At 58.7% G+C, this 57,671-nt stretch carries 48 protein-coding genes and 1 tRNA gene (1 of these 49 running past the window's edge); 17 read left to right on the forward strand and 32 right to left on the reverse strand.

The genetic code is table 11. The features are described 5' to 3' along the window. Window positions 1–296 precede the first annotated feature (296 nt). Together DHV10_RS23700 and DHV10_RS27375 are read left to right on the forward strand one after the other, a co-directional pair. On the forward strand, window positions 297–3,011 hold the full coding sequence (locus DHV10_RS23700) for a serine/threonine-protein kinase (RefSeq protein WP_109488912.1): 2,715 nt from the start codon (window positions 297–299) through the stop codon (window positions 3,009–3,011). 124 nt (window positions 3,012–3,135) lie between these two features. Further along, the gene (locus DHV10_RS27375; RefSeq protein ID WP_162601839.1) at window positions 3,136–3,408 is read left to right on the forward strand and encodes a hypothetical protein; all 273 of its coding nucleotides are present in this window, start codon (window positions 3,136–3,138) and stop codon (window positions 3,406–3,408) included. 736 nt (window positions 3,409–4,144) lie between these two features. On the opposite strand, the gene DHV10_RS23705 is transcribed toward DHV10_RS27375, so the two are convergent. Together DHV10_RS23705 and DHV10_RS23710 are read right to left on the reverse strand one after the other, a co-directional pair. Further along, entirely contained in the window at window positions 4,145–5,821 is a 1,677-nt protein-coding gene (locus tag DHV10_RS23705) for an amidohydrolase (RefSeq protein WP_109488913.1), read from the reverse strand. 268 nt (window positions 5,822–6,089) lie between these two features. Further along, complete coding sequence (locus DHV10_RS23710; RefSeq protein ID WP_162601840.1) at window positions 6,090–7,322, reverse strand: PP2C family protein-serine/threonine phosphatase; 1,233 nt, start codon at window positions 7,320–7,322, stop codon at window positions 6,090–6,092. Window positions 7,323–8,375: 1,053 nt separating this feature from the next. Between DHV10_RS23710 and DHV10_RS23720 the strand changes: the two genes are divergently transcribed. After that, window positions 8,376–9,227, forward strand: coding sequence for a maleylpyruvate isomerase N-terminal domain-containing protein (locus tag DHV10_RS23720; protein ID WP_109488915.1), 852 nt, complete (start codon window positions 8,376–8,378; stop codon window positions 9,225–9,227). A gap of 42 nt (window positions 9,228–9,269) precedes the next feature. Here the strand turns inward: DHV10_RS23720 and DHV10_RS23725 are convergent, their stop codons facing one another. From DHV10_RS23725 to DHV10_RS23735, 3 genes are all read right to left on the reverse strand, one after another. Further along, the gene (locus tag DHV10_RS23725; RefSeq protein ID WP_109488916.1) at window positions 9,270–9,671 is read right to left on the reverse strand and encodes a VOC family protein; all 402 of its coding nucleotides are present in this window, start codon (window positions 9,669–9,671) and stop codon (window positions 9,270–9,272) included. Beyond that, window positions 9,668–10,060 carry a DUF120 domain-containing protein gene (locus DHV10_RS23730; protein WP_338042636.1) on the reverse strand — a complete coding sequence of 131 codons (393 nt, stop codon included), beginning with the start codon at window positions 10,058–10,060 and terminating at the stop codon, window positions 9,668–9,670. The genes DHV10_RS23725 and DHV10_RS23730 overlap by 4 nt, the downstream gene beginning before the upstream one ends. A 134-nt stretch (window positions 10,061–10,194) precedes the next feature. Beyond that, window positions 10,195–11,997 carry a TPR end-of-group domain-containing protein gene (locus DHV10_RS23735; protein ID WP_109488917.1) on the reverse strand — a complete coding sequence of 601 codons (1,803 nt, stop codon included), beginning with the start codon at window positions 11,995–11,997 and terminating at the stop codon, window positions 10,195–10,197. Between the two features lie 145 nt (window positions 11,998–12,142). On the opposite strand from DHV10_RS23735, the gene DHV10_RS23740 reads away from it, so the two are divergent. Beyond that, complete coding sequence (locus tag DHV10_RS23740; protein WP_109488918.1) at window positions 12,143–12,631, forward strand: cupin domain-containing protein; 489 nt, start codon at window positions 12,143–12,145, stop codon at window positions 12,629–12,631. Window positions 12,632–13,088: 457 nt separating this feature from the next. Here DHV10_RS23740 and DHV10_RS23750 read toward each other — a convergent pair whose 3' ends face one another. The 7 genes from DHV10_RS23750 to DHV10_RS23790 form a co-directional block, all read right to left on the reverse strand. Further along, entirely contained in the window at window positions 13,089–13,625 is a 537-nt protein-coding gene (locus DHV10_RS23750; protein ID WP_109488920.1) for a hypothetical protein, read from the reverse strand. Window positions 13,626–14,037: 412 nt separating this feature from the next. Next, a complete protein-coding gene (locus DHV10_RS23760) occupies window positions 14,038–14,214 on the reverse strand; it encodes a hypothetical protein (protein WP_162601841.1) in 177 nt (58 codons plus the stop codon). An 89-nt stretch (window positions 14,215–14,303) separates the two neighbouring features. Further along, complete coding sequence (locus DHV10_RS23765) at window positions 14,304–15,086, reverse strand: sugar transferase (RefSeq protein ID WP_162601842.1); 783 nt, start codon at window positions 15,084–15,086, stop codon at window positions 14,304–14,306. An 11-nt stretch (window positions 15,087–15,097) separates the two neighbouring features. Next, complete coding sequence (locus tag DHV10_RS28430; RefSeq protein WP_109488924.1) at window positions 15,098–15,406, reverse strand: helix-turn-helix transcriptional regulator; 309 nt, start codon at window positions 15,404–15,406, stop codon at window positions 15,098–15,100. Between the two features lie 109 nt (window positions 15,407–15,515). After that, on the reverse strand, window positions 15,516–15,917 hold the full coding sequence (locus DHV10_RS27380; protein ID WP_162601844.1) for an RNA polymerase sigma factor: 402 nt from the start codon (window positions 15,915–15,917) through the stop codon (window positions 15,516–15,518). Window positions 15,918–16,505: 588 nt separating this feature from the next. After that, window positions 16,506–17,624 carry a ScyD/ScyE family protein gene (locus DHV10_RS23785; protein ID WP_162601845.1) on the reverse strand — a complete coding sequence of 373 codons (1,119 nt, stop codon included), beginning with the start codon at window positions 17,622–17,624 and terminating at the stop codon, window positions 16,506–16,508. Between the two features lie 210 nt (window positions 17,625–17,834). Further along, a complete protein-coding gene (locus tag DHV10_RS23790) occupies window positions 17,835–19,799 on the reverse strand; it encodes a tetratricopeptide repeat protein (protein WP_109488928.1) in 1,965 nt (654 codons plus the stop codon). A 234-nt stretch (window positions 19,800–20,033) separates the two neighbouring features. Here DHV10_RS23790 and DHV10_RS23795 point away from each other — a divergent pair, with 234 nt between their 5' ends. Next, on the forward strand, window positions 20,034–20,510 hold the full coding sequence (locus DHV10_RS23795; RefSeq protein WP_162601846.1) for a hypothetical protein: 477 nt from the start codon (window positions 20,034–20,036) through the stop codon (window positions 20,508–20,510). 185 nt (window positions 20,511–20,695) lie between these two features. Beyond that, window positions 20,696–21,574: a retropepsin-like aspartic protease gene (locus DHV10_RS28435; RefSeq protein ID WP_109488930.1), complete on the forward strand. Its 879-nt coding sequence runs from the start codon at window positions 20,696–20,698 to the stop codon at window positions 21,572–21,574. Window positions 21,575–21,911: 337 nt separating this feature from the next. Here DHV10_RS28435 and DHV10_RS27385 read toward each other — a convergent pair whose 3' ends face one another. Beyond that, on the reverse strand, window positions 21,912–22,070 hold the full coding sequence (locus DHV10_RS27385) for a hypothetical protein (protein ID WP_162601847.1): 159 nt from the start codon (window positions 22,068–22,070) through the stop codon (window positions 21,912–21,914). 327 nt (window positions 22,071–22,397) lie between these two features. On the opposite strand from DHV10_RS27385, the gene DHV10_RS23805 reads away from it, so the two are divergent. From DHV10_RS23805 to DHV10_RS23820, 4 genes are all read left to right on the forward strand, one after another. Then, on the forward strand, window positions 22,398–22,754 hold the full coding sequence (locus DHV10_RS23805) for a hypothetical protein (RefSeq protein WP_162601848.1): 357 nt from the start codon (window positions 22,398–22,400) through the stop codon (window positions 22,752–22,754). A 351-nt stretch (window positions 22,755–23,105) separates the two neighbouring features. Beyond that, the gene (locus DHV10_RS23810; RefSeq protein WP_162601849.1) at window positions 23,106–23,471 is read left to right on the forward strand and encodes a hypothetical protein; all 366 of its coding nucleotides are present in this window, start codon (window positions 23,106–23,108) and stop codon (window positions 23,469–23,471) included. After that, complete coding sequence (locus tag DHV10_RS23815) at window positions 23,468–23,773, forward strand: hypothetical protein (RefSeq protein WP_109488933.1); 306 nt, start codon at window positions 23,468–23,470, stop codon at window positions 23,771–23,773. Before DHV10_RS23810 ends, DHV10_RS23815 begins: the two co-directional genes overlap by 4 nt. A gap of 47 nt (window positions 23,774–23,820) precedes the next feature. Next, window positions 23,821–24,834, forward strand: a complete 1,014-nt coding sequence (locus tag DHV10_RS23820) for a tyrosine-type recombinase/integrase (RefSeq protein WP_109488934.1) — start codon at window positions 23,821–23,823, stop codon at window positions 24,832–24,834. A gap of 6 nt (window positions 24,835–24,840) precedes the next feature. On the opposite strand, the gene DHV10_RS23825 is transcribed toward DHV10_RS23820, so the two are convergent. The 3 genes from DHV10_RS23825 to DHV10_RS23835 form a co-directional block, all read right to left on the reverse strand. Next, window positions 24,841–24,917: transfer RNA gene (locus tag DHV10_RS23825), tRNA-Pro, on the reverse strand. 225 nt (window positions 24,918–25,142) lie between these two features. After that, entirely contained in the window at window positions 25,143–26,927 is a 1,785-nt protein-coding gene (locus tag DHV10_RS23830) for a M20/M25/M40 family metallo-hydrolase (RefSeq protein WP_239462010.1), read from the reverse strand. 100 nt (window positions 26,928–27,027) lie between these two features. After that, window positions 27,028–27,642: a hypothetical protein gene (locus DHV10_RS23835; protein ID WP_109488935.1), complete on the reverse strand. Its 615-nt coding sequence runs from the start codon at window positions 27,640–27,642 to the stop codon at window positions 27,028–27,030. A gap of 258 nt (window positions 27,643–27,900) precedes the next feature. Between DHV10_RS23835 and DHV10_RS23840 the strand changes: the two genes are divergently transcribed. Continuing rightward, a complete protein-coding gene (locus DHV10_RS23840) occupies window positions 27,901–30,414 on the forward strand; it encodes a DUF6600 domain-containing protein (protein ID WP_109488936.1) in 2,514 nt (837 codons plus the stop codon). 95 nt (window positions 30,415–30,509) lie between these two features. Here the strand turns inward: DHV10_RS23840 and DHV10_RS27390 are convergent, their stop codons facing one another. Continuing rightward, window positions 30,510–30,788 carry a hypothetical protein gene (locus tag DHV10_RS27390; protein WP_162601850.1) on the reverse strand — a complete coding sequence of 93 codons (279 nt, stop codon included), beginning with the start codon at window positions 30,786–30,788 and terminating at the stop codon, window positions 30,510–30,512. 214 nt (window positions 30,789–31,002) lie between these two features. Here DHV10_RS27390 and DHV10_RS23850 point away from each other — a divergent pair, with 214 nt between their 5' ends. Further along, window positions 31,003–32,082, forward strand: coding sequence for an aldo/keto reductase (locus DHV10_RS23850; protein WP_162601851.1), 1,080 nt, complete (start codon window positions 31,003–31,005; stop codon window positions 32,080–32,082). A 503-nt stretch (window positions 32,083–32,585) separates the two neighbouring features. Here DHV10_RS23850 and DHV10_RS23855 read toward each other — a convergent pair. The 8 genes from DHV10_RS23855 to larE form a co-directional block, all read right to left on the reverse strand. Then, on the reverse strand, window positions 32,586–34,433 hold the full coding sequence (locus tag DHV10_RS23855; protein ID WP_109488939.1) for a beta-L-arabinofuranosidase domain-containing protein: 1,848 nt from the start codon (window positions 34,431–34,433) through the stop codon (window positions 32,586–32,588). A 72-nt stretch (window positions 34,434–34,505) separates the two neighbouring features. Next, window positions 34,506–35,543 (reverse strand): DUF362 domain-containing protein, encoded by a 1,038-nt coding sequence (locus tag DHV10_RS23860; protein WP_162601852.1) that lies wholly within the window; start codon window positions 35,541–35,543, stop codon window positions 34,506–34,508. A 13-nt stretch (window positions 35,544–35,556) separates the two neighbouring features. Continuing rightward, complete coding sequence (locus tag DHV10_RS23865; RefSeq protein ID WP_109488941.1) at window positions 35,557–36,561, reverse strand: DUF362 domain-containing protein; 1,005 nt, start codon at window positions 36,559–36,561, stop codon at window positions 35,557–35,559. Between the two features lie 32 nt (window positions 36,562–36,593). Next, complete coding sequence (locus tag DHV10_RS23870) at window positions 36,594–37,082, reverse strand: DUF6599 family protein (protein ID WP_109488942.1); 489 nt, start codon at window positions 37,080–37,082, stop codon at window positions 36,594–36,596. 10 nt (window positions 37,083–37,092) lie between these two features. Then, window positions 37,093–38,733 carry a 4Fe-4S binding protein gene (locus DHV10_RS23875; protein ID WP_109488943.1) on the reverse strand — a complete coding sequence of 547 codons (1,641 nt, stop codon included), beginning with the start codon at window positions 38,731–38,733 and terminating at the stop codon, window positions 37,093–37,095. Window positions 38,734–38,911: 178 nt separating this feature from the next. Then, window positions 38,912–39,661, reverse strand: a complete 750-nt coding sequence (gene larB, locus DHV10_RS23880) for a nickel pincer cofactor biosynthesis protein LarB (protein ID WP_109488944.1) — start codon at window positions 39,659–39,661, stop codon at window positions 38,912–38,914. Continuing rightward, on the reverse strand, window positions 39,661–41,028 hold the full coding sequence (gene larC, locus DHV10_RS23885; RefSeq protein ID WP_109489105.1) for a nickel pincer cofactor biosynthesis protein LarC: 1,368 nt from the start codon (window positions 41,026–41,028) through the stop codon (window positions 39,661–39,663). The genes larB and larC overlap by 1 nt, the downstream gene beginning before the upstream one ends. Window positions 41,029–41,062: 34 nt before the next feature. Continuing rightward, window positions 41,063–41,920, reverse strand: a complete 858-nt coding sequence (larE, locus tag DHV10_RS23890) for an ATP-dependent sacrificial sulfur transferase LarE (protein WP_239462011.1) — start codon at window positions 41,918–41,920, stop codon at window positions 41,063–41,065. Window positions 41,921–42,123: 203 nt separating this feature from the next. Between larE and DHV10_RS23895 the strand changes: the two genes are divergently transcribed. Further along, window positions 42,124–42,645: a hypothetical protein gene (locus DHV10_RS23895; RefSeq protein ID WP_162601853.1), complete on the forward strand. Its 522-nt coding sequence runs from the start codon at window positions 42,124–42,126 to the stop codon at window positions 42,643–42,645. Between the two features lie 520 nt (window positions 42,646–43,165). On the opposite strand, the gene DHV10_RS23900 is transcribed toward DHV10_RS23895, so the two are convergent. The 6 genes from DHV10_RS23900 to DHV10_RS23925 all read right to left on the reverse strand — a co-directional run bounded on the left by DHV10_RS23900 (window position 43,166) and on the right by DHV10_RS23925 (window position 48,827). Then, window positions 43,166–44,611 carry a TadE/TadG family type IV pilus assembly protein gene (locus DHV10_RS23900; protein ID WP_162601854.1) on the reverse strand — a complete coding sequence of 482 codons (1,446 nt, stop codon included), beginning with the start codon at window positions 44,609–44,611 and terminating at the stop codon, window positions 43,166–43,168. Window positions 44,612–44,670: 59 nt separating this feature from the next. Then, the gene (locus DHV10_RS23905; protein ID WP_162601855.1) at window positions 44,671–45,231 is read right to left on the reverse strand and encodes a TadE/TadG family type IV pilus assembly protein; all 561 of its coding nucleotides are present in this window, start codon (window positions 45,229–45,231) and stop codon (window positions 44,671–44,673) included. 305 nt (window positions 45,232–45,536) lie between these two features. After that, window positions 45,537–46,433: a hypothetical protein gene (locus tag DHV10_RS23910; RefSeq protein WP_162601856.1), complete on the reverse strand. Its 897-nt coding sequence runs from the start codon at window positions 46,431–46,433 to the stop codon at window positions 45,537–45,539. A 9-nt stretch (window positions 46,434–46,442) separates the two neighbouring features. Then, window positions 46,443–46,775 (reverse strand): hypothetical protein, encoded by a 333-nt coding sequence (locus tag DHV10_RS23915; protein ID WP_109488949.1) that lies wholly within the window; start codon window positions 46,773–46,775, stop codon window positions 46,443–46,445. Further along, window positions 46,775–47,290, reverse strand: a complete 516-nt coding sequence (locus DHV10_RS23920) for an RNA polymerase sigma factor (RefSeq protein WP_109488950.1) — start codon at window positions 47,288–47,290, stop codon at window positions 46,775–46,777. The genes DHV10_RS23915 and DHV10_RS23920 overlap by 1 nt, the downstream gene beginning before the upstream one ends. Window positions 47,291–47,432: 142 nt before the next feature. Further along, window positions 47,433–48,827, reverse strand: coding sequence for a M28 family peptidase (locus DHV10_RS23925; protein WP_109488951.1), 1,395 nt, complete (start codon window positions 48,825–48,827; stop codon window positions 47,433–47,435). Window positions 48,828–49,185: 358 nt separating this feature from the next. Here DHV10_RS23925 and DHV10_RS23930 point away from each other — a divergent pair, with 358 nt between their 5' ends. From DHV10_RS23930 to DHV10_RS23940, 3 genes are all read left to right on the forward strand, one after another. Then, window positions 49,186–50,238, forward strand: coding sequence for a ketose-bisphosphate aldolase (locus DHV10_RS23930; protein WP_109488952.1), 1,053 nt, complete (start codon window positions 49,186–49,188; stop codon window positions 50,236–50,238). A 550-nt stretch (window positions 50,239–50,788) separates the two neighbouring features. Next, a complete protein-coding gene (locus DHV10_RS23935; RefSeq protein ID WP_239462012.1) occupies window positions 50,789–53,164 on the forward strand; it encodes an alkaline phosphatase family protein in 2,376 nt (791 codons plus the stop codon). Window positions 53,165–53,351: 187 nt separating this feature from the next. Next, window positions 53,352–54,176, forward strand: coding sequence for a hypothetical protein (locus tag DHV10_RS23940; RefSeq protein ID WP_109488954.1), 825 nt, complete (start codon window positions 53,352–53,354; stop codon window positions 54,174–54,176). 225 nt (window positions 54,177–54,401) lie between these two features. Here the strand turns inward: DHV10_RS23940 and DHV10_RS23945 are convergent, their stop codons facing one another. Then, window positions 54,402–56,441, reverse strand: coding sequence for an ABC transporter ATP-binding protein (locus tag DHV10_RS23945; RefSeq protein ID WP_109488955.1), 2,040 nt, complete (start codon window positions 56,439–56,441; stop codon window positions 54,402–54,404). A 243-nt stretch (window positions 56,442–56,684) separates the two neighbouring features. Here DHV10_RS23945 and DHV10_RS23950 point away from each other — a divergent pair, with 243 nt between their 5' ends. After that, window positions 56,685–57,671, forward strand: the 5' portion of a protein-coding gene (locus tag DHV10_RS23950; protein WP_239462013.1) for a cytochrome P450. It continues 450 nt past the right edge of the window; the window shows 987 of its 1,437 coding nt (coding positions 1–987); the start codon lies at window positions 56,685–56,687; its stop codon lies beyond the right edge, outside the window.

Here is a 57,671-nt window from a genome sequence, read left to right on the forward strand (position 1 = left end):
GATCGGCTGCCGGCTCACCAAAGCACCTGGCGCAATGAATGTGTCAAAAAAAGAGTGGCCAGGGCAGCAATGCCAGGATCCAGACGAGTCTTGATACTCTCCCCGCTTGAGGAGACCAATCCGCCATAGAAAATACAAGCCCAATCGATGATTCTCCTCCAGATGAGCTGACAAATAACTCAGCTGATTCTGAACCGAAATAGTCCGCTCCCAGCGAGCTTGGGAACATATACTTTTGGCAAAGCCGGACCCTATACTGTCAATCTCCGAGTGCAAAGCGCGTACCTGAGAAACCTATGGCTGACGCAGACGCCAAGCGAGCGAGATCGACCACTCCTCAGCAGACCCAGTTCGCAATTGGCGAAATCGTTGCAGGCAACTACCAGATCGTCGGCCACGTCGGCAAAGGCGGCATGGGCGTGGTGTACCGTGCCCGTGACCTTAAACTGGAGCGCTTGGTAGCGCTCAAATTCCTTCCCGACGAAGTGAATGCCAGCGAGAAAGACAAGCAGCGCTTCATCCAGGAAGCCCGCCTTGCCGCAGCCCTCGATCATCCCAATATCGGTGCGATCTACGGCATTGAGTCCACCGAAGACGGTCGAGTCTTCATCGTAATGGCGTTCTATGATGGCCAGTCACTCGCCTCGCGCATCTACTTCGGCGCGCCAATGACACTGCCCGAAATACTCGATACCGCGAAACAGATTACCCGAGGGCTCGCGGCGGCCCATTCGCACAGCATTATTCATCGCGACATCAAGCCATCCAACGTGATGTATACGAGTTCCGGACTTGTGAAGATCGTTGACTTTGGCCTCGCACGGGTGACTGAGCAGACCGCCACTCTGACAAATGGCGCCGTAGGAACCGTCGGGTATATGGCTCCTGAACAGTCACTCAACGGTGTCGCCGATGAGCGATCTGACATCTGGGCCCTGGGTGTATTGATGGCGGAGATGCTGACGGGACGCAATCCGTTCCAGCGTGACACCGTTTCCGCGACTGTCCTCGCGGTGCTGAATGCCCCGCCGGCTTCGCTGGGAGACACGCCCCTCGAATTACAGCGAATCGTCTATCGCGCGCTGTCAAAGGACCGTCTGAAGCGATATCAAAGCTGTTCGGAGCTCCTGAAGGACCTTGAAAAAGTCACAATCACGCTTGACGCAGCAGCCGAACCAACTCAAACGCGCCTTTCGAAATCGCTGAAGCTGCCTGCCGACCTTCGGCGCTCAAGGGAGGAGGCCTCAAAGTCAGCTCTCAACCTCCACTGGACCCAGTCACGCTGGCGCACCTGGATCAAGATTGGTGGTTTCGCCGCGGTTTTGATTGCTGCCGGAGCCATTGCATGGTTCGGTCGGGGATGGTTGCAGCATCGCACGGGCAACGTGCCAGTTGCGCCGGCCACCTTACCCAGCCCTGCCGTCCTCGCCTTGCTCCCCTTCACCTCTGCTGCGCAAGATCCGCATCTGAACGCACTCGGCCAGGGACTGGTGGAGAGCGTGGGATCCAAGTTGTCCCTCCTCGCAGAAAACCGGCCGTTTGAAGTACTGCCGGTACGTAACCTGCGTGAGAAAAACGTAACAACGCTGGCTGATGCGCGCCGCCAGTTTGGGGCCAACCTCGGTCTCTCGGTGAATCTCGAGCGGATCGGAGATCTGGTCAGGGTCAGGTACGCGATCCACATTGCTCAAGGGGGCGCTATTGTCGGCGGCAGTTCCATAACGGTGCCCGCTGCCGATGAATTCGCGGTGGAAGATAACGTGGTCGAGGGAACGGTCAGCGCACTCCGCCTAAAGCTTCGGCCCGAGGAGATGTCAGCGCTCAAGCTGCATGGAACTGCATCGCCCGAAGCTTACAACTTTTACATACAGGCACGCGGATATCTGGTGGATTACACCAAGACTGAAAATCTCGAGAACGCAATCGTGATGATCCGGGAAGCACTGAAGATTGATCCTAATTTCGGGGCGGCCAGGGCGAGTTTAGGCGAATCGTTCTGGCGTAAATACGCGTTGACCAAAGACGAACGCCTGACCAGACAAGCCAGCGACGAGTGCGATTCCGCCATCAAGCTGGGCAATGCCGGAGCAGCGGGCCACATCTGTCTCGGCTTGGTCTATGGTGGAACCGGACGCTATGGCGAGAGCGTAGCGGAATATCGGATCGCCACGGAACTGGAACCCGCCAACGAGAGCGCCGGGATTGGCTTGGCAACCATACTGGAACGACAGGGCAAGTTGGATGAAGCGGAGGCGGCGTATCAGGGGGTAATCGATATACATCCGCAGAGTTACTTCGCACAAAATGCAAAGGGAGCGTTTTATTACCGCCGCAGCGATTATGAGAACGCTGTTCGAATGTTCCAGAAGGTCACCGAAGTGGCCCCGGAAAACTACGCTGGGTATGTGAACCTGGGCGGAACATACAATGAGCTGGGACGTTTCCTGGAAGCCCTGGAACCGCTAAAGAAGTCCATTGCCCTGAACCCAACTTATGCCGGCTATACAGATCTGGGTACAAGCTATCTTGGCCTTCACAAGCTGACAGAGGCGGCTGAAGCTTACCAGCACGCCGTTAAGCTCAATCCGAAACAATATGTCACCTGGGGAAACCTGGCCTCGGCCCAGCGTTATGCAGGTGAGAAACGGCAAGCGTCCGCTTCCTACGCGAAGGCAATCGAGTTGGCGAGTGAAGAGCTCAAGGTCAATCCACACGATAGCGACGTCCTGAGCGATCTGGCAGTCTATTATGCCTCGGTTGGCGATAAGGAGCATGCAGAGGAGTATTTGCGAAAGGCCTTCCAGTACGGCCATGGAGAAAAAGAATTGCTTGCCACCGCGGCGCAGATCTACAACGATCTCGGCGACACAGGTGTTGCGCTGGAATGGATGAGCAAAGCAATCGAGGCAGGCTATTCTGCACGAAAATTCCAGGATTTGGTCGCATTCCAGAACCTGATCGATAATCCGCGATACCAGCAAATTGTCGGCAAGGCCCAGCATCCCCATTAGCAAAAACTTCCTTACGCTTTCTCTCCCGTGATACTCTTTAGCCCCGCCCCCAATCACTGCGCTTTCGTTACGTCGCAGGCTTTATCTGTTCGAATCGAGATAACCAAGGCCGAAAGGGAGATCAATGAGCGACAAAAAGAATGTATGCGGTAATGGATTTAATGGAGTCCATAGCAGCACCGTGGAATTGGAGAACCACACCGGCAACACCGTTACTGTCAACGCCTGTGCCAACCAGTCATTCGCTTTCTCGAGCCCCGCTCCAGGCTTCACTATCACTGCGGGAAGCTCCGTTGAGGCCACACTGCAGAGCTCTCCCGGCACGTACTACTACTGCACCAGTGGTTGTCCTAGCCTGAAAGCGGACACTAATCCGAAGACGGTAATCATCTCCTGAAACGACTGGACGATCATCAAGCTCTCGTTCCACCTCGGGACCTGGGGTGCCCAGGTCCACGATTATCAGGATTCCACGATGCGTGACAGTTGTAGAGGTTCTACGGGTAGTGATTAGCCGCAGGTGGCCAACACCCACTGAACAGACTCGCCCGACGGCCTGATGGAATAGTTAATCGATTTTTCTTGACGTTATTCGAGCCGGAAATATACCGTTGCTCATCGGGTAAAAACCAACCCAGGACACACCATGTGGGCCTGATTCCTCGGGGGAGGGTGTCCGGCCCTGGTGTCTTTCTATCCCAGTTCTCATCCCTTTGCTGCACTCAATAAAAATGCCAATGCGTCAGCTCAATCCGCCTTCATTCGATTTGCTTGTGGTCCTAAGGGCTACTCTCTCCAAATTGGAGTCGAGAAAGAGCCCACTTTCCGCGAAACAGGTCATTGTAAGAGAGGCGCTTCAGCAACGAATTCGTCTTTTAGAAGCGATCCTCCATATCCCGCCCTCAACTCTGAAGAAACCAGTTTCGACGTCGAGATACGAAGCCCGCCCACAAGCCGCCGCACGCGCGTAATTGCTCCTGGTCATTGCTAGCAGTACAGCCCCCCGTCTTCTGCGACGATAACAAGCTTCAACGGCAACTACTTTCGTATATAGCCGACAATACCCGCGCAACCCACGAACCCAGGCCGTGGTTTTGCACGGAGATAACATCGTGGCATGGCCACCGCGGACTTCACTTTACAGGTATTTGATTCGAATTAGCGAACGGTGTGCCGGCAAACGCCACCCGGCCACCTACGATGGTCAGAAGGGACTCAGTTTTCGGCAGGTCGTCTGTAGGGATCTTGAAGATGTCTTGGGAGAGCACAGCTAAGTCAGCGAGCTTTCCTGGCTCGAGCGTTCCTTTGTTCTTCTCCGCGAATTCGGCATATGCCGCTGTGCGCGTGAACGCAATCACAGCTTGGTCCCGCGAGATCGATTCCTTCGGTTTCCCGGGATAGGCACTCGCGTACATGATGTGCAAATAGGGATTTGCGACCGGAGTCTCCGGCGACGAATCCGTGGCGATTGCCAGCGGTATGCCAGCTCTCAGCAAGGAACCAAAGGCTTGCACGACAGCAGCCTTTTTCTGTCCAAAGCGTTCGCGCATAAGACCGCCGAGGGTAAAGTTCGTGGGATTCTCAACGACGATGATGCCCAGCTTCTTAACTCGGGGAATTTGATCTGGCATAATGCCGTCGCCATGTTCGATGCGAAGGCGCCGTTGAGACCAAGCCTCCACGCCTCCTGTCGCGTCCATCGCATCAAGCAGTGTTTCAGTCGTCCGATCTCCAATAACGTGTAGGAGCAACTGGACATCTCGGGGCTTCGCTTCCCGAAGAATGGCTTCGATTTCGTGGCGAGAAAAATCGATCTGTCCGGAGGTGCTCGGGTCGTCTGCATAGGGCACGCGTGTCGCAGCCGATCTCTCTTCGGGTGTGCCGTCGAGCAGGTATTTGAGGCCGCTTACCGTCACACGGTCTCTGAGCCCAGCTGGAACGGATGGATACTCTGCTTCTCTACGCCGATCTTTCTCCTGGAATTCTAGGAATGGCACCACGCGTATGCGCAATGGCGAATCGATTGCAGCCAGTTGTTGCACCCGACGAGCGGGGTACACGTCGAGAAGAGTAATGGAAGTGACGCCCCAACGTGCCTCGCGATCAAGAACTCTACGGAGCCGGTCCGGTTCTCCTTCAACATCGCCCATCAGCATCTCGCGTATGCGGAACCATGCCGACTCGTGAACCACTCCGTCCCAGTGCGCTGACTTCATATCCTTGCCGAAGAACCCCGCCAACGGTGGTGGGGCCTGTTCGTCAACATGGAATCGCTGTGACGCAGCTTCATTCAACATTCCGGAATGAGGGCTATCCATTGACAGCACGATGGGATCCCTTCCCCCGATTCGATCAAGTATCGCTGGTGTGCACTCCGGGTCGAAGAAGGCTCTCTGGCCGATGATGCCGCTCAGAAGCGTTCCGTCTGGCGACTTCGCCACCGCTTTTCGTATGGTGTCGAGGACCTGAGAACAGGCTGGATCTGGATCGGTACCGAAATCCAGCTTGGTTCCAGTCACATCCGCCTCGAAGTGAACATGGCCATCATTGATTCCAGGTATGACCAACCTGCCGCCGAGGTTGATTTGTCTCGTGGAAGCGCCGGCCTCGGAGAGGATATTGCTGTTTGTACCTGTATCGAGGATGCGGTCGCCACGTATCGAGATCGCTTGCACATATGGATGCTGTGCATTGCCGGTGAATACGCGACCATTCAGCAGTACGATATCCGGAACACCCGGAATTTTAACTGCCTCTATCTGTAATGGAAGGGTGGCCAGAATCAGCAGGGCGAATAGTTGATTCGACAAAGGTGTTCTCCGGGGCCTACTTGCTCACCTTTTCAGGTCTGATGTTCAATTGCGTAGATGGCCATCGTGATGATGAACTGGTCAAGGATAAGCCCAGCTTCCACTCTGGGGGAAACTCAAATAGCGAAGAAAATGCTGTCGGCTATGATTTCTGGGCGTCTGACTGCGTATTCGGACATTTCGGGTCGGGGTCGAAGGATCGGCAAATATCTGTATTGCCGACCATCCGACCTCAACCCGTCATTTAGATGTGCAGGGGTCTCCTCGATCACGCAATCGCTGAACTCACATCGGAGTTTCGCGTTATAGACAGAACGGTGATGTCATCCTCTTGACCGAACAGTTCTGCTGCCGCTGCGATTTGCTGCGCGGAATTGGCGGAAACGGCTCGGGTGCGTTCGAATCCGTACAACTCACCTTTCGCGTCGGTGGCTTCCAACACTCCATCTGAAACGAATGTCAGCCTCTCCCCAGCGGCAATCGTATAGCGAGTTTCTTCGTAGCTCGCACTAGCCACGATTCCGAGCGGCAATCCTGCTTGCACCGCCATCTCTTCGCCATTGCAATATGGCGGCGGATTGCCCGCATTTGCCAAGGTCATCGCGCCATCCCGCTCGATCAACGCGACACAGCAGGTGACAAAGCCGTCCATCTGTCCACAGAGCACCTGGTTCAGATAAGCAAGAATCTCGGCTGGCTTGTACGCAGGACAGCCCCGCAAAGCGCCCATGATGGCGCTCACCGTCATCGCGGCTTTCAGGCCTTTGCCACTGACATCTCCGACAACGAGCAGGACGCTTCCGTCTGGCCCCGGCAGGATGCGAAAGAAATCTCCTCCCACTCGTTTGGCGGGAACGTAGGCGCTCTGAATTTGAAAGCCGGGGAGGTCGACTGCGGGCACGACGAGCTGCTGCTGCACCTCCCGTGCTGCGTCGAACTCCGCATCCAGCTCTTCTTTCCTGCGCCAGTCATCCCAGAGTTTGATCAGCAGCTGGTAACACATCGCTCCGGTGACCAGCGCCGTAGCCAGATTGTCCGGCTGCACCTCGAAATTACCGATCCGCAGTCTAGATATCAGATCGAGGTTATCTACCAGCATGTATGCCACGCCTGCACAGAACAACGTAATTGCAAGGCCCCGAGTATCTCTCTGTCCTCGCCACCAGGCCCATGAAGCCAGAGCTATTACGCCGAGGAACGTGATCCCGGTCAACAGATACAGCACTACAACCAGCAAACCAAGACCAGGGATGGACGAAATTGCCAACGCCGGCAGGGATAAGAGAATGGGCCACAGAATCCCAATTCCCTCGAGGGTACGCACGGCCCATGTCGGCGAGTGAAGAGCGGTCTTGATCAACTCGAACAGGGAAACGTTGACGATCGCCCAGAAGGCACAAGAGACAAGCCAAAAAACGACGTAAGACAAGCCGATCGGCCTGAGCGCATTCCAATACCCCATCGAAGACCAGCTCAACGCGAAGATCGCGAACCAGAACAATGAGCCTCCGGCACCCGTGCGCCACCATACGGCGAGCAGAAGGAAAGAAATGAGCGCCTCAAGACTCCAAAGAAATGTATCGAATCGCAATGCCAACTGGGCGTGCGCTCGTGCATCACTTTCTCGAGAAAGCTCCAGTGCCCGCGAGCCTATGCTGACCGAGAACAGTACTGGAGGAGTGAAGTCTATCCTCGATCGCCAGATCGGCAATAGCCAACCCCGCCACGAGACCACGGCTGTTCCACCGGGAACAACCACCCCGGCTGGAATATCGAATACGCTCGTTGCGCAACGCTCTGTAGCAAATGGCTGCGGCGGGAAGCGTCCCTGGCTTCCGAGGTGGACGCCATTCACCCAGAACTCACCCGGAGAGCAAGCTCCCTGCTCACGATCCAGACGGATAGCCAGCGGGCTTTGGTCAGGCGGCACAACCGTTCGGAAACGCAGCCAGACCATTCCATCGCTTGCGGGAGGCGGCCAGGGAATGAGTGCCCCGTTCGCTACTCGCCACGCTGAATCATCGAACGAAGGATCAGCCCAATCCGGGTTGTCGCCCAAATGGTAGCGTGTTTGCGTGACCGGAACCGCGGGCCGCTGCGCATGGCAGATGTGCCCCAGCGAGCCGGCAGAGACAGCCGCTACAAGACACAATATTTCTAGCCTGTTTGGGAGCACGCCTCAATGATATGCACCCGCATGTTCCAGGCAACTCAATGAAGTAAGCGAAATTGCCTTCCTGGTTAACGGCGTACGAGAAGCACTTTGAAACCGGTCAACATTTGACAAGGTCTAATTCTGCGTATCGTTCGCCTGTGATCCGCTCTAGAACCGCACCCGGAACCAGGTAGTCGCAATTGTTGTACTCGAATCGCTCGCCCGGATTCTTCTTCGGCGCTGCTGAGCAGAAGCCCGAAGCAGCCGAGTGTTGTCCGCAGCATCTGGATTTTATCTCAAGTAGAAGGGCGGTACAGCATCGTCCGGACCATCGGAGGAGTAGGCCTTTATGGCTTGGGACTAGGTTGTCACGCAGACTCGATTTGCTAGATTGAAACCATGGAAACGAACAGTCAACTCGGTGGAAGCGAGCCGATCATCTGCGCTCACCTACTGCGCAAAGTAGACGCTGCGCTTCTAGAATTGCTTCGCTCACTGACGGTCGCAGAGTGGGATTTGCAGACTGTTGCACCGCGATGGAAGGTTCGGGATGTGGCTGCACATCTCCTTGACACGGCCCTCCGCAAGCTCTCGCTGGTCCGTGATTCCTGTTTTGTTGAGAACGTCCGCCTTCAATCCCCGCAGGATGTTGTCGCCTACGTCAACCGCTTGAACAATGAAGGCGTCACAGTTTACCGCCGCTTGAGCCCTGCTGCGATGATCGATTTGACGGCACTGGCCTGCGATCAATCAGCAAGTTTTCACGAATCTCTCGATCCGTATGCCCCCGCTACTTTCAACGTCAGTTGGGCGGGTGAAGATAAATCGCTAAACTGGTTTGACACGGCCCGTGAATTGACAGAGCGATGGCATCACCAACAGCAGATTCGGCTTGCGACTGGCCAACCGGGCATTATGATTCGGGAACTTTACCACCCTGTACTGGATTGCTTCGTCCGCGGTTTGCCACACTCCTATCGGGACATGGATGCTCCAGCCGGGACCAGCGTGCTCTTGGAGATTTCTGGAGAATCGGGAGGAGAGTGGGCAGTGTCGAGGGATGCCAAAGGTTGGAGCTTCGCGAGAGAGTATCCGAAAAACATTGCTTGCAAGGTCATTCTGCCCGACGCGATTGCGTGGCGGGTCTTTACGAAAGGCATTTCTCGGGACGCGGTGCGTTCACAGATCAACGTCGAAGGAAACGAGGCTCTGGTTGCCGGGATTCTCGGGCTTACAGCGATTGTCGGCTGAAACTGCTGTCCTCATTTTCGACGATGGGTGCCGTTCCAACGTTCAACATGAGTTGATGCGCGGCTGGATCAAATCCCAAAGGTTTCCATAGAGGTCTTCAAAAACAGCGACTGTTCCATACGGTTCTTCTACCGGCGGCCGGCGAAACACCACACCTCTGCGGGATAGTGCGTTGAAATCGCGCCAGAAATCATCGGTGTTCAGAAAGAGAAACACGCGACCACCCGTTTGATCTCCGATCCTCGAACTCTGTTCTGGCGTGACGGCTCGGGCCAGAAGCAGACTGAAATCCTTAGATCCGGCAGGCGCAACCCGAACCCACCTCTTGGTGTCTGTTAGTCGCACATCCTCGACAAGGCGAAAGCCGAGAATCTCGCTATACCACCGAATTGCCTCATCGTATTCACGCACGATGATAGCTATGCTCGCGATGTATTGACTCACGACGCGACAGCCTCGTCAGAGATCTCGACTTCAACCCAATCGCCGTCCCTCAACTGATGGGCATCGCGCAGCTTGGTGTCCGTTGCGATTTCGATAGTGGTCTGCGGGTGATGCCCCCGTCCTTCATCATTCGCCGCGGTGCGAAGGATGAAAGCATGTCTTCCAAAGATCGAGCACGGAACAATGTGAACAGTGACGGTCCCTCCATACTCCGCGCCTTCGAGACGCAAGCTGCCCGGAGGTACAAACCAAGGCTGATCCAGTTGCAGGTTGAGCGTACCAGGAAAAAGCAACATTCCCGTTTTCCTCTGATAATGATCCTGCAATCTTTCGATCCAAATCGAGAAGTTGCCCATTCCGGACACAACTCTACCGCGCAACTTTGACATTCGCGACCTCTTTTCCGATGGTAACCGTTCGCTTGAACGGCAGCGATCAAGACTTCTTACCCCTCTGTCGCGTTTTGAACTTGCATTCGCTATCAGGAAATTACCGTCTGCAACAAGATGCAGGAGCCGGATGCTTAGAACAACCCGACATGGTCCGGATACTTGGCTTGTAACGAGCTCACTAGAGCCTCAAAGGCAGAAAATCCACGAAGATTCTCAAGGCAAGGGTCCTTTAGAAAAAATGGCCAGCACGCAAATCCACTGCTGACACTCCTCTCCAGCCAATCAAACGCGGTTTCGTGACGGCCCAGCAGAGCAAAGATGCAAGCTATTTGGTAGTAACAGTGATGCGCATGCCCGAATGATTTTGGGCTTGCACAAGCCTTGGATACGCAATCCAGGGCCCTGCGATCATCCCCATTCAAAACGTGATAAATACCTTGCAAACTCACTAAGAGTGGTTCTTCGGGTAAGACATTCATCGCCTGATCCAGCAAGACGCCGGCTTCCTCTATTTCGCCAGTCATCATGGCCAGTTGAGGAGCGTAGTAGATCGGGTACTTGTTACCGGGGTTCTCCGTTCGCCACAGATGAATTTGCTGACGTGCCAGTTCGTATTCCTGACCCCAGATGTAAACCTGCACGATGCTCGGGCTGATTGCCATTTTGGGCTGAAAAGGCCGTCCCCTTTGGAACATTTCACGAGCGCGATCGAGCAGCCCGATATGGGCAAGTATCGTTCCAAGGCGGTTATACGCATGAGGGAGATTGCTCTGCAGCGCCAGAGCGCGCTTCAGTTCCGCGATCGCCTCCAGGTGCTGGAAGTTCTTCGACGGCCCCCACAGAAGGAAGGCGCACGCCACGTGTCCCTCGGGAATGTTCGCATCGATTTCGAGCGCGCGCCTGCAGTGGAACTCGGCTCTTTCCAGCCATAGATTCGAGGGGTCGAACTCGAAATGGCGGGTTGAACATGCAAACGAGAGCGTCGCGTGAGCCAGAGCGAACGCAGGATCACGCGTCACAGCGTTCGTGAGATGCTCAATCGCTTGACTCATCATCGAAGAATCACCGGATGCCGTAATCCGATACCCTCGCATGAACTCTGCATAGGCCAGAGGATCTTTGCTATACCTTGGGCGCTGCTCGGCAATCGCTGGAGCTGACGGTCGATTCAACGAAGCGCTGACCTGTTGCGCAATACCGTCCACGAGACTCAACAGGCGATCAATCTCGAGGTCACACTTCTTCGCGAAAAGGGAGCGCTCCAGACGCGTATCAAACATCTCCAGCGAGATGCGCCACTGCCCTTTCGACATTTGAACAGCGCCATGGATAACGAACCTGACGCCCAAACTGAAAGCGATCTCCGATGGGGTTGCTTCTGGAGGTACGCTCAGGACCGCTGATGTTGGCAGCACGTCAACGCCAAATAAGTTTCCGAGACGGGATACGAGCGCATCTGCAAAACCGAGGCACAAACCGTGGTCATCCGTCCATTTCCCTAGCAGCAACAGCGGCACCACGGCGACAGAGATTCGCTCGCTCTCTATGCCATCTTCCCGGAAGGCATCGTGAGCTGGCTTCCGCTCAGCTGAGCCAGGTTGTTTTGCTGCGATGATTCGCACTGGCCCGACGAATCGGTATCCCTTGCCAACTACCGTCTCGAGAAAACGCGGACTGTCGACCTTATCGCCGAGAGCGGTGCGAAGCTTTCGCACAACATTGTTAAGGTTCTTTTCGGTATCAATGAACAAATCGGACCGCCAAAGCTTCTTGACGATTTCCTCACGTGGCACCATCTGCTCCCGTCGCCCAATCAGAAATATCAGCAACTCCATAGGCTTTGTCTCGAGCTTGATCCGCCGACCCCCGCGCCGCAGCTCGTAGCGTCCCAGGTCTACTTCCACTTCGCCAGCAATCCGCCTCGTAACCCGCATTACGACTTTAGTTTAAGGATCTAGATCCAATAAAAGTCAAGGAGTTACAGCGATATACGAAAGATATTTAAAGGCTATACCTGCTGCATTGCAATGTCCCTCAATTCACGCGATGATGCCCATCAAGAGCTGGAAAGGAAAACGTATGAAACGAACATTGCTGATCGCTCTCTCATTCGCTGGACTGCTGTGCCTCGCAGGCGAACTCTTCACGACCGCCGCACATCCCGCCTCTCACGAGAACAACGCATTCACCCCGGAGACAATCCCGTGGGGTCCAGCGCCACCCTTCATCGCTCCGGGAGCGCAGCTCGCCGTCATAGAGGGTGATCCAAGTGCCTCCAGCGGTGACTACACCGTCCGCTTGAAAATGCCTAGCGGCTACCGGATAGCGCCACACTGGCATCCCTTGCGCGAAAACGTCACGGTCATCTCCGGGACATTCAAAGTCGGCATGGGGGACACCTTTGACACAAGCAAGATGGGATCATTCCCAGCTGGTAGCTTTGCCTATCTCGACCCTGACATGCACCACTACGCGATGGCCTCGGGCGAAGTCATCGTTCAGGTTCACGGAAGCGCACCTTTGCAGTTCAACTACGTCAATCCTGCGGACGACCCGAGCAAAAAATAGCCCTTCGCCCTCCCCCAGCAGCGAAAGCACCGCCCGCCTACTGACACCCGCGCCCACAGTGCTGAGCTACAGAGCCGAGCTAGGAGTCGAGTTCCTCGCGCCAGCGGAAGCGCTCGGTGGGAGAGAGTTCAATGCCTGCCCTTCTAAGGCGGTCGGCAAGTCTGTACTGGGCTGTGGTCTGCGCTCGGGTCAGGCTGTTCGAGAGTCCGGTTTCAAGGGTGGGCCCGTCCGGCAAACAGATGGACCAGCGCCAAGCGGTGGGAGGCTGAGGGACGACGCACAGTTCGATGACTGTTGCAGCGAAACGGACAACGCATTTGTAGGTCATGGGAAGGGGCCCGGGGGTTGACCTGCAGCCCAATCTATAACATCGCCGGAATTGCGACAATGGAACTTTAGAGGAGGTCGAGGCGATCCAGCAGATCGGCGTCCGACATGGTTGCCCAGTCAGTTTGCTTCACGAGCTCTTCTTGAGATCGTCGTGTCCGGCTGGGAAAGAGGCGGGGCGGCCCGTGTTCCAGTCTATGCGCCAGATTTCGTCGAGGTCGATAGGCGTGGGGATAAGGCGATGCATGCGGGCGCGGTGTTCGCGTGTGTCGGATCGAACCGCGGCGGCGTCAATGCGAAGTGCAGTGGACTCGGCACGCAGGCGCATGGAATCGTCGATGGTGGCCTGGATGCATTGCAGCCAGAAACCCGGAGGCGTGAGAGCGGGGATGATGAGGTCGAAGCTTTCCGGCTTGTAAGCGATGCAGGCATTTTCAAACAGGACGATGGGCGCGGGATAGCGACTGATGATGGCGATGAGTTCGTCCGGTATGGGTTCCAGATCCTCGTTGAAGGTCACGGCCGAGTACCGGGTGTCCTCATCGAGAACGTCGCACAGCGCACGTTCGGAACAGGGGATTCTGCGCACCCTTACACCGAGCCGTTCAAAGACCGGAACGCGGTGGCAGATATCGTCGCCGACGTACAAGATGGGAGCTGTGAGCATGAACTTGCGCGATGGGAAGTTCGCAACTGCAATATAGCACCAGCGGATCTTAGGGGGAATGAGGATTTTGATGAGGTGGGATGGCCAGAGCGACAGGTTTCAGTGCTCCCGGCTTCGGCCTCTTTTCATGTGGGCTGGTTACCATCCGACTGCCAGTCCATTCGCGGGCGATTCTGCACCTGAGACACGCAGGCTTCGCAGAAGTGGCGGTCAGGAGCGTCTGTGTTGAATTCGACCAGGAATTGAGTGCAGGATCTGACGCCGAGCGGAATGGGCTGGCGACATCGATCGCACAGCATCTTGCCATCCTGAATCATTGGTCCCTTTCGAGTTCCCGGCGCAAGAGGGAGGGATGAGAACAACGCGAACCAAGTTGCTTGAGGTACATCCAGGGGGCGTTGGAAGGAGCTGATTAGTCCGGCAGCTCGGGGGCGATCCGCGCGCGGAGGTCGGCTGCCGCTCGCTGCATGGCGGCTTTGGCTTCGGCGAGGCTGGCGGGGGGATCGGGCATGCGGCGCTCGTAGTAGTCGAGCAGCGAGAGAGTTCCTTCGAGAATTTCAGCGAAGTTCCGGTACGGGTCCGAGGGCATTGGGAAGCCGGACACCATTATTCCACCCGCGCAATTGCTGTGCCGATATATCGTGTGACGACCGTCACAGCAGTTTGGAGGGATCAGAGCTATGGCTCCAATTGGGATGTGTCCACGGACTCAGGAACTTTCTTCATCTGAAGAATCAGCGTTCGGGACACCACTCGCGTCATCGTGGAGAGGTCGCGCCACACACTCCACTCCTGTGCGGAGAAATCCGCATCATAGTTCACGATGCCTGGAGTGAAAGGAGTTGGTGGGGAGCTGGCAGCATCGATCATGTTAAAAGGCTGGATCGGAGGGGGGCCGACGATGCTCATATCTCCGCGAAGAACGTTGAAAAAAACGGGGAGCTGGTCGAGAGCTGTTTTGCACAGCAGACGACCAAGGCGCGTCATCCGTAATTCAGCACCTTCGTTGGTCATGGTTCGGAAGACGAGTCGCCCGAATGTACGCCGACCGCTGCCAAGCCTAGGTAACCGAATAAAGACAGGTCCAGGAGATTCAAGTTTGATCGCCAGGGCTACGAGAGTTAAGAAGGGCGCGTAGAATACGAGGACAACGCTGGCAAGCGCAACGTCCATCAGGCGCTTTGAAAATGGAAGAGAAGTTTCTGAGATGACTGAGTTCGCCCGCGCTGAATGGCGAATTCCGGAAGCTGCTTTTAGAAGTCCCACGCTATAGAGCAGACGAAAGATCTCGCCAGGAATTTCTTCGATTCCGCCTTCCCATTCTTCCTGGTACCGCTCTCGCAGGTTCTCCGGGAGTCTGGTCACCGCTATGCCACGAATCTTTTTGCTAAGCCACCCAGACCAAGCCTTTATCTCGTCGCTGAGGAACCTTCCGAGGACCGCGAGGAATAGGGTGAACATCGCAGGGCCGGTCACAGTGCGAACTCCGGCACTTGTGGAAAGTGTTCCTTCACGGACTCACTTGCAGCGACGGAGCCTACCGCAGTCATGCGATAAAGTCGGCGGCGAGGTCTTTTCACTTCGCTGGGCACAACTGCCTCCCATTCGCTCTGCAGCCATCCCGCTTCCTCAAGCCTGAAGAGAAGCGGATATAGTGTCCCGGATGCGAGTCCCGTAGCTTTCGAGATCTCAACACCAGATTGTTTGTCCACCGGCCGGCTCAAGAATGCCCCTATGACTTTGAGGGTTGGCCCTGTAATTCGAGGTGACTCAGTACCCATAGTCGAAAGTCTACATAGGGTCTGTTCTGCTGTCAAGACTCTTCGGTCACAGCAGGTCTAAGCGGTCGAGGACGTCGGTGAGGCGGCGGCGGGCGGTGGGGATGAGATATTAGACGTTGCGCTCGCTCATGCCCAGGACGCGCGCGGAGTCGCGGTGGCGGACACCGTCGCGATAGGTGAGCACCAGGACTTGTTGGTGGATGGGATCGAGACGGGAGAAGGCGCGTTCGAAATCGAGGACGCGGACCTGGCGGCTGTCGGCTTCGGAGAGACGGCGCTCGCGCCAGCCGGAGCGCTTGAGACGAGCGGTGTTGCCCTGGCGGAGGGAGGTGCGTTCAAAGGCCCACTGACGAAGGCGCAGATGGCTAGGACTTGGTCTGACGGGATACCAGGCACTGACAGACCCCACCAACGAGGACCCGTCGGCGGGGAGCCCGTGGGCCTTTCTTCGTTTTTTGGGGTCGTATTCGTCGAGTTCTGCGACGGCCTCCTGCAGGCTTTCGAAGGGCATGCCGATGGCTCGCGCTGAGCGTGATTTATATCGGGAAAGTCGGCTAATTTTCCCTAATTCGCGCCAATCGAGCATCAAAAACTCATTGCGGATCTCGACTCTTAACTCGGAGTAATGTCTGAACAGAAGGCTCTTAACAGGCAACGCCGCTAGGGTTATCTCATCTCTGCTTTCGAGTATCTTTCAAAGATTTCTGACCCTCTTCAATGGTCGAGATGCGTTCGCGGAGGATTCTCTTGAGTTCTGACTGAGCGCGAGTCTCTGGTCCAGCGTAGGCCTCCAGCTTACTCAAGGTATCGCGAAGCGCATTGAGAATTGGACGGCGAGGTTGAATGCTCATTTTAGGTCTCGTCCAGTCTTCAGCTGTGTCGACAGACAAGCTTCGTTCACCACAGAGATTCTTTGGCAGGCTGGCGATGGCCAGCTTTGGAGTCTCCGTGCCCGGAACGCAAGTTCTATTCGGAATGGGTCGTGCGCCGGACCAAGCGGCCGTCTGAAATCGTATTGTGTGAGTTTCGAATGGTAAAAGCTGGGCGCAGCCAATAAACATTCAATGGCTACGCCTCAGGAGAAGTGCACTTCGGGTATTTAGTGAATGTCTACCCGCACAATCTGACCGGCTCCCGGAGGAGCGGCTCCCAGATTCGAGACATAGAGAGTGCCATCGGGGCCGAATGTCATCGCGGTCGGGACGGTAAAGCCGGTGGCGACGTCCTCAATAGCGCCGTTTCGGTTAACGCGCACGACCTTGCCGGCGCCCGGCGTCGGGTATCCCGGTGCGTCAGACAATTCGAGCACATAGAGCAACCCATCTGGTCCGAATGCCACTCCAGTCACGGATGTGAACCCAGCCTTGGAGTTTAGGATGTGCAGGCTGTGCGGGGAATCATCGTCGTCGAGACCGGGGGAACTGGCCTTGCTGCACTCAGAGTTTCCTAGTGTGAGGATCCGGGAAGACGTGGGGACGATTGGGAAGAGATTCAGATTACCGAGGTACAGCTGCCCATCATGAGCAACGATTGCGGTCGGGACGATGTGGCCTTCTGAGGCAGACACGTCGAGCACCGAGCGCATTTCGCCGTCTGTGCTGATCGAAATAATTTGGCCGTGGTTTGGTTCGACCGCGTAGAGACGGTGTTCGAATTCGGCCATGCTATAGAAGGTGCCGTCCGGCTCAAAGTCAGCAACATTCGGATAACGAACCGGATGTTCCTGGAGAAATTCGCTGAGATTTGCAACAAGTTTGTAAGAGCCGTTCGTGCGGTTGACCCGATACAAGCCGTTTGGCAGTGCTCCCCCGTGAGAGCATCCGGCACCTGCGGTAAGTGCATACAGCGATCCGTCTACAAAGGCTATGTCCGCCACACCTGACAAGTCTCCAACGGCTGCCGTCGTGGATGGGAATCCACTTGCAACCGTGGTGCGATTCCCATGCTGATCGATCTTGGAGATGCGGCTGGTCATTCCGCCGAGATAGGGCCCAACTGGGGGAATGACCTGAACGCATTTACCCTGCGTAGAGATGGTGCCGCCAGCGCCCGCCTCTGCAACATACAGGGAACCATCAGGACCGAATCTCAGACCTCGGGGACCATTGAGGCCGCTCACCCAAACATGGGCATTAGATGACAATTGCGCTTTCGAAACAGGGGAGAAAACGATAGCCGGCACGATGGCCGTCAGCAGAAATGTTCTTAAGGTTTTCATTTTGACCTCGAGGGGAATCACGAGCACGATGAACGATCTGCCCGTGAGCTGAACCGTAGGGCAGCTCTGGCGCACAGACAAGTTTCACGACGTAACTTACGTATATAGGAACCGAGAAAAATTGCTGATAGGCACGGCTTTGCTGGACTTTCGATCTCGGTGTCTACGGCATGGTCTACTTCGTTTTGCAGGGATGCAGCAGCGCCATATTCAATGGGGCAAATGTAACCGGTCCTGATAGGCCACATATCGGGGATCGTTGCGCACCGGATCGACACGAGGATCAGAAGCGAGATGCGGAGCCATGATGCAGTGCTCATCGGCGCTCCGTTGGAACCAGCGAAATGCCTCGCCTACCTTCCTAAGCCGTAGGTAGCTCCACGCCAAGTCAAACGATACGCAAAGTTGGGAGCTTTTCGGCAGGAGGAGCTTGATGCGGGTCTGCTGATAACGCTGCCATCCGCCAGCTGCCAGAGCCTCACGAAGCTCCTTGATTTCGTTTGCCGGTGTACTGGAAGCAATTCCTCGCAACTCCGCTTGCGCCGCGTCTGTGTAACGGCCTTGTGCCTCGTAGACGGCTGAGGTCCACCCTGCCACATACTCAATGCGATCGGGTGCGATCTCAAACGCGCGCTGAAGCGCATTCAAGGATTCCGAGTATTTGCGATCGTAAAAGAGGATCTGTCCCAGAGTGCGATCAGACCTAAACCCAAGAGGATCAGTTTCCAAAGCGAGGCGTGCCTCTGGGAGTGCTTCGTCAGCCCGATTGAGGATGACGAGAAGGAGAGACAGGTCGGTGTGGCCCTCGGTATCTCCTGGGCTCAGTGCCACACCGCGCCGAAGGTCGCGCTCGGCGGCGGACCAGTCTCTCAGATAGGTAAATTCGATCGTACCGAGCGAAATGTACGCTTCGCCGCTTGTTGGATCCAGTTCGATGGCGCGTTTGGCAGCCTCCAGAGCTTGGGGTTGAACCTCATCTCCGCGAGCTGCTCCTGTCTCCCACTTCGTGTCAAGTGCACGGGCAAGCCCTGCCCACGCTCCCGCGTAAGCTGGTTCGCGATTGAGAGAGCTCTGAAAGTATCGCACTGCCAGGTCTCCGTCCCGACGTTGAATGAAGTACAAACCGCGCAGGTAATCGTCATGGGCTTCTGGAGAGATCTTATGGGAACTACTCAGTCGTGTACGGTCATACTGAGTAAGCGCCACCTGCGTGTGCGCGGCGATCTCGGCGGCAACTGTATCTTGAAGTGAGAGTACGTCGTTGCCTTGCCCTTCGAAGCTCTGAGCCCAAAGGTGCTTATCGGTTTTGGCATCGATGAGCTGGGCTGTGATTCTGATTTTGTTGCCCGACCTTGAGACGGAACCTTCGACCACGGCATCCACATTGAGCTGAGCGGCGATCTGCGGGATTGACTGATGGGACCGGCTGGCCGACGCTGATGAGGTTTGCGACGCGACTCGCAGATTGTGAATGCGCGCAAGTTCGGTGGTCAGCTCGTCGGTCATCCCCGCCGCTAGGTAGTCCTGACCGGGATCAGCGGAGAGGCTTTGAAGCGGCAGGACAGCAATCGAAGTGACGTGTGAGCGTACCCGGTTCCAACGCATAACGACCGCTATGATCGCAACGGAAATGCAAAATGCAAGAGAGATTGAAATCCAGAGAAGGCGGCGCGACCTCACATGTGCACGGAGCGGCGGCTCTGGAGGCGTTCGGAACTGTCTTTCACCGTTACTGTCGGCGTGAGCTTCAACGAGCTCCAGCTGCGTCTTGCGCCCGTTCGTTGCTTCAATGATGGTGGGAACGGGATCTGTAGGAGTGGAGGAGCTAGTCGACTCGCTCTGCTCGAAAACGGGCGAATATCCACCTTTCGGAATGTCTATGACGATTTGGTCTTCTTTTCCGAATGTCTGGTAGTACTCCCGGAGCCTGCTTCGCAATCTGCTGGCCTCTACGCGCACGGTCGCGTCCACTGCAGGATCATAGTCGGCAGTTCGCTGGAACACCTCGATTGCTATCTCGTATTCTTTCGGGCTCTGGCCCAAGAGTGACTTCTCAACAACAAATCGAAGGAAAGATTGGCTGCGCTGCGCAGAAATGAAAACCTTCGACGCGAGGATCTTTTCGAGTTGCTCAAGAATCTTGCTGTCGAGGACACCCGATCCGACGCGGCCCATTCTGCACCCCAGCGTAAACCCTGCATTTCACTGCGTTACATCGTAAGTAACGGCGAGAAACTACCGCTCCGAATCTCTGTGATTCATGGTAACTGGCGAGGTGGCAAAACAAAGTCCTTTTCTCGTGTTGCAAACCTCTGACCTGAATCTCACCGATGACAGCAACTTTGGCCCATCGGTCTGAACGAGAAGACGAACGAATCACAACGAATTTCGCGATCCAGGAGAACCCATTTGGAGCTACACCTTAAGAATCGCCCGATGGCGCTCGGTCTCTTTCTACTAGCAGCTGTTCCCAGTTTCTCTCAGCAGTGCAAACCAGTCTTCGGCAGCTTCGAAGCAGACATTCAACCGGCCGCCTCGTGCTCTGGGCCGCTCTGCACAGCCGGCAGAGCCTGGGGCGGCATCCAGGGAGACTACCGCTTCAAAATGGACAAGACCATTCCCAACGGGGAGACCGAAGTGCCGACCATCTCTTTCTTCACTGGCCACAGCATCGTCACTTTGAAGAGCGGCGATCAGATCTTCGGGACAGATACTGGAACGCTCGACCTTCCCCCGGGCCATGGCGGCTTTGCGTCGCTTATCACTTTGACGGGCGGCACCGGCGCTATGACCGGCGCAACAGGTCAGATCCGTCTGCGTGGAGAGTTCGATCCGCTGGCAGGAACCACCAGCGGCGAATACGTAGGCACTCTATGCACGCCTTGAACTGGCGGTAGTCGACAAAAAGCAATCACCTTTTCCCATTGCTCTCAACGATACAGAGCTTTCATGTTCATCGCTTCTCGCAAACGAAAACACACCTTTGTCTCAACCTGTTCACGAGGCACTGCATCTCGGCCAGGCTTGAGTCGCCCCGCAGCTGCATATGACTTCACTCTCTGGAGTTGGCGATGTCGAGAACTCTTCTACTAGCTCTTTTTTGTGCTCTTCGCGCCGCAGCCATTCAGGAAGCAAGAGGTGAGACCCTCGTCCGGCTGAAGAACACCTCTACCGGATACTTGTTGGTTCCGGTTTTTATCAATGAATCAGGACCTTACCCTCTCCTCCTGGACACGGGCTCGACCGGAACCATGATCTGCAATGATCTTCTGTCTTCACTTGCCGTTCCTCTCGGGAATGAAACCACGGTAGATTCGCACACGGGCGCGGCTGGCGCTCAGGCAGTCAAGCTTGGAAAGATCGCTATAGCGGATATTGGAGTTGCCGACCTGGAGGTCGTGGGGGTAGCGAGCCTTCCATCAGATCTTGCGAGAACCGGCGCGAGGGGAATACTTGGCGAGGACTTCTTAAGACACTTCGACTTTCTGATTGACAACCGCTCTCATACACTTACGTTGGATCTGGAAAGCAATCTACTGCATCGGATCGCTGGAGAGAAACTGCCGCTGCTCCCGAACGGAATGGGAAGCAATGGCGGTCTGCCAATCGTCGAATTGCATCTACCGGATCGATTCGTTTCGCTACGTTTTCTCATTGATAGCGGATCGAACCTCGGACTCGTGTTGACCCCTCCCCTTACGACCTTTCGAGGAATCAATCCTCCCTCGCAGCTACACACGCTCCAAGGCGGCAGTTCCTGCCACCTGGCTCGCGTAATCCCCGAGACGAGCACTTCGATTCTTCCGGTCTTCAATATGGCTGCCTGCCAAGGCTTACGAGCGGATCAGAAGGACGTGGACGGGACTGTGCCAACAAACACCTTCGACCGAGTATTCGTGAGCTACTCCGGTCGTTTCGCTGTTCTGAACCCGGATGTGAGACGGCCGTGATCTCGCGTGCTCTGAAACGCTCCGCTGAGATGCCGCTCTATCCGCTTCCGATCACCGGGCGCTCCGTGCTATGCAGTCAAGGATCGGGAGTCTTAACCCCATTTTGTCACCGACAAGCGGAGAGCTTTGCAGAGGGATCGACTACGAGGCTTCCTAGTTTGCGGGAGCCCGTGCTTCCACCCTAGGGACGTAGACCTGTCGTTGGGGATTCCGGGCTGACGCACGAAGGGCCGGGTACTTCGCACCGCTGGTTGGCCAGAGCGACCTGAACTCGGGCGCAGATTTGAGCTGCGGTGAGTGAAGGTTTCGCGGAGGCGGGGACCTTTGCGGTGGGTGGTCACTTCTTTTTGGCGCCTATGGCTTCGAGGGTGGACATGCCAACTTGTGCCGCATACAGGAGTTGCGAGCCGTCGCGACGGCCGAAGACTTCGAGGGAGATGCCCTGGGCGATGCAGGCAATAGCGGCGCGGATGGCGCTAGATTCCACGCGGGGCATGGCGAGCTTGTAAGCGACGGAGCCATGCGGAGCGCTTTGGGCTGGGCCGAGCCTTTCTCTTTGGCGAGGGCGAAGGCGTGGTGACACTCGTCCTAACAGCGGGCGACGGCGCGCGCGGCGAGGCTGGTGCGGTCGCGCGGCGGCTCTGCGTCAGGGAGTGGTCGGTTCTGTAAGTTCGTAAACCACAACAATCTACACGACCCGAGAGAAATCTTCCGGAGTGGATTGTACGTTTCTCGACCGAATTCCAATACTAGGTAGTAGTAGATGATCGAACTCCTGATCATCAGGAGCCCTACTATGCCTTTGCCCTCGAAACTCACTCACATGAAGAAGCTGCCGCTGACAAAGAAAGCTAGGCTTGTCAGAGAAATCCCAACCAGGTACCGCATCCTCGAGCCGTCCAGACCGCTCAGTCTGATAAATGATGATCCTGTGTTCGACGACTACGATGCAGCCGATTTCCTCGGCGTCTCCAGGGGACAGATGAAGAAGTGGCGGCAGCGCGATCGAGGACCTGTTTACTTCCAGTACGAGGAGGACGGTCCGGTCCGGTACCCGCTCAGCGGACTGAAGAAGTTCCAAATGGAGGGCCTCGTTTACCCCAACGAGAAGATGGCTCGGGAACACGCAGAGAAGCTGGCGAGTCATCTTCAGAACAGTTCCGAGGACGTAAGCAGCTAGCCTCCATTTAAATCCGCTCCATCGCGACTCGCGTTAGGGGTTTCGCCGTATTGAGACGAGCGCGATGCCAAAGGAAAATCGATTCGAGTTTGAGAAGAGGACTTTTTAGTCTGATCAGCGGTTCGTGTGTTCCGCTCTGTTGTGCAGCAAGAACTGCTGGAGCGAAGTTCTTCTTCTCGTCTACAGCCCTGCGCAAAGCTGTGCCAAAAGGCCTGCGCGGGGTTTCAACACTGTCCGAGGTAGTGTCATGCAGAAAGCAAGTTTCAACCCCCCTGTTCGCATTCGCGCGCGGTTGGCCCAGCCGCCGTTATGCGCGCCGGCATCAGCCGGCCTACCATAACGGAGTTCAACGTGATTTTTGAATCAGAGTCCCCACAGCCCACGAGCCAAGTGGCTCACGCTCTTCTCTCAGATGATGAGCTGTCCACGATTCTGGGCGTAACTACGGATTGGGTGCGTGCCCACGCTGCGGAAATTCCAGGACTGCAGCGTCTCGGAAGCTATTATCGCTTTCTCATCTCGCCAGTTGACAAGTGGCTTGGCGGCTTGGATCCACTTCTCGACGCGGAAGAGATAGCGCCGAGACTGAAGGTGCCGGTCAGCTGGGTCTACGCGAACGCGACCCAGATTCCCGGATTCATCCGTCTCGGTCGCTACATTCGTTTCCGTCCGGCAATCTTCGCCCGTTTCATCGGTGGATCGGAGGCTTGCTCGTGATTGTCTTCGATCCGATAATGGGCGCACGGCTGAAGCATCGCGGAGAGGAAGTCAAAGCGGTGCGCGAAAAACATCAACGTCCGAAAGTTCGCGACGTCGGCAACAAATGGAAACTGGATTATCGGGACTACAGTTCCGGTCGTCCGCAGCGTCGGTCAAAGGTTTGGTCAAAAAACAAAGTCCGTTCGCAACGTGAGGCTCAGCGTATGGCCGACACCTACATGGACGAGGTAAACGAAAAAACAAAGTCTCTGCTTCCGGAACTCCTGAGCTTTCCGGAGAGGTCCCCACCAGCACCGTAGGTGACGGCGTTTCGGACTTTACCCTTTCACATCTCAAGGAGAAGTGCATGGAACTGAGCTGGCCCCTGTTGAAGAAGTCGACCCAAGGGAACTACGAGTTCTTCTTCTCGAGCTACCTCCTTCCTCGCTTCGGGGATTGCCGTATCCAAGACTTGAGCACCATGGAGCTTCAGGTCTTCTTTAACTCGTTGATCGGCAAGATTTCGCCGTACACGATCTGCAACATGCACGCTGCGCTACGGGCTGCATTGTCGCAGGCGAAGGCTTGGGATCTGATCGAGCGCAATGCAGCGATGGGTGTGAAGCTTCCAAAGAAGAAGCCGGCTAAGCCCGCTCAGTTGCTCACATTCCAGCAGATCAAAGCTGTCATTGAGCATCTGCCCGAACCGACGAGGACGATTGTGACACTTATCGTCTTCGGATCAATGCGCGTAGGTGAGGCCCTTGCTCTTCGTTGGAACGATATCCTCGAGGACTGCATTGTCATCGACGAGCGGCTCTATGATGGCGACCTCGATGATCCGAAGACGATCAATGGGAAGCGCGAGATTCCTTTCGACGGGCAAGGGATCATGAAAGCCGCACTTGGCCGCATCTGGGACAAATCGAAGCACCACGGTCAGGACGATTTCGTGTTTGCGACTCGTGGGGGCACGCCCACGGAGCGGAGGAACGTCCTACGTCATCTGAAACAGACGGCTAAGGAAATCGGTCTTCCAAAGGGAATCGATTTCCGGAGCTTCCGGACGATGCATGCAAGTCTGATGCGTCGCACCGGCGCCAGGCCCGAAGTAGCGCGTGACAACATGGGTCACTCCGAAATTCCGATGACGCTTGAAGGGTATAGCCGGACTTGGTGGGACGAGCGGATGTCTGCAGTCTCTGCTGTTGTAGACATGGTGATGAACCCGAACAACAACGAACATCAGCAGAAGGAAATGAAAGAACGCCGGATGCTGTTTCAACCGGAATCAGAAGAGAACGCTAATGGCGCCCCAAGTGGCGCCCCCGCACCAAAACTGGTGTGCGCTCAGACATCTGAATCAGTTGTAAGTGATTGATTTAGATGGTCGGGGAGAGAGGATTTGAACCTCCGACCCCCTGGTCCCGAACCAGGTGCTCTACCAGGCTGAGCCACTCCCCGAACACTTTGTGAAAGGACACATCATCGGGCGCGGCCTGGTGCGTTTTCCCGCTTGATGCGCTTTGTTAAGTGTAGCAGAATCCTCGGGCTGGTGGTCCCAGCCCGCTTCCCGTCCGATGAAGCCCTGCCGAGGCCGCCGGCGAGCGTCACTCCGCAAGTTCTTGCCGCAAACAGAAGCCCGCCGAAACCAATCGGCGGGCTAGCTGAGTTGGCTTCGGGCTGCGGCTACTGGTTCTGCTGAACCGGCGCTGCCGCGGCATTTGGAAAGATCCCCTCGATTGGAGCGCGCTTCTTCTCTTCCCCTGCCGGATCGGGCAGCGGCTTGCGGGGCATCATCTGGTCGCGCATCGCAGCGTTGTAGACGAAGATCGCCTCAACCGTGGAGATCTGCTTGAGGTCCGCCGCCTGCAGGCGCTCAACGACATCTTCGTTGGAGTGGTGCGTGCGGCTTTCGTAATCGAGATCATCCTGGATGAACTGAAAGCCCGGAATACCAACCGCGTCGAAGCTCAGGTGATCGGTGCCGCCGGTGTTGCGCTCGGTGAGAGTGGTGACACCAAGATCCTTCAGCGGCGCAATCCACTGCGCGAAGATCGGCGCGATCGCGGCATTGCCCTGCGTGTAGATCCCCCGAATCTTTCCAGACCCGTTATCGACATTAAAGTACGCCGAAATCAGCTTCTGTTCCGGCTTCACCTCGAGCGGCCCCGTAGCCCGGCGCATGAATTCCGGCAAAGCCATCTGATCCGGAGCCGTCGACAGTGCGGCTGAGCCGAAGTGTTCCTTGCAGTAGCCCTTCGATCCGAAAAGCCCCTGCTCCTCTCCGGTCCACAACGCGATGCGGATGGTGCGGCGGGGCTTCACGCCAAGCGACTTCAGAATCCGAACCGCCTCCATCGCGACAATCGTACCCGCCCCGTTATCTGTTGCGCCCGTCCCAGCGATCCAGCTGTCGAGATGCCCGCCCAGCATCACGACCTGGTCCTTCAGCTTCGGATCGGTACCCGGAATCTCCGCGACCGTGTTGAACGCATGCTCATGATCCCCGGTGAACTTCGTATCGATGTTGATCTCGACACTCACCGGCACGTGCGCCTCAACAAGCCGATACAGCCTGCCGTAGCTTTCAATCGCCGCGACAGCAACCGGCACCTTCACCTTCTTGTCCGCGAGATAAGGCGTGCGCCCTAGGGTCGCCCCATTGTCGTCGAAGAAAGTGCCGCCCGAGCCTCCGCCGTTCTTTGCATCGCGGCTGGGCTCGATCACCGCAGCGACCTTCTCATCCGCAAAGAACTGCGCGATCTTGTCGATCATGCGCATGCGTTCCATATAGGTGCGCAGCCGCGCCTGCATCTCCGGTGTCCGGCCGCCACCGCCCGCACTCACCGGAAATTCCGCAATGTCCTCGAGGTCCTTCTCCGTATTGCGCTCGAACAGAGCCTTATCGACCGGCGGTACCTCGCGCATCGCGCCATAGAGCACGACCTTGCCCGCCAGCTTGCCCTTGTACTTGTCGAAATCTTTTTCTTCGTGGATGTCGACCCAGACCACGTCGCCAGTCACGGGTCCCGACGTTGCAGGCGACCACGGCGTGGCCTGCAGAATCAGCACCGCCGTATCCGGAGAGACCATGCGCGCCCAGGTGTTCATCTGCTGCCAGCCCATGCCAAACTCGCCCCAGTCCTCCAGGTGCGCGTTCTCCAGGCCGATCTTCGTCAGCGTGTCGCGCGTCCACTCGTTGGCCTTCTTCGCGTTTGGAGAAGCAGTCAGGCGCGGGCCGATGCCGTCCATCAGCGCCGATGCAAACTCCATCACGTGCGAGTGATTCAGCCCCTCATCGCGAATGCGCTGGTACATGCCGATTTCGAGCGACTCGGTCTGGGGCTGCACTTCTGCATACGGATCGACAGCCGCAGCGGGCGCGGCGGCCTTTGGCTTATCCGCGGCATGGCAAAAAACGGCAGCGGAAAACATTACCGCCGGAAGAAGGCGGGCAATTTTGATTGGCATTGAAATGGGCTCCAGTGAGAATGGGGGTGAATGCCTGTGGCTGAATTCTATGACATTCAGCCACACTCACTGAAGATCGAGCCCTTTTTCAGATCAGCAGCTAATCGCTCTTCGCTTTTTCGGCTCCGGCCGGCAGGTCGAGCGCAACCAGCGCGAACTTCGTCTTGCCATCCTGCTTATCTTCGAAGCCCAGGATGTGCTGGTGCCGCTTCGATCCGGCCTTGAGTTGCAGCCCGTGATGGCCGTCGATGTCCTTGTCGTTGATCTGCACGTGCCCGTGGCCGCCGCCATCATCCGCGCACGTCAGTCCCTCTGAAGTTTTTGCAGGCGTGCCCACAGGCGCGTTGCCCTGGCAGGTGATGACGTCGCCGTAGCGGCCCAGTGCCTTCTTGTAGAACTCAACCACCTTGTCCTGCGGATCGGTTGTCGAGTAGTTCACCGCGCGAACGCGCAGCGTCCACTCGCCGAAGCCCATATTTACGTCAGCGGACTTGTCGTGCTCCTTGTCCTTCACCACCTCAGCGCCGGGGTAGACAGGCAGGCCCAGATCGGATGCCGTGATCTGATCCGTATTCACGTGTACGCCGCCGAAGGGCGTGTCGACCTGAACGTTCTTTTCCTTGCCGTTCGAATCCTTGTCGACATGGATGCGGCAGCCTGAGATGCCGGCGGCCAGAACCAACCCTGTCAACACGCATACAGCCTTGTTCGCCATAGCTTGCTCCCCTTGTTATGAACTCATTACGTCCAAGTCGCGCCCACGGTTCCGCATTACCATCACGGCGCGCATCTACATCTTTGTACTACTTTTACCGGGACCCGGGGTTAGTATTCCCATAGTTCGGCTCCCGGGCGTCTCAGAGTCGCAAACGAGGCGCGTAAGTTGTTGAGGCAGAGGTAGCTAGACCTGCCATGCTGTTTAGAGAAAGCGCTGGTCCAATGAGCCGGCGCAGTAGAGAAAGGACCTTTGATTATGTTTGCTCTCAGTTCCACCAGGCGCATCTTTTTAGCCGCGGCCGCTGCTGTCGCATTCGCTGCGCTGCCCTGCATCGCGCACGCGCAGGATGCCGACGACCCTCCACCGGAGGCGGGCCGCATCTCCTCGATTTCCGGAAACGTCTCGATTCAGCCTGCGACTGCCGACCAGTGGGGCCAGGCATACCCTAATCTCCCCGTCGGCCCGGGCGATCGTATCTTCACTGACAACGATGGCCGCGCAGAGATTCAGATCGGCCGCACCTACGTCCGCATCGGGCCCAACTCCGACGTGACCCTGGTCGACGACAATCAATTCAACATCAACTTCGGCGTCGCGCAGGGATCGATCCGCCTGCACAGCTACGGACTGTGGCCGCGACAGCTTGTCGACGTCAGCACGCCCAACGGCAACGCCGAGTTCGGCGAGCAGGGCGATCTTCGCGTCGATGTTGTTCCGCAGGATGGCGCAACGGTCTTCACCAACCTCGGGCAGTTTGCCGACATCACCGGCGCGGGCGGCTACCGCCAGGAGCTCGACTACGGGCAGTCGCTCGAAGTAGCGGGCACCAACCCCGTCTATCCGCAGTGGCTGCAGCCCGCCGCTCCCGACCAGCTCGACTACTGGAGCCAGGAGCGCGATCAGCGGTTGACGCGCGTCGCCTCCTATAACTACGTGAGCCCTGACGTCCCGGGCGCAGCCGATCTCGATGCGAGCGGCGACTGGCAGGCCGAAACCGACTACGGCCCGATGTGGTTCCCTCGCGATGTCTCTGCCGATTGGCAGCCGTATCGCAACGGTCACTGGATCAATCGCGAGCCCTGGGGATGGGTCTGGGTTGAAGACGAACCTTGGGGTTATGCGCCGTTCCACTATGGCCGCTGGGTAGAGTATCGCGACCGCTGGGGCTGGGTCCCCGGACCGGTCAATGTTCGCCCGGTTTGGTCGCCTGCGCTGGTCGTCTTTGCCGGCGGCGGAGCTGGCCTGAGCCTCTCTGCCTGGTTCCCGCTCGGTCCCGGCGAAGCGTACAGGCCGTGGTACCGCTGCAGTGATCGTTATATCGATCGCGTGAATATCACCAACATCCGTCCGGCGCCTCGCGTCGTCGTGCGCAATACGTACGTCAACGTGGTCAACGTCACCAACGTGACCAACATTACGTATGTCAATCGTGAGCACGTCGTTGCCGTGCCGCGCGATGACTTCGCTGCAGGGCGGCGCGTACGCGATGTTGCTGTGCGCGTCGATCCCAGACAGATGCAGCAGATCCGGCCCATTGCGCAGCCGCCCGTGCAGGCGCCTGCTCGCCCCATCATCACCCGGCCCGTCGCGCACGTTCCGGCCAAGGTCGAACGTCCCATGCTGATCAATCAGCGCGGACAGGAGATCGCGGCCCGTCCCGGAGCAGCGCCGCAAGCGCCTCCCGTGCGTCAGACACCTCCGCCGCGGCCGCTTCCCGGACGGACCGTCGTCGCAGCACCCGCACGTCAGGTGCCCAATGGCCGCGGACCGCTGAACAACCAGAACCCCAATCAGTTCCCGGGCGCGCAGGGCAATCGTGATCAGCGGCCCGACAATCGTCCCAACCAGCCTGGCCAGCCCAATCAGCCGCCGCTCGGAACGCCGCGCCCGAACCCGGTTCCCGTCGTGCCGGGCTACCAGCGTGGAATCGATCGCGGCCCCGGCGCGCCGAACAATAACAATCAGCCTCAGTCGAATCCGAACAATCCCAACGACCGCCAGCAGCCTCCGGTGCCGACGGGTCGCCCCGTGCCGCCTAGCTATCAACAGCAGGAGAACAACCGGCAACAGCAGGAGAACCGCCCGAATCCGCCGCAGATGAACCAGCCCGATCACGGACGGCCGAACGACAACCGGTTCCCCAACGACAACCGTCCGAATAACCAACAGCCCGGACGGCCCGACAATCCGCAGCAGAACAGGCCTAACAATCAGCCCGTTCCGCCCAGCTACCAACAGCCGCAGCGCCCGGCTCCGCCGAACTATCAGCAACAGGACAGGCCAATTCCGCCGACCTACCAGCAGCCCAATCAGCCGCGGCCGAACTACCCCCAACCCGACCGTCGCAGTCAGCCGAACGACCAGCAACCGCCGCGGCCCAATCAGCCGCAGTACCAGCCGCCGCCGTCAGACCGCAATCCGCAGCAGTTTGAAAGACGGCCGAATCCGGCGCCTCCGCAACAACAGGAGCGGCCGACACCACCACCGCAGCAGGACCGTCAGTACACGCCTCCTCCGCAGCAGCAGCGGCCGCCGCAGCGAGAAGAGCGCCCGGCTCCACCTCCGCAGGAGAACCGTCAGTACACGCCGCCTCCTCAACAGCAGCGACCGCTGCCGCAGCGCGAAGATCGGCCCGCTCCTCCTCCGCGCACGTTCGAGCAGCCGCGGCAGAGTCCGCCCCCGCCGCAGGCAAGACCGCAGCAGAACGACCGACCCAACAACCGCGATCAGAAGAAAGACCCCAAGGACGAGAAGAAGCCGCACGACTAGTTCGACAAACGCAAGAAGGCCGTCGCACTCATCCGGTGCGACGGCCTTCTTGTTTCAGAGTCTTACTCAGGAGCCGGAGTCGATCTCGGCAGATCTTAGGAGCCGTGTGGCCGCACGTGCCCCTCGCTGCCCTCCGTGGGCTGATGGCTGTCAGGGTTCCCACGGGTTGCAAACAGGATGCAGCAAAGGAACGTCACCACAATGACCGGCACAACGACGAATGGGGAAGCGATATCCATGTCCAATCCCTCACCCTCAAGATTATCAAATGTAAGTTCGAGCCCCGTGTCGGGTACCCCTGAACCGGGTGCCCCCGGTCCCTCGCACTTGGGGACCGGGGTGAGAAGAATTACCACGAAAACCGGGTGCCCCATGTCTCCTGGTTTTGGAGACATGGGAAACCAGGTGGCTTCCGTATATATCCAGCTAAGCCGTGACCATCCGCGAAAGTAGATCAAGGGAATGAAGAGCGCGTGCTGAACCCGGGTGCCCCCGGTCCCTCGCCTTCGGGGATCGGGGCAAACGAGCCTGGTCTGGGACAGGTTTATCATGATCCCGCCTTCATTTCATTTACCAGGAGTACCTCGAATGAGCGGAAACAATCCAGTCAATCCAAGCAGCCAGGCACGTCGCGACTTTCTGAAAATCGGCGGAGCGGCCACAGCCGCGCTGCTCACACCTTCGGCCTTCGCCGCGACTCCGGACAAAGCTCTCCCCGCCCTTCCGCAGAATCCGCGCACCCACGGCGCCATGCCGACGCGCAACCTGGGTAAGACCGGCTACAAGGTTGGCCTCTTCTCCCTCGGCGGACAGGCAGCTCTGGAGAAACCCAACAACTTCGACGTTGCCGTGCCCATCATCGAACGCGCGCTCGATCTCGGCGTCAACTACATCGACACGTCGTCGATCTATGGCGGCCCCGATCGCTGGAGCGAGCAGTATGTCGGCAAAGTGATGGCGAAGCGCCGCAACGAAGCCTTTCTCGCCACGAAAACGAAGGAGCGCACGCGCGACGGCTCCATGCGCATGATCGAGAAGTCGCTCCAGCTTCTGAATACCGATCATGTCGACCTCTGGCAGCTGCACGACGTCGGCACGCAATACGATGTCGACCAGATCTTCGCCAAAGGCGGCGCCATGGACGCGCTGCTCGAGATGCAGCAGCAGAAAGTGGTTCGCTTCCTTGGCATCACCGGCCACTACCGGCCCGAAGCTCTCGTCGAGTGCATTCATCGCCACGACTTCGATTGCATCCTGATGGCCATGAACGCCGCCGATCCGCACCACTACAGCTTCAACGAGACCCTCCTGCCGCTCGCAGTCGAAAAGCAGATGGGCATCATCGGCATGAAGATTCCCGGCCGCGGACGCATCCTCTCCACCTGGACGCCGCCTCCCATCGAACAGCAGAAGCATTCGTGGGAAGGCATGACCATCCAGACCGACAAGCCGGGCACGCTCACCATTCGCGAAGCGATGTACTACACGCTGTCGAGACCCGTCAGCACCGTCATTATCGGGTGCGACTCCATCCCGCAGCTCGAGGAGAACGTGCACCTCGCGCACAACTTCACGCCGATCAACGAAAAGCAGCAGACTGAATTGGTGGCAAAGGCGGAGCCGTGCGCGAAGCCATCGCTCTTCTTCCGCTTCTACGACCGGCCCTAAGAATTCCCGAGGATCGCGTCCGTCGTTCTTTCGAAGCGACTCGCCCTTTACAGCTTGCTGAGGGATTTTCCCTTTGGCACGGTTTTGAAGGGGCACGACTTTAGTCGTGCCGATCAGCTGCGGGAGATGAACGGGGCTTCAGCCGCTGAGGGATGATTCCGTGGCTTCTTCCGCTCTCCACGCAAGCTGGCGGTACGCCCGAGGATCGCCTGCTCATCGCTTTTGCACGCACTTTCTTCAATCCGATTTGCAGTCTATTTCGACGAAATCTGTATGCTTGAAGTAGACAGTCAAGATTGCTAGCCGGTGCAGTCGGCGGGCAGTCCGGAGAGTTCGCTAAGCTCAATCCCTGGATACATTTACGGCTAACTTGAATCTCGAGATACACCTGCAGACACCACCCTGCTGCAGACTGCTGAAATTAGAGAACTTGTTCACAAGGTGTATGGGGTAGGGGGTGGGCCCCCTACGGTCCTTTTGGAACCACAACTCGATCGTCCGACTCATCCCGCCTTGGATTCAACGTCAAGATACAGCCGATAGTGCTCGTCTTCAATCGCCGTGAACGGTCGCATCGTGATCCGGCCTGATGCCGTCTTCGCCTGCCACTCCGTCGAACCCGGAGCAACCTGCGCCACCAACGCAAGCTCGTCTGCACGCACCGTTGCCGGAATCTGGCCGACCGCAAAGAGCGCCAGCGGTCCGTGCACCGCCGCCATCAGCTTCGGATGCTGCGGATCGACAGCTTCAAGACGAGTCGGCATGTCGAACTCGACTTCGATGCGATCGCCTTTCTTCCACGTTCTATGAATTCGCGCGAACTGCCCGGAATACGGGGTACCTTCACCTTTTCTGCCGTTCACGGAGATGGATGTTTTCGGCCCAGCCCATTGCGGAATGCGCACAAACACGCTGAACGACTCAGATTTGTCCGGACTCAATTCGATCTGCGTTGTCGGTCGATGCGGATACTCCGTTTGCTGCGTCAGCAGGATGCGATGGCTGCCGCGCGTCCACGTTGTGCGCGACGGCACGAACAAATTCACATACACGCCCTGATCGTCGTAGAAGTACGAACTGATCCCGTAGTCCGCGGTGATCTGCGAAAACGTGCCAGTGCAGCAGTGCCACCGGTATGGGTGAAAGAACTTCGAGCCGTCGTTGTTGTAGTCGGAGTAATAGAAGCCGTGCCCGTCTTCCTTGATTGGTTTCGCGCCGAGGATGCAGTTGTAGAAAACGCGCTCCATGCTGTCGCCGTAGCGGCTATCCTTTGTTGCCCGAAGCAGATAGCGAGTGATTTTGAAATGTGCGTAGGAGCCGCATGGAGTTTCAAAGCTCGAGTGCGTCTTCGCGAGACTTGCGCCGACATCGCCGCTGCCCGGCTTGCGGAACTCCTCGTCGGGTCCCCAGCCGCCTGTGGCGAAGCTTTGCGCCCGTACGTAGTCAAATCCGTTCCGCGCAGCGCGCAGATATTTGTCATCGCCCAGCACGAAGTATGCCTGCATCGCGCTGCTCATCGCGTTTACGTGGCTATACGCATGCTTGCCCGGCAGCACATTTTCTCCGGCCGCCAGCGGATTCCAGTACCAGCTGTCTGCGAGAAAGTGCACAGCGAGATCGCGATAACGCGCACCGGCTCCTCGCTGCCATGCGAGAAACGCATTCTCCGGAAGCGTATACGGCTCGTCCCAGCAGAACGAGTCGTCGCTGTGCGGACGCGCATACTGCTCCGCGCGCGAGAGTCCGCCCGGTGGCAACCTGCTCTCGACGGACGCCAGCGTCTTGTCGAGAACCTTGAAGGCTCGCGGATCCTCCGCAAACTTATGCGCATCGATAAGGCCGACGGAGAGCTTGTCGTACGTGTACGCAGGGAAGCGGTTCTCATCCCAGAAGTGAGGTGAGATGGCCTCGCCCAAGCCATTCACCAGCCGATGCACCTTCTCCTGCGTGGCCTTGTCGCCGGTGGCCGCATAATCGCGCGCCAGCCCCGACAGGTACTGCCCGAAGCTGTGCCCCGGCGCAAACCCGTTGTTGCCCGGCTTGCTGAGATCGCTCAGCGGAGCCCAGCTGTACCAGCCGCCCATCTCATCCCCCGGCGCCGGCACCCCGGCCCGCTGCCGAAACGGCTTGAGCAGCGAGTCCTCATTGAGCGAGCGATAGAACTGGTGATTGCGATCGAACTGTCCGCGCGCCGGCCCGTGGAGCAACTGCACATCGCCATAGCCAAACTGGTTGAGCGGTGGCGTGAAGCTCAGTGCCTGGGAAGAGGCATGTCGGCCGCTGAGTGCGGCCCCGGCCATGGATGCCGAGCTCTTGAGAAAGGAACGCCGCGAAGATCTGCGGATCAGCATGGGATGTACTCTCCGCGAGGATTCTATCGTGCCGAACACCGAAAGGAAGGAAATGAGTTGCGCGTTGTCGTGTCAGCTCAGCTGACTCATTTTCACCGCCAGCTGCTCAAACTGCACCGTTCCCAATCCGCGATTCGCGGCGAGCTGCAGATACGGCAGGTGCTCGGGATCGAGGTTCCAGTAAGCTTTTGCGACATAAGCATCGAGCGCAACGGGATCGGTTCCCGCGACGACGGTCTTCTTCAGCGCCACGTCTTCGAGGTCTCCTCCTGTCGGCCCGTTGCGAAGGAGAATCCGGTAGCAGTCCATGATGGTGAGCGTAGGAAGCATGAATCCGGCCAAATCGACGAGGCTCTGATGAATCTGCTGGTGAAGTCTGCTGCGCTGCCCGCCGAGAATGCCGTACCAGTTCTTCATGCCCAGCGTGACGCCGCATAGGCCATGATGCTTGGCGATAGGCATATTGATGATCTTGTCGGCTTCAAGAAAAGGAATGAATACCGGCCACGTCTTCAGCATTACTCCGCCAAGATCGATATCGCGGAACATGTCGGGATCGGGCAGAATGATCTCGGCTCCTGCGGATCGAGCAGCGGCTTCGATTCCAGATCGATGAAAGCAGCGGCGAGCCTCATTGCAGCTGACATCGGTGACGATGACACGCTTTGCGCCGGCATCCCGGCATTGCCGGACGACCTCGGCAACGAGTTCGGGGTTGGTGTTCGCTGCCTGCTCGGGTGTGCGATCCCAGGCAATGTTCGGCTTGATCACCACGACATCCTGGGCCCGCACGAAACGGCTCATTCCGCCGAGGCTTTCAATAACTTTCTGGACGAGGGTTCGCGGTTCACCCTGTTCCGCGCTATGGTTCTCCGCCGGAAATTGAGCGATCGCAAGGCCCGGCCAATCCGACGCCGACGGGATGCGATGATCTTTGCGAACCTGTTCGGCAGAAGAGGGAACCGGCCGCGTGCTGCGGCTGTTAAGCCAGAAGCCCGCGCCAGTCGCCGCAGCTGCTACCCCGCCGACACGCAGGATCTGCAGCATGGCTTCGCGGCGCGACAGCGAATCTGGTTCTGCGGCGGTGTCCGGTTTTGGTGTATCCGGCATTTGCGTACTCCGCCTAGACCTCGACGACCTTGATCCGCTGCGGGTCATTGGTTCCGAGATCATGATTCGAATCTGCGGCTGTGGCTATATAGCGCGGAGGCCGGCCTGCAGCCTCCAGTGTCTTGAGCCCCATCTCCACGCGCTTTTTGTCGAGGATGCCCCAGGCGACCTGGTCGATGGCAACCCGATCTTGGCCGACGATCAGGGCGTTCGGCTGCCACAGGTGCTCTGGCCTGAACCCCGGCCCACCCTCGTAGACCGAAGTCATCGCATCTCCGATGGTGAGCCGGACCTTCTGGCGGATTACTGGAAATGCGTTGAGATCTGCAACCGCAGGGTTGCATCCGGCAGCATGGAGTTCCTGCGGGCGCTCGACAACGCCATACATATTCTTCATCGCAAAGGTGACGCCTGCCATGCTGTGGTCTTTCAGGATGGGAACGTTGATGACCATGGCGCATTCGCGCGTCAAGATCTTCGAAAATCGGACGTGCGAAGATCCCCACGTTTCGACCTCGTCTTCGAATCCGGAGATGTCTGACCCGTAGCAGCGGACCTGGTTGCGATCTGTGTTGATTGTGAATCCGCATGCCTGCAGGTCGCGGGCGTTGCGATCCCAGATGAGGATGTTGCCCGGCTTCACCCCAGCCTGCTGAAGGCGCTCGGCGATTGCCATCACGAGCACAGAGTGCGTGGAGATCCCCTTGCCGCCCAGGCCGTTGGTCTTCAGGCCGATGACCTTGTCGGTAGCTCCGCCGTTCGAGACGATCTGCCGCCATGCATCGACGGGACGTTTCATGCCCGTGTAGCTGGCGATTGCACGATCGAGAAGTGCGGGAACGCGCGCTTCATCAAGCCTGCCACCAGCGCCGTGGAGAGAAGGGTCGCGTGCGACGACCACCCTGGATTTCGCTTCAGGACGAATCTCCTGACTGTGTTTCAACCCGAGACTGCTTTGAGCGCCGAGAACAAGGGCACCTGTCGCTGCATCCTTCATGAATTCCCGTCGAGTGGTCATTTGCTTTCTCCTTCGTGCAATGCTGGATCGGTTTACAGGTTGGCCTCGACGCCGTGCGCCAGCGCCACAAGCGCCTGAGCCGTGGCTGCGTCTGACTGGTAAGCGACGATACGGACGAGGTGCGGACCCTTGCGAAACGTCAAGCTCTGGGCGTACTGCAGCGCCTCATCACCGATGCCGATGGTCTTCCCATCCTTTGTCTGACCTCGTGCGAGGATCGTATGCGCACCGTCGGAGCCGCTCATTGTGTAGACATCGACAACAGCTTCGAGCTGACCCTTGTACTTATAGTCAGAGGTCGATGTGGAGACTACGCCAGCCTGTATGTATTGCTCTGAATCGCCGTCGATGTACTGCCAGAGATCCTTCGGCTCGAAGGTGCGTGTCTCGCTCGATTTCTCCCAGCCGGCGACTGCGCCGGATGCCGGAAATGGATTCGCACTCTTCTTCTTACAGCCGGTGATGACGCCTGCTGCGACGATGGCGAGGATCACAGCGAAAAGCAATCGAAACCTGTTCATAGATCTTTCCTCAACTTCTCTTCAGCAGAATCTGACTGCTCGGAGATCGGCTTTCGCCGATGCTGGTGACGTAGACCGCCGGTCTGTCCTGAAGCGGGCAGGCATATTCGCACGCACCGCAGCCGACGCAACGGCTGGGGTCGACTCGAGGTTGTTTTAGGATTTTTGCGGCGCCGGAAGAGTCGATCACCTGAGCTTCTTCGACGTAGATGGCCTTTGGGCTGACGGGGCACCACTCTTCGCAGACGATGCACTCGGTCGCGAGCGCCCAGGGCAGGCAGCGGCCGCGATCGTAGAACGCAGTTCCGAGCCGAATTGGCTGGGACTTCTGCGTTTCGCCTCCCGCAACCCAGCCTTTCTCCTTAGGAGTGATCTGCCAGATTGCTCCGGTTGGGCACACTTCGGAGCAGAGAACACAACTTGGTTCGCAGTAGCCGGTCTTCGGAACTAGAGTCGGTGTCCAGAGGCCTTCAAGACCGGCCTCGGTGAGTGTCGGCTGAAGAGAGTTGTTGGGACAGACTTTCATGCACTCGCCGCAGCGGATGCAGCGGGAGAGGAAATCTGTTTCTTCAACTGATCCCGGAGGCCGCAATAGGCGCTCGTGCCGGCTCTTCGCAAGGCCGGTGTTAGCGCGAAGAAGCGGAACCGCGGCAACGCCAGCGGCGAGCCCCGTTACTGTACGCCGGCGGCCGAGGTCGGGCGACGCTATCTCGGGCTCGTTGCGGAAAAAGCGAAACTCAAGGCTCTCGTGCGGGCAGCTCCCGACGCAGTTCATGCACATCAGGCACTCGGATTTGCGCCACGGAACTCCGCCGATGGGTTCGTCGCCGCCCTGGCAATCGAGCAGGCAGCGATTGCACTTGTCGCAACTGGACCCATCCTTGTGCAGGCCGAGGATGGACCAGCGCGAGACTGCGCCCAATAGCGCTCCGAGGGGACAGATGGACCGGCACCAGAAGCGAGTGATGCGCATGCTGGCCCAGAGAATTCCTATAAAAAGCAGGGCGAGCACAAGTGCCTGGTTGAAGTGAGCCTGACGGAGGTCGAGCACGGTGCGCTGCAGGGCGGTGTTCGCGTAGGTGCCGAACGTCTTGATTACGTGGACGTGGCTGTGCTCCAAGGGAAGCAGTACAGCGCGGGCTCCGAAGTTGACCGCCGGCAGGAGGGCCACGCCGACGGAGCGAACGAGCAGACTGAACGGATCGAGAGTGCCGATCACCATGGATCCGAAGGCAGAGGCGACCAGCCCGGCAAGCAGCACAACGTACTTGACTGTCTGCCACCGTTTGTAGCGGTTAGATTCAACGCGCTGCTTGCCGCGTTTCGCTTCAGACTTGAGGCTACCCGCGAGGTGCTGCAGAGTGCCCATAGGGCAGATCCATCCGCAGAAGAACCGGCCGAGGAAAAGGGTCGGCACCAGGATGATGAGGCTGCGGATCAGGCCACGGTACAAAGCGTGCGTTGCGAGCGCGCTGGTGATGGCGACCAGCGGGTCGAGGATGAAGAACATGCGCACCGGGCCGCGCATGTGAATTTCGGACGAGCCGGACGAGCCCGGGCGCATCGTCGTGAGAATAAGCAGGGCAAAGAACAGCAGCAGAAAAAAGATCTGCGAGACCCTGCGGACGTGCGGCAGTCTGGACTGTGCCACTAATTTTTCCTCGGCGACCGGCTGTAGAAATCATTGGTTGCTGAGGCTTTTCAGACAGTGACAGGCATCACTTCGAGCGACTAGAGAGTTCTTCGATCCGCGGTTGAAGCCCATTGGAGACCTGGCGCGGCATTCAGAAGCCTGAAGGCTTCTGCTCCCTCCAATCTGGTAACTCGGATCAATCGAGGTGATTGATCAAAGAAGCGATACAGGCCGCGCCGAAGCCGTTATCGATGTTGACAACGCACACGTTGGGCGAGCAGGTATTGAGCATGCCGAGGAGGGCCGCGACTCCGCCGAAGGATGCGCCGTATCCGACGCTGGTGGGTACAGCGAGGACTGGCGCCTGCACAAGGCCGGCGACGACGGTAGGCAGCGCGCCTTCCATGCCGGCACAGACGATGAGCACGCGCGCGGATTGAAGCGACTGTTTCTGCGCGAGCAGCCGATGGATGCCGGCGACACCGACGTCTGCGATGAGTTCGGTGTTATTGCCCATGAGGCGAGTAGTGATAGCGGCTTCCTCAGCAACCGGCAGATCGCTGGTGCCGGCGCAGACGACGCAGACAGTGCCTTTGCCCGTGGGAGCCTTGGTCTGCTCAAGAGTGATGGCGCGGGCTGACTCATGATACGTGGCGCGAGGTTCGGCTTTGATGACAGCATCGAAGCACTCGCGAGAGGCACGGGTGGCGAGCACGTTGCCGCCGGCTTTGGCCATGTGGTCGAAGATACGCGCGACCTGATCTGGTGTTTTGCCTGCGGCGAAGATGACTTCAGGCATTCCGGTGCGCAGCGAGCGGTGATGATCGAGCTTGGCAAAGCCGAGATCTTCGAAGGGAAGGTCTTTGAGCCGCTCGAGGGCGTCGGGCACCGACGTGCGGTTGGAGTGGACATCATTGAGCAGCGCTTCGATCTGCGAACGGTTCATTAGCGCTCCTCCTCACGAGCGGCAAACATGCGGCGTGCCTGTTCGGTGATCACCTTGAGCGGAATGGAATGCTCAGTGGCAAGACGGCGGCAGTCTTCGTATTCGGGAGCCGCATTGGCGACTTCGCCCGAAGGCCATCGTGCGATTTTGATGCGCACTGGACCCCATTCGGTTTGCACCTCTTTGAACTCGCGCGCGAGAGAGATTTTGTTTTCGACGCGCCAGTGCAGGCCGATGGTCGTGGTCTCGCGGAAAAGCAAGTCACGCAGCGTGACGACGCGGTCGGGGTGACAAAGAACGGTGAGTTGGACGCCGGTGCGACCCTTCTTCATCTGTACGGGGATGCGGTAGACGTCCCATGCACCGGCTTCTAGGAGCAGTTCGCTGACATACGCGATGAGCTGAGGGCTGGAGTCGTCGATGACCGTCTCGAGAATGGCGATGGACTCGGGCGCGTTCTGCTGCGCGGATTCTTCGCCGACGAGGAGACGCAGGAGGTTGGGCTGGCCGGGAGTATCGCGGCCGCCTGCTCCGTATCCGGTAGCGGCGACGCGAAGCGCGGGAAGCGAGGTGTATTCAACCTCGAGCATGCGGAGGATCGCGGCGCCGGTGGGCGTCACTCGTTCCATCGCAGGGCCGGAAGAGTAGATGGGAGCGTCGCCGAGCAGTGCGAGGGTGGCGGGAGCCGGAACGGGCAGGGTGCCATGGGCGCAGTTCACCGTGCCGCTGCCGACGTTGAGAGGCGAGCAAAGCCAGCGGTCTGCTTTCAGGTGCTCGGCTCCGACTGCGGCGCAGACGATATCGACGATCGTGTCGACGGCGCCGACTTCGTGGAAGTGAACCTGCTCAACGGGCATGGAGTGGATGCGCGCTTCCGCTTCTCCGAGGAACTGGAAGGCACGGGTGGCGCGGAGCTTTACGGAATCAGAGAGCGGCGCCGATTTGATGATGTCGAGAATTGCCGAGAGCGAGCGATGAGGCTGGTGCGTATGTTCGTGGCTGTGCACCGTTTCATTGGCGTGCGTGTGTTCGTGCTCGTGACTGTGTTCGTGCTGATGATTATGTCCTTGAGAGTGTGAGTGCTCGTGGGCATGATCGTGCTCGTGCGAATGCGTATGCGGGTGCTCGTGCTGGTGGTTCTGCACTGGATGAGCGTGTTCGTGCTCGTGGTGTTCTTCGGTGATGACGTCGATCTTGGTGCCGCTCAGGCCGCCGCGCATCACCTTGCGGCTCTCGAGACGCGCGCCGACGTTGAGTGCTGCAACTGTGCTCTCGAGCAGAGGGAAGGGGACGCCGGCATCGACAAGGGCGCCGAGGAACATGTCGCCGGAGATGCCGGAGAAGCATTCGAGGTAGGCAATTCGCATCAGGGAAATTGTAAGGGCCGGAGTTTGTTGTTTGTCAGGCGCCGCGGCGCAGGAGGACATCGGCGGGGAGGACGGCATTGAGGGAGCCGGACCGGAATCCGGAGGTGTCGAGAGTGACGTACTTGAAGCCGGCTTTGCGAAGCTCGGCCGAGATCGCATCCATCATCTCCATGTTCATGGCGCGAGGCATTTCTGAGCGGGAGATTTCGACACGCGCGATTTCTCCATGGTGCCGGACGCGGAACTCGCGGAAGCCGAGCTGGCGAAGGCTTTCCTCGCCGCGTTCGATCTGATCGAGCACTTCGCGGGTCACGGTGCGGCCGTACTCGACGCGCGAGGAGAGGCAGGGGGCGGCAGGGCGGTCCCACAGCGTGTAGTCTGCGTCCTTCGCCAGAGAGCGGATCTCGTCTTTGGTCAGGCCTGCTTCGGCGAGGGGAGCGAGTACTTCGTGTTCTTCGGCGGCGCGCTGGCCGGGTCGATAGTCGCGGCGGTCGTCGGCGTTCATGCCGTAGGCTATGTTGGCGAATCCGAGTTCGGCGCCGAGCTTCTTCATGCCTTCGAAGAGTTCGGTCTTGCAGTGGAAGCAGCGGCTGGCGTCATTGCGCTGGTAGTCGGGATTGCTGAGCTCTTCCGTCTGGATGATGCGAAGCGGGATGCCTTGCGATTCGGCAAAAGCCCGAGCCTGCTCCATATCGCGGCGGGCGAGGCTGGGCGAGTCGGCGAGGACTGCGAGCATCCGGTCGCCGAGGACGCGGTGGGCGACGGCGGCCAGAAAAGCGGAGTCGACACCACCGGAATAGGCGACCATCAGCGAGCCGAGCGAGCGAAGGCGATCTTCGAGCGCGTTCAGCTTGGTTGTTGCTGAGTCGATCGTGGATGGGGTCGTTGACACAGCGCGATTATACCGTTGGGTTGGATGCAGGGTATTTTCGAACGGCGGGTTGCATGAACAAGCTTTCCGGATTCCGTCCCACTCATCCGAGGTGAAGCTGCGGGTGAATCGGGCACGGCTTCGGAGTCGGTAGAGAGGTTGATGGCTGGTGCGGTGGCGATCCTGTATACTCCGGACGATTCCACTTCAGGGAGGGTTTATCCATGCGGTTTCAGCCAATTATGAGAGCGATGTGCGCAACGGCGCTGGGCGTGGCTGTGATGGCTGCACCGATTAAGGTTCTGGGGCAGGGCGGCGATACGATTCTTAAGCCTGCGGACACGCAAAAGCTGCTTCCGGCCAGTGTGTATTACAAGGCGCAGTCGGCGCCGACGCAGCTACGCAACTCGGGCGGCGTTAAGTTCTCGGACGGCTTCTACGTTCTGTCGACCCTGGTGGATACGAGCGGGTACTCGAGCGATGTCGCTGCAAAGTACCAGGCATACTTCATCACCGAAATTCCGCTGAAGTTCGGGAGCGAGACCCTCCCGGCAGGGATTTATGGAGTCGGTTTCATTCCTGGCGACAAGTTCGTGGTGACGGACGTAGGCGCGCACGACGTGTTTACGGTCGGCTCGCAGACAGATGAAGCAATCAAGCGGCCGACGCCACTGCAGGTGATGGCCGATCCGAGCGGCGGGTTCCGGCTGTATGCGGGACGGAAGTTCGTGAAGTTCGCGCGCTAGGGGATTCATCGAGTGAGACGCGGACCTTCGGGTCCGCGTTTTTCGTGCACCGGACTGGCTGGTCGCTCGACATTCGTTTGTCACAACGCGTTTGCCGAGGGTACCCCACCTCCTATACACCTTGTGAACAAGTTCGCTATTTTCAGAGGTTTATGAGGGGGAGGGGGCTCCAAGTGTGTCTGCCCATTCAACTTACGCACAAGGTGATTCATAAGAAAGGCCTTAAAGGCAGGGGACGAGGGGCAGAGGGACAAACGGACAAAGGGACAAAGGGACGGTTGGAGTTCATGGTTCAAGTATGACGAATTCGACGCAATAAACTGCAAATTCGGCCTAGGTTTTAGCTCCTTGGAATCAAAGGGTTAGCTGGAGGATTCGCGGATCCGGGGTTGACTACGGTTAGAGTGAACCCCATTGCTGAGACAGTTGTGATCTGCCCGGTCGCGAAGGAGACCATCCCTCAGGGGCTAAAAGCCGTCCGCTTCAAGACCGCGGCCGGCCCATAGTTCTCAAGCGGAGACTAAGAGCCCACGGGAAGCAGCCGGGCCGTTGTGAGGCGGCTTTGGATGGAGCCGAAGATGGCTGGAAGGCTCAGTTTCGTTCCAGGGCAGCTTGAAGAACTGTCCGCGTAGAAGTCGGACGGGGCCGTGGCCATCTGCTGCATCTCAGAGCAGGCGGTGATCGCCGGAGTGTCTGTCGCGCAGGTTCCGCTTGTGCCGGCGTTGTAGGCGACGGTGAAAACGGTCGTATTGGGGACGTTGTTGGAAACCCAATTGGCAGCGGTGATCGACTGATGGCACTCGTCGGTCGCGGATGGGTAAACGCCGGTGCTTGTAAGTTTGACTGAAGAGTCGAACTGAGCGGCACTTGAAGTGGCATCGCCGTCGCTCAGAATGATCATAGCGTTCTTTGAATTGGCTACGGCTTGTCCCTGCGCGGCGAGTGAGGCACCGGCCGCGTAGATTGCGCCGGCAAGATAGGTTCCCTCGCCGCCTTTGGCCTGCATGCCTTTACAGCCTGATGCCGCGCCGGCGGCAATGGCAAGAGTGGAGCTGTTGTTGTAGGAGCCGCTCGAGCCGACGGTCTGGTTATTGGAACTCCAGTCGCTCATGTACCCGTTTGTGCCGCCGCTGGTGATCTGGTAACTCGGTGTGGTGCTGGTCCAGGCGGGATTGGTCCACGCTGCTCCGGGAGTGGGGGCGGTGTACGGCACGGGAGTTGGAGCGCTGCTGTTGCAGGTGGTGAACTGGCTGGCCTTGTTGGCGGGAATGTTGGGATAGGTGAAGATGCTGACACCATCGAAGCCTGTACAACTCCCGCTTGTACTGGTTGAAGTGCATGGTTGAAGACCCTTCAACAAGGTCTGCACTCCGAGCAGGGCGCATTGGATCTTTGTGGGATTCGACACTCCGCTGCCAGTGCAGCCGCCCGGATCCGCGGAGTTCATGGAGGCGGTGGTGTCGAGGACAATGGCGATGTTGTACTTTTGAGCGGCAGCGCCTGCCATGAGCGCACTGGACGCGGCAGACATGGTGAGACGAGGGATGCCGATCAATCCACCGAAATATGTGGGAATGGTTACGGTCTGTGCGACCGTGATTGCGTTGGCTGTACCACCGGCGGCAACACAAGGCACACCATTGTTCTGCCCGGTTGTGGAGCAATAGACTTTGGGGTAGCCGCTCAGCATGGACGCGTTGGGAAGGAAGGACGGGTTGGCGTTCACTTTTCCTGGAACGGAACTGTACAGAGTCGCCTGATTGGTGACAGCGGTGGACGACTGCGTTGCGTCCGACATGAGCTGAACACCGGCCATCGCCGCGGCATCGCACGATTGCTGCAGCATGTGATAAGCGATGATGCCGCGTCCTGCGTCGATGACGAAGGCGGTGAAGCCACCGAACAAGATCAAGAGCACTGAGAACCAGGCAAGGATTTGACCGTCCTGGCGGTTTAGTATTCGCATCAATCTCGAGCAGAAGTTCATTAATGGAGTCCTCCCGGGGTATGGACCTCTGGGCGAGATCACTGAATGACTTCCGTAGTGGTGGCGTTGAGGTTCAAGGAATGATTGCTCCAGAACACAACGAAGGGCATGACCGGATGGTTTACGGAGACAGTGACGATGCCTCCACCGCTGCCCATGCTGGCGGTTCCACCGGTGGCGCAACCCGAACCTGATCCGAAGCCGGAGGTGCCGTTCGACGAAGTGTAGGTGGTGGCGGTGCCGGATGCGGTTGGCGTCAGGGTGATGGAATAGGAAAGCTGCGAAGCAGCTATTCCGGCGGCTGCGGCCTGGATCTGCGTCGCGGCCATTGCGCATGGATTGGTCGTGGTGCCGTTGCTGAAGTTGCCCTGATTGACCGCGAGGTAGCGTGCGCCCACAGCAGAGGCGTGCGACAAGAGCAGATAGTTGTTCAAAGCGATGCCAAAGGACGCCATCCCCGTGATGAGCATGATCATGACGGGCACAACGAGCGCCATCTCGACGAGCGCGCCGCCATCAGAGTGGAAGACAAACTGATCTCGAAAAAGGCGAACTGCTGACTGGTTTGTAGACAAGATTCTTCTGAAGGCGTGAACCATGGTCAAACCTGCTCCTGATGAGTTGTTGTTCTGTAAATCGTTCCTGGGCTGCTCACCGCAGGTGGAGAGCACTGCCCTGCACAGCCATCGGAATCCTGTGGGGAAAAGACACGCCAACTCTTCTGCTCTTCGCACGTCGGGCAGTTTTCTATAAGAGGGATCAGGAGAGCCCTTTATTTACGGGTAGAAAGCCGGAGGGCTTTGAAAGCGGTCACTATAGTCACGCAAAAGGCTGGACCTGTGACCATCAACGCGGTGAATGCATCGATCGCAAGCGGAGCCGAACAGGACGCGTCAACTTGCGCTTATGTTTTTTGACTGTCGTTCAACTCGCTCCGCGGGAGTTGCGGCAGCTTCATGGCCGCAAGCTGGTATGCAGGAGCGCTCGCGTATGCCGCCGCAACGAAGAACCAGATGTACCACGTCAACGGAACGAGATTCTGTGTGAACAGTTCCTCACCCGCACCCCAGATCGCGGCGTCACCCGCCAGTGTCGCCATGATGGCAATGACGTACATGCCCCAGCATTTTGAAACGAGGCCGATTCCTATGCGATGGGCGGAGCGGCGGATGAGAACCGCCTCGACGAGCAGAAACCCAAGGATGGGATCGCTCATCCAGAGGATTGCTTGGGCAACGGAACGGCGCGGATACGCAGGGCCGAGATATCTCTCGATATTTGCGGCTTCGCCCAGGGTGAAGAGGATGATGAGGCAGATCAGAACGATGTCTGCGCGCGTCAAGCCCCGCAGAATACCGAACTCACGCTGAATCGCGAGGACGCGACCGAGAGCGAAGGCCAGCAGCACCATCGCGATCGGTCCGCCGATGACTTCGCCGATTTCCGCAAGGCTTTGCGGAGGCGTCAATCCGAGCACCAGCAGTGGAGACGCTGGAACTCTGGCAAAGCGCCAGTGATCGAGAAAGATCAAGGTGGCTGCGAGGAATCGAGCGGAGGATGTGAGGGTGATGGTCGTCCAGACCATGCGCATGGGTTCGTCAACATCAAAGCCGGCGCGGCATTCAAACGCGAGATAGAATTCCGCGGCTGCTGTGACCAGGAAGAAGAGCGTACCTGGGATGACGAAATACCAGGTCAGGTATTGGTAGCTGCCGGTGATGAGGAAGTGGGCGTAGGCGATTGCGCCAAGGGCAACGTGGACGGCGCAATACATCCATATCCATGAAACCGCACGCGGCATGGGGCCAGCCTATTCGTCGTTCAGCACGCGCCGTGAGACTTCAACCATGGCTTTGCGGCCAAGGAAGGCCGTGAGCAAGGGCGTGGACTTCGCCAGGGAAAGGTCTTGTGTATTTTCAGACAACATCGTGCCCGCGTCGTCGCCAAGCAGACGCTTCAACCAGAAAAGCAGGCGCTGACGCAGCCGGGACTGCTCGGCGCTCGTCTCGCCAGATCCGGCTCCGAACCAGGCTTCACTCCAGGTCTGCATCTTCCGGGAGAGCTCATCGGCAACCAGATCCTGCACGGGAACTGCGGGAGAAAGGGCGAGGTCGGGCTTCGTGGGTAGCTTTCCGCGTTCCATCAGCGACCGCCTTTCCGGCTAAGTGCAAGGCGCAGTTTCTTGCTTACACGGTGCAGGAGGGCGCCAACGGTTCCGGGTCGAATCGACATTGCATCTGCGATCTCGAAATAGTCAAGTCCCTCGGTTCGCAACTTGAGGCACTCGAACTCGCGGGGCGCCAGCATGGCCTTGAAGGCGCTTTCCCACTCGATGCTGCCGGTTTCGGGCTCAACGTGCGCGCCGCCCAGGGCGCCGTCAGTGAGCGCGACGCATGCCTGCACGGCAACGGATCGCACGGTCTCCACGATGTAGTTGTGCAGAACGCGATGCAGCCACGCTGAATTGTTGCGAATGGTTTCGCCCTGCATCCGGACCAGGAAGAAGCGCAGAAAGGTTTCCTGCACGGCATCCTGGGCGAGTCCCGGGTCCGAGGTAAGCCGGCGCGCGTAAGCGAGAAGCGCGGCCGAGTGCTCACGGTACGCTTCGAGGGCCTCCTGACGGAGCAGCTCGGTGCTGGCCTTTTGCTCTGGACTCATCGGTGTGAGACGAATGCTATATCAACATCGGAGCTCTGACAATTCCGCTCTTGGTGCGGGGTGGTTTGCTCGAGTCCCCGATCCCGACTTTTGTATCCCACGTCTCCAACGGAGGAAGACATGGGGTACCCCAAGACAGACGTCACTTTTTGGAGCTGGGGTCACCGCCGGGGTTCCACTGGGGGCGAAAGTCGCTTGCGGCGAGCCAGCGGACGGGTTCGATGAGGGACTGGATGGCGCGGGTCATGAAGGCGATGTCGAGGTGCTGCAGGTCGTCGTCGGGCCGGTGATAGGTGGGCGGGGTTCCCCAGCCGCCGGCGGTGTGCGCGACGACTCCCTGGAGGGCGAGGGCGTAGTTGTCAGAGCGTTCGAAGAAGTGCTGCTCGGGGTAGGGATCGGGACCGAGGAGAGCGCCGTGCTCCTTGAGGGTGGGGCCGAGATTGGAGCGCTCCCAGCCGGTGAGCATGAGAATGCCGGCGGGCATCTTGGGATCCTGGTTGCCGATCATTTCAAATTCGAGATTGGCGATGAGGTCGTGGAGCGGGACCGGCGGGTGCTTGCCGAAGTAGGTTGAGCCGAGCTCGCCGATTTCCTCGGCGCCATAGCAGACGAAAAGGACGCTGCGGCGGAGGGGAGCGCCTGACGCGAGGGCGTGGGCCAGCTCGAGGACGGCGGTGGTTCCGGCGGCATCGTCATTGGCGCCGTTGTAGATGGAGTCGCCGTCGACGGGGCGGCCGATGCCGAGGTGGTCAAGGTGTGCGCTCAGGAGGAGGGTTCCGGCGGAGGGGTCGGTGCCGGGGAGGTAGCCGATGGCGTTGAAGGTCTGGCGGGGTTTGGCTTGTGGCGTGTCGTGCACAGAGACGACGATCTGCGCGCCGTCGGCGGCCGGGAGCTTGGATGCCGCATCGGTGTGAATGAGGATGATGGTCGGCGTTTTGCGCGGCGGGTCGTCGGCCAGGCGTACGCTGACGCGGGTTTCTCCGCCGACCATCTGCGGAAGAGCGCTGAGGGCGGGTGTTTCAGGGGCGAGGACGATGGCCGCGCCGGAACGGTAGAGGGCGGAGACGGCGGGCATGAGGCTTTTCGGATCGGCGGCGCCGGTGACGAGGACCGCGGAGCCGGCGGGGATCTCGGCGCGGGGCGTCTGGGCCGCGGCGACGTGGACGAGTTTGGCGGAGGCGGAGGTTCCGGGCGAGGCGAAGAGGAAGAAGTCCTTGCCTTCTTCGAGGGTGGAGTCGCCGATCTGGAGGCTAGCGTGGCCGTCGAGTTTGGGTGCGACGATGTCGGCGGACTGCAGGTAGCCCTTCATGCCTGGAGCAGTTTTGAGGCCGTAGCTTTCGAATTCGGATGCGACGTAGGTGGCGGCGAGTTCTTCATCGCGAGTGGCGGAGCCGCGGCCGGCAAGCACGTCGCTGGAGAGGAAGTATTCGTGCGCGGTGACCCACTCGGGTTTCACGGTCCAGGTTTGCTGGGCGGGGGAAGGGAGGGACGCGGCGAGGAGGGTGAGGGGTGCGAGACAACGGAGGAGGATTTTCAAAGTTCAGGCTCCGATACTTGCCAGTGAGTTGATGGTGTAAGAGAGAAGCAGATCCGCCGCTTACCACCCCCAGACTGATGAAAACGTCCGGGGCCCCGTGCGCTCGGGATGGCAGCGTCAAGCGGGAGACTGGAAGTTAATGTAGCGCATTGTGTTCGTGCATGGATGGCTCGAGGTTCTTTGCATGGTTCAGAATAGGGCGGATTGGCGCCTCTTCAGATGGGCCGCGGTGTGCGTTTGAGCACACTTTTTGGTTGCGCGGCTCTGCTACCATAGGGACGATTGCAGTTCCTGCCGTTTGAGCGCGCAGTGCCCGGCGGCCGAATTCCTTGAAAGTTCATAAGAAGGAGAATTTGCTATGCCTTTAGTGTCCATGCGGCAGCTCCTCGACGAGGCCGCCAAGGGCGGATACGGCGTCGGCGCATTCAACGTCAACGACATGGAACAGATCCAGGCCATCATGATGGCGGCGAAGGAGACGAATTCGCCGGTGATCGTGCAGGCCAGCCGCGGCGCGCGGCAGTTTGCGGAGGATCTGTATTTGTTCCGGCTGATCCAGGCGGCGGCGGAGCTGAATCCGGACATTCCGATCGCGATGCACCAGGATCATGGCAACAGCTTTGAGACCTGCAAGAGCGCGATTGCACTGGGCTACACGTCGGTGATGATGGACGGCTCGCTGAAGGAAGACGGCAAAACTCCGTCGACGTTTGAAGAGAACGTGGAAGTGACGCGGCGCGTGGTGGACTACGCGCACGAGCGCGGCGTGACGGTGGAAGGCGAGATTGGCGTTCTGGGCGGCGTGGAAGACGGTCACGGCGCGGGCGGATCGGGTCTCGAACACATCACGGATCCCGACCAGGCGGTTGAGTTTGCGGAGCGCACCGGCGTTGACGCGCTGGCGATTGCGATTGGAACCAGCCACGGTGCCTACAAGTTCACGAAGAAGCCGGACGGATCGGTGCTGAAGATGGATGTGCTGATCGCGATCCACAAGCGGTTGCCGCACACGCACCTGGTGATGCACGGAAGCTCGTCAGTTCCCAAGGACCTGCAGGACATCGTGAACCAGTACGGTGGAAAGCTGAAGGAGACGTGGGGCGTTCCGGTCGAAGAGATTCAGCTGGGCATCCGCAACGGCGTACGCAAGATCAATGTCGACACGGACAACCGGCTGGCGATCACGGGTGCGATCCGCAAGGTGTTCGCGGAGACGCCGGAGAAGTTCGATCCGCGCGACTATCTGAAGCCGGCGCGCGAGGCGATGAAGAAGGTCGTGGCTCTGCGCATGCAGCAGTTCGGGCAGGCGGGACACGGCCAGGACTACAAGCCGTTGCCGATCGAGAAGATGGCCGAGGGCTACAAGAGCGGCGCGCTCGATACGCGTCCGTCGGTGGCTGCGGGACGGTAAGCTTCTACGAAGATGCAGGACAGGTGGCCGCTCCGAAATGGAGCGGCCATCGTTTTTGCGGTTGGTAAAGTGCCGGGAGCCTGGTAGTTCGGGTTGGTTAATCTCACCGGTTCCCAAGTGCTAGGGCTTCGCTCAGTGCAGGCTCGGGGGCACCCGGAACATGGAGCGGCGATTTTTGCGGGGGTCGCGAAACGATGGAACCCCGGTCCCCAAAAGCGAGCGACACTTCGGCTTCGCTCAGTGCAGGCTCGGGGGCACCCATCTGTTGAGCGGAAAAATGGTAACCGGGTGAAAGACGGGTGCATTTTTAACAATCGCGGTATTTCTTGAGAGATCAGATACTTCGGCTGTGGGGTCGGGGCCTAAGCGGGGTGGTTACCACAATGCGGCGTTTTAGATTGCTTCCTTTCTAAGAAGGAGCAGCATCAAAGGGTTTTGTATCCGTCCAATTCTTGTCGTCGATTTCATGGGACGGATGTACATCGCAGGAACATACCTCGCCCCCCAGAGCGCCATCTGGTACATGCACGAGCCCTCAAGGCAGGCCCAAGTGAAAACAATTCCCCCTCTGATGCGTTTGATACGCCTCCTCCCCTTGGTTGCACTTACGATCTTCGCCGCCAACGCCTTAGCAGCAGCCCCAACCATTTCGATCAAAGCAAGTTCGAACAGCATCACTTCCGGACAGACGGCCACCCTTACGGTGACCGTGGCGAGTGCGGCTTCGGTCCATGTAACGGGATCGAATGGCACCTCGTACACTCTGCCGTACAACGGCGGAACGCTTACGGTAGCGCCAACAGCTACGACCACGTACACCGCAGTGGCGACGAACTCGAGCGGAAGCGCGAGCGCGCAGACCACGATCACGGTGAGTGGATCGGGTGGCGGCGGATCGGGTTCGAATCCCGTCGTTTCGATGACAGCGAGTTCGACGAACATTACAGCGGGGCAGTCGGTCACGCTGACTGTAACCGCGAGCCGGTCTGCGTCTGTAAAGGTGACTGGATCGAACGGCACTTCGTATTCGCTGCCCTACAACGGTGGAACCCTGACGGTGTCGCCGACCTCGACGACGACCTACACGGCGACTTCGACTAACTCGAGCGGCAGCACGTCGACGCAGGTGACGATCACGGTAGGGTCGAGCCCCCAGAATCCAACCGTGTCGATCACGGCCCAGAACAGCTCGATCAGTTCGGGCAGTTCCGATGTGCTGACTGTGACCGCCAGCAATGCGACCAGCGTGACGGTGACTGGTTCGGATGGCAGTTCGTACCCGCTCTCCTCGACCGGCGGCCAAGTCACTGTCACTCCGACGACGACGACAACCTACACGGCCGAAGCGAGCAATGCTTCGGGAGTGAACGCATCGGCGCAAACGACCGTGACGGTCAGTTCATCATCGGGCGGCGGCGATGTGAGCAAGGCGCAGCACGTAATCTTCATGCTGCAGGAGAACCGCTCCTTCGACAGCTACTTCGGCATGCTGAACAACTATCGCCATCCGAGGGGATGGGACATCGGCGATGACGGCAAGACCTATACGGTTGACGGTATCGAGGACAAGGTCAACACGACCTACAACATGGATGATGAGGGAGACAAGTACTACCTCTACAAGTTCCGCACGACTTGTATCGATGACGACAGCTCCGACTGGCTTGCCAGCTACGGAAGCGTGAACCGCTATAACTTCTCAACAACGCGGCCGATCAACATGGATGGCTTCGTCCATACCGCGGAAGGGTACGCAAAGAGCTGCGTGGCCTCCGGCACCTGCGGTGGCGCCTACACGGACACGACGGGCGAGCGGGCCATGGGGTACTACGACGATCAGTACCTCAACTACTACTACTACATGGCCTCGCAGTTCGCGGTTTCCGACCGGTGGTTTTCGCCGATCTCGAGCAAGAGCGTTCCCAACCGGATCGCGACCTTCTCTGGCGGTACCACCCAGGGCCTGGCATACGATCCGGGCAATGACGATCACGTCGGTCAGCAGACCTCGCAGACCATCTTCCAGGAACTGAACAACGCAGGCGTGTCGTGGAAGATCTACTACTCGAAGACTTCGAACAACTATCCGGACACGATCTTTTCGTACTTCGGATACGCAAACCAGTTCCTGTATCACAAGACGAGCACGAACTCGTGCACGAACGGAGCGCAGCCGTCGAGTGTTGTAGGTGACTCGACCAATTCGTTCTGCATCAACACGAGCCACATCGCGCCGGTGTCACAATACTTCACGGATCTGGCGAACAACACGCTGCCGGCGTTCGCGTTTATCGAGGCCGGGAACAGCGACGAGCATCCGGGATCCCAGCAGCCGGTCACCAACGGGCAGGCTTCTGTGGCGAACATCATCAACAAGTTCATGGCCAGCTCCTCCTGGCAGAACTCGGTGTTCTTCTTCTCGTATGACGAAGGCGGCGGTCCTTACGATCACGTTCCGCCGGTGCCGGGCCACTCGAACCAGAACACGGACGCTTCACTTGGGTCGATCCCTGACATCTCGTCGATCGCGGTAAACCCGGACGGGTACAATCCGTGCGTGCCCCCGACACCGGGGCAGTACACGCAGCATTGCGATCTGCGGACGAGCAGTCCGGGAGCGCATAGCGGCGATGCAGCGCAGGTGTACGGATTTGCTGCCCAGCTTGGTTTCCGCGTTCCGAACATGATCATCTCGCCGTTTACGCGGAAGCACTATGTTTCGCACACGCCGATGGATCACACGGCGGTGATCAAGTTCGTGGAGAGCCGGTTCATCAATTCGTCGGCTCACCTGACGAACCGCGACGCCGCACAACCTAATCTGCTGGAATTCTTCGACTTCAATGCAGTTCCGTGGGCAACACCGCCGACTCCGCCAGCGCCGTCAACGGCGTCTGCGTGCTCGGCATCGAGCATGGGGCCGTAAGGGTACGACGACAAGCTGAGTATCAAAGGACTCCCGGGATGCGAACCTGCACCCGGGATTTCTTTTTGCGAGTCTGGTGTCGATGGCGCGGTGCACCTGCAAAGCTCGACCCAGGTCCGCGAACCCGGGTATGATGGCAAAACCATCCAGCAGTCTCCTCGGTAGAAGCTCGATCTGTGAGGCCTCGATGAGCCAAAGTGTCCGCCGCTCAGCGTACATCTTCCTTTGCGCGTTCCCTTTTGTCGGTGTGGGGTTCGTCAGTGTGCGTCCGCTCCGCATTGCGGGAATCTTTCAGACTCTTGGTGTCTTCCTTTTCATTGCTGTCGCAATTGCGGCATGGCTCTCTGGGCCTCGCAAAGTGGACCTGAAAGGAGAGGGGCGGTGGAAACAAGCGCTGGCTGGTCTCGTACTGATCGCTCCGTCGGCAATCATTTCGCTTTTGTGGGTGGGACTCGGACCGCCGTTCCAAGCAACGACGTCAGAGAACTACATGCGCTTTCTTGTGTTGGTGTGGAATTCGATTCTGGTCACGATCGGTTTCGTGCTCACGAGGGACGTTCTGAACGATGCAGGTGAACGCGTCTGCTCGGCGATCGGCCTTGCGACTGCCCTTATCGCTGGAGCCGCTTATCTGATCTGCCTCAATCTCAGCCTCGCGCAAACAGCATTGGCGCTGCATGGAAACCGGACACAACCCCCGGCCATCATCGTCGACTTCTACAGCGCAATCGAGTTTGTGGCTTGCGTGATGACCTATGTGACGACTGCAGCTTTCGCGACAGCAATGGGGCGAGTTCGTCTGCTTGGCCGCACTGCTGCGGGCGCCTACGTGACCGTCGCCGCAGTGCTCGGCCTGCTCATCATCGTGCGGGGACTTGCGTATCCAGAGATCTCCGCGAATACCGCGCCGTGGTATACGAGGCCCGGCGTCATCGCGGGCATCCCGGCAATTCCGTGGCTCATGCCTTATTTGCTTGGCGCGGTATTGTTGCGGCGGACAAGGGCTGATTGAGGGAATTCAACTTTGGCTCCGATTGAGGTAGTTGGCAACGGCGCCCGACCGACCAGGGCGGCGGTCCATTGCGACACGTTCCGCGGGTTCAGGCAGAGGCGGACTTTCTGAAGAGCAACTGCAGGTTTCTCCGCTGCGGTCGCCTGCGGCGATCTCCGGTCGAAATGACACGCTTGATTAGCTGATGAACGTGGGCTAGGGGATTGCGGGTTCGTGCAGTTCGCTTTACGAAATCGCGGGTTCGATGGAAGGGGAGCCCAGGGCGGGAGGGGTGATCTCCTGGTCTTTGTACTGGAGCTGGTAGAGCTTCCAGTAGAGGCCGCGCTGGGCGAGGAGCTGCTGGTGCGATCCCATTTCGCGCAACTGGCCTTTATGCATGACGAGGATGGTGTCGGCGCGCTGCACAGTGGAGAGGCGGTGCGCGATAAGGACGCTGGTGCGGCCCTCGACCATGCGGTCGAGAGCCCCGCGGATGCGAAGTTCAGTGTCGGTGTCGACGCTGGAAGTGGCTTCGTCGAGGATGAGGATGCGCGGATTGTAGGCGAGGGCGCGCGCGAAGTTGATGAGCTGCTTCTGGCCGGTGGAGAGGGAGTTGCCGCGCTCGCGGACGGGCTCGTTGAACTTGTTGGGGAGCGACTCGATGAAGTCGAGAACGTTGACGTCGTTCGCTGCCTGCGTCAGCGCGGCATCCGTGAGGGCGTCGTTGCCGAAGCGGATGTTTTCGGCGATGGTTCCGGCAAACAGGAACGGATCCTGAAGAACGACGGCGAAGTGGCTGCGCAGAGCGGCGAGATCGAGCTGGCGAAGGTCGACGCCATCGAGGCGGATGGATCCGGCAGTGACGTCGTAGAAGCGCATCATCAGGCTCGTCAGCGTCGTTTTGCCGGCGCCGGTGTGGCCGACGATGGCGATGGTCTGGCCGGGCTCGATGGTGAAGGAGACGTCTTTGAGGATCCACTCGACGTCGGTCATTGCGGCGAGGTGGCCGGCGAGATCGGGCGAGTCAGTCAGGCTGTTGATGAGGTCTCGCTGCTCTAGCGTCAGCTTCTGATAAGTGAACCAGACGTGGCGGAACTCGATCCGATTCGACCCGTCGCCGGATTTGGGATTCACGGGGCTGACGATCTCCGGCTCCGTATCCATCAGCTTGAAGATGCGTTCGCACGCGGCCATGGCGGCCTGAAGGATGTTGTATTTGTCGCTGAGGTCCTGGATTGGTCGCCAGAAGCGCTGCGAATACATATTGAAGGCGGCCAACATGCCGATGGTGACGGTGCCGGAGATGACGCCGAAGCCACCGCGCCAGATGACGAGCGCGATAGCGATGGAGGAGAGGATTTCGACGGCCGGGTAGTAGAGCGCGTAGGCAAAGATGGTGTCTTTGAAGGCGATCATGTGGAGGCGGTTGACGCCTTCGAAGTCCTTGTAGGCGCGCTGCTCGCGATTGAAGAGCTGCACGACGGACATGCCGCTGACGTGTTCCTGGGTGAAGCTGTTGATGCGCGCGATGGCGGCGCGGACGCGGCGATAGCTCTCGCGCACGCTGTTGCGGAACATGCGCGTGACCCACAGGATGAGCGGGAAGACGGAAAAGGCGAGCAGCGCGAGCCACCACTTGGTCTTGAGCATCACGATGGCCATGAAGGTCAGCGTGAAGAAGTCGTCGACGATGGCGAGGATACCGCCGGTGAACATTTCGTTGATCGCGTCAACGTCGGATGTGATGCGGGTGACGAGGCGGCCGACGGCGTGGGTATCGAAGAAGCCGACGTGCATGCGCTGCATGTGGCGGAAGATGTCGCGGCGCAGATCGAACATGATCTTCTGGCCGGTCCACTGCATGAGGTAGGTCTGGACGAATTCGAAGAGATAGGCGGAGATCTGGCAGACGAGGTAGATGAGGGCGAGCCGCGTGATGCCCTGCATGGGGTCTGCGGGTAGATGACGAAGGAGAATCGCCGTAGGGCCGCCTTCGTGGCTGAGCAGGGTTGCGCCGGAGGGGCCCTTGTCGGTGGGGAAGTAGCGGTCCATGCCGACCATGAGGAGGAAGGGGCCGGCAATGTCGGTGATGGAGCGGAGGCTGATGGAGATGGAGGAGACGGTGGCCTGCCACCAGTAGGGCTTGAGATAGGCGCCGAGGCGCTTGATCAGGCGGGAGTCGTATACCTTGCCGACGGGATCTTCATCGGGTTTCTGGGCGGCCCCGGTGTGCGGATCGGGCTTTTTCGCATCGGCTTGGCGGGGTTTTTGCTCGGCTTCCGGCATCGGGTCCTGTGGCTATTGTACGGGGAGGGTAGAGGTGGAGGTCAGGACGCTTCTTCAACGGACTTCATCTGTTCCCACGTCTCCAAAACCGGGAGACATGGGGCACCCGGCCCTTGCTGCATGGCTTCGATGTTCCAATCTCCTTTTGGACTCGTAAAGGTGTGGAGAGGGTGCAGAAGTTGCGGGTTTTGTGAGATGAAAGCGCCGCAGATGGGCGAGGTGAAGGTGCAATAGACTCGAACCGTGGGACTGAGCGAATCCATTCCGCGCGCCGTGGGAGAGCAGGGCGAGACGCCGGTGGTGCGGCGTGGGCGATACCGGTATCCGCCGGGGCTGCGGATGAATTTGCCCTTCTACCGGTTCCATAGGTGGTTCGATCCGCAGAATCCGATTCTCTTGTTCGAGTATCTGAGGCGCTATGGGCGGGCAGCGCACTATCGCATCCTGTGGAACGATGTTGTGCTGTTCAACGATCCGGCGGACATCGGCGAGGTGCTGATCGATAAGGCTGCGTTCTTCGGGAAGGACCGGACGCAGAAGCGTATGAAGATCCTGCTGGGCGAGGGGTTGATTACGTCCGATGGCGAGACGCACCGGCGGGGGCGGCGGATTGCGGCTCCGGCATTTCACAGGCGACGGATCGAGGGCTATGCCGGGCAGATTGTGAGCATCGCGGCGGAGGTGCGCGAGCAGTGGCAGGCGGGTGTGGAGTTCGACATTGCGGCCGAGATGATGCGGCTGGCGCTGCAGGTGGTGGCGCGCACGCTGTTCGATACGGAAGTGACGCCGGAGATCCACGCGATCAACGACGAGGTGAACGTCATCATGGATCTCTACTACTTCCTCGTCGCGCTGCCACGGGCGGAGTTGCTGCTGAACTCGCCGCTGCCCAAGATGCGGCAGTTCAGGGCGGCGAAGAAGCGGCTGGATGAGGTGGTGGATGGGATGATCCGGTCGCGGCTGGCGGAGGCCGGGTCGCGATCGGGTTCGGCAGATCATGGAGATCTGCTGTCGATGCTGGTGGCGGCGCGGGATGATGAAGCGGGCGGCAGCGGGCATCGGCTGACTTCAGAGGAGTTGCGCGACCAGGTGCTGACGCTGTTTCTGGCGGGGTTTGAGACGGTGGCGAATGCGCTCTCGTGGACGTGGCTGCTGCTCGGGCAGAATCCGGACGCGCAGGCGCGGCTTCATGCTGAGATAGACGCAGTTCTCGGTGGGCGGCTGCCGACG

The organism is Occallatibacter savannae (genome assembly GCF_003131205.1).
GTDB classification, from domain to species: Bacteria; Acidobacteriota; Terriglobia; order Terriglobales; family Acidobacteriaceae; genus Telmatobacter; species Telmatobacter savannae.

Coding starts and splice junctions, on each gene's coding strand:
- DHV10_RS23700 (WP_109488912.1), top strand. CDS start 297: ATGGCTGACGCAGACGCCAAGCGAGCGAGATCGACCACTCCTCAGCAG.
- DHV10_RS27375 (WP_162601839.1), top strand. CDS start 3,136: ATGAGCGACAAAAAGAATGTATGCGGTAATGGATTTAATGGAGTCCAT.
- DHV10_RS23720 (WP_109488915.1), top strand. CDS start 8,376: ATGGAAACGAACAGTCAACTCGGTGGAAGCGAGCCGATCATCTGCGCT.
- DHV10_RS23730 (WP_338042636.1), bottom strand. CDS start 10,060: ATGTCAAAGTTGCGCGGTAGAGTTGTGTCCGGAATGGGCAACTTCTCG.
- DHV10_RS23735 (WP_109488917.1), bottom strand. CDS start 11,997: ATGCGGGTTACGAGGCGGATTGCTGGCGAAGTGGAAGTAGACCTGGGA.
- DHV10_RS23740 (WP_109488918.1), top strand. CDS start 12,143: ATGAAACGAACATTGCTGATCGCTCTCTCATTCGCTGGACTGCTGTGC.
- DHV10_RS23750 (WP_109488920.1), bottom strand. CDS start 13,625: ATGCTCACAGCTCCCATCTTGTACGTCGGCGACGATATCTGCCACCGC.
- DHV10_RS23760 (WP_162601841.1), bottom strand. CDS start 14,214: ATGCCCTCGGACCCGTACCGGAACTTCGCTGAAATTCTCGAAGGAACT.
- DHV10_RS23765 (WP_162601842.1), bottom strand. CDS start 15,086: ATGTTCACCCTATTCCTCGCGGTCCTCGGAAGGTTCCTCAGCGACGAG.
- DHV10_RS28430 (WP_109488924.1), bottom strand. CDS start 15,406: ATGGGTACTGAGTCACCTCGAATTACAGGGCCAACCCTCAAAGTCATA.
- DHV10_RS27380 (WP_162601844.1), bottom strand. CDS start 15,917: ATGCCCTTCGAAAGCCTGCAGGAGGCCGTCGCAGAACTCGACGAATAC.
- DHV10_RS23785 (WP_162601845.1), bottom strand. CDS start 17,624: ATGAAAACCTTAAGAACATTTCTGCTGACGGCCATCGTGCCGGCTATC.
- DHV10_RS23790 (WP_109488928.1), bottom strand. CDS start 19,799: ATGGGCCGCGTCGGATCGGGTGTCCTCGACAGCAAGATTCTTGAGCAA.
- DHV10_RS28435 (WP_109488930.1), top strand. CDS start 20,696: ATGTCGAGAACTCTTCTACTAGCTCTTTTTTGTGCTCTTCGCGCCGCA.
- DHV10_RS27385 (WP_162601847.1), bottom strand. CDS start 22,070: ATGCCCCGCGTGGAATCTAGCGCCATCCGCGCCGCTATTGCCTGCATC.
- DHV10_RS23805 (WP_162601848.1), top strand. CDS start 22,398: ATGAAGAAGCTGCCGCTGACAAAGAAAGCTAGGCTTGTCAGAGAAATC.
- DHV10_RS23820 (WP_109488934.1), top strand. CDS start 23,821: ATGGAACTGAGCTGGCCCCTGTTGAAGAAGTCGACCCAAGGGAACTAC.
- DHV10_RS23830 (WP_239462010.1), bottom strand. CDS start 26,927: ATGCCAATCAAAATTGCCCGCCTTCTTCCGGCGGTAATGTTTTCCGCT.
- DHV10_RS23835 (WP_109488935.1), bottom strand. CDS start 27,642: ATGGCGAACAAGGCTGTATGCGTGTTGACAGGGTTGGTTCTGGCCGCC.
- DHV10_RS23840 (WP_109488936.1), top strand. CDS start 27,901: ATGTTTGCTCTCAGTTCCACCAGGCGCATCTTTTTAGCCGCGGCCGCT.
- DHV10_RS27390 (WP_162601850.1), bottom strand. CDS start 30,788: ATGGGGCACCCGGTTTTCGTGGTAATTCTTCTCACCCCGGTCCCCAAG.
- DHV10_RS23850 (WP_162601851.1), top strand. CDS start 31,003: ATGAGCGGAAACAATCCAGTCAATCCAAGCAGCCAGGCACGTCGCGAC.
- DHV10_RS23855 (WP_109488939.1), bottom strand. CDS start 34,433: ATGCTGATCCGCAGATCTTCGCGGCGTTCCTTTCTCAAGAGCTCGGCA.
- DHV10_RS23860 (WP_162601852.1), bottom strand. CDS start 35,543: ATGCCGGATACACCAAAACCGGACACCGCCGCAGAACCAGATTCGCTG.
- DHV10_RS23865 (WP_109488941.1), bottom strand. CDS start 36,561: ATGACCACTCGACGGGAATTCATGAAGGATGCAGCGACAGGTGCCCTT.
- DHV10_RS23870 (WP_109488942.1), bottom strand. CDS start 37,082: ATGAACAGGTTTCGATTGCTTTTCGCTGTGATCCTCGCCATCGTCGCA.
- larB (WP_109488944.1), bottom strand. CDS start 39,661: ATGAACCGTTCGCAGATCGAAGCGCTGCTCAATGATGTCCACTCCAAC.
- larC (WP_109489105.1), bottom strand. CDS start 41,028: ATGCGAATTGCCTACCTCGAATGCTTCTCCGGCATCTCCGGCGACATG.
- DHV10_RS23895 (WP_162601853.1), top strand. CDS start 42,124: ATGCGGTTTCAGCCAATTATGAGAGCGATGTGCGCAACGGCGCTGGGC.
- DHV10_RS23900 (WP_162601854.1), bottom strand. CDS start 44,611: ATGCGAATACTAAACCGCCAGGACGGTCAAATCCTTGCCTGGTTCTCA.
- DHV10_RS23905 (WP_162601855.1), bottom strand. CDS start 45,231: ATGGTTCACGCCTTCAGAAGAATCTTGTCTACAAACCAGTCAGCAGTT.
- DHV10_RS23910 (WP_162601856.1), bottom strand. CDS start 46,433: ATGCCGCGTGCGGTTTCATGGATATGGATGTATTGCGCCGTCCACGTT.
- DHV10_RS23915 (WP_109488949.1), bottom strand. CDS start 46,775: ATGGAACGCGGAAAGCTACCCACGAAGCCCGACCTCGCCCTTTCTCCC.
- DHV10_RS23920 (WP_109488950.1), bottom strand. CDS start 47,290: ATGAGTCCAGAGCAAAAGGCCAGCACCGAGCTGCTCCGTCAGGAGGCC.
- DHV10_RS23930 (WP_109488952.1), top strand. CDS start 49,186: ATGCCTTTAGTGTCCATGCGGCAGCTCCTCGACGAGGCCGCCAAGGGC.
- DHV10_RS23940 (WP_109488954.1), top strand. CDS start 53,352: ATGAGCCAAAGTGTCCGCCGCTCAGCGTACATCTTCCTTTGCGCGTTC.
- DHV10_RS23945 (WP_109488955.1), bottom strand. CDS start 56,441: ATGCCGGAAGCCGAGCAAAAACCCCGCCAAGCCGATGCGAAAAAGCCC.